Annotated in this window: 53 protein-coding genes and 1 riboswitch (2 of these 54 only partly in view); of the genes, 31 read left to right on the top strand and 22 right to left on the bottom strand. The window is 71.0% G+C overall.

Annotation, left to right across the window (positions count from 1 at the left end; all coding sequences use genetic code 11):
* Positions 1-453 carry the 5' portion of a DUF1707 domain-containing protein gene (locus tag FR742_RS32485; protein WP_148035147.1) on the bottom strand. The gene continues 123 nt to the left of window position 1, outside the view, so 453 of the gene's 576 nt are visible here — the first part of the coding sequence; its start codon is at positions 451-453; its stop codon lies beyond the left edge, outside the window.
* Between the two features lie 172 nt (positions 454-625).
* On the opposite strand from FR742_RS32485, the gene FR742_RS32480 reads away from it, so the two are divergent.
* Both FR742_RS32480 and FR742_RS32475 read left to right on the top strand, forming a co-directional pair.
* A complete protein-coding gene (locus FR742_RS32480) occupies positions 626-1,939 on the top strand; it encodes a KamA family radical SAM protein (protein WP_148035146.1) in 1,314 nt (437 codons plus the stop codon).
* Positions 1,940-2,331: 392 nt separating this feature from the next.
* The gene (locus FR742_RS32475) at positions 2,332-3,174 is read left to right on the top strand and encodes a hypothetical protein (protein ID WP_148035145.1); all 843 of its coding nucleotides are present in this window, start codon (positions 2,332-2,334) and stop codon (positions 3,172-3,174) included.
* Positions 3,175-3,364: 190 nt separating this feature from the next.
* On the opposite strand, the gene FR742_RS44815 is transcribed toward FR742_RS32475, so the two are convergent.
* The 3 genes from FR742_RS44815 to FR742_RS32465 form a co-directional block, all read right to left on the bottom strand.
* Positions 3,365-3,523, bottom strand: coding sequence for a hypothetical protein (locus FR742_RS44815; RefSeq protein WP_187281663.1), 159 nt, complete (start codon positions 3,521-3,523; stop codon positions 3,365-3,367).
* Positions 3,524-4,044: 521 nt separating this feature from the next.
* Positions 4,045-4,836, bottom strand: coding sequence for an ABC transporter ATP-binding protein (locus FR742_RS32470; RefSeq protein WP_372452527.1), 792 nt, complete (start codon positions 4,834-4,836; stop codon positions 4,045-4,047).
* Positions 4,837-4,900: 64 nt separating this feature from the next.
* Positions 4,901-5,818, bottom strand: coding sequence for an ABC transporter permease (locus FR742_RS32465; RefSeq protein ID WP_148035143.1), 918 nt, complete (start codon positions 5,816-5,818; stop codon positions 4,901-4,903).
* Between the two features lie 474 nt (positions 5,819-6,292).
* On the opposite strand from FR742_RS32465, the gene FR742_RS32460 reads away from it, so the two are divergent.
* The 5 genes from FR742_RS32460 (at position 6,293) to FR742_RS32440 (ending at position 12,013) form a co-directional block, all read left to right on the top strand.
* Positions 6,293-7,930, top strand: a complete 1,638-nt coding sequence (locus tag FR742_RS32460; protein WP_148035142.1) for an ABC transporter substrate-binding protein — start codon at positions 6,293-6,295, stop codon at positions 7,928-7,930.
* 124 nt (positions 7,931-8,054) lie between these two features.
* Positions 8,055-8,999 (top strand): ABC transporter permease, encoded by a 945-nt coding sequence (locus FR742_RS32455; protein ID WP_148035141.1) that lies wholly within the window; start codon positions 8,055-8,057, stop codon positions 8,997-8,999.
* Entirely contained in the window at positions 8,992-9,963 is a 972-nt protein-coding gene (locus FR742_RS32450) for an ABC transporter permease (RefSeq protein ID WP_148035140.1), read from the top strand. Before FR742_RS32455 ends, FR742_RS32450 begins: the two co-directional genes overlap by 8 nt.
* Positions 9,964-9,975: 12 nt before the next feature.
* Complete coding sequence (locus FR742_RS32445) at positions 9,976-11,013, top strand: ABC transporter ATP-binding protein (protein WP_148035139.1); 1,038 nt, start codon at positions 9,976-9,978, stop codon at positions 11,011-11,013.
* A complete protein-coding gene (locus FR742_RS32440; RefSeq protein ID WP_148035138.1) occupies positions 10,997-12,013 on the top strand; it encodes an ABC transporter ATP-binding protein in 1,017 nt (338 codons plus the stop codon). Before FR742_RS32445 ends, FR742_RS32440 begins: the two co-directional genes overlap by 17 nt.
* A gap of 53 nt (positions 12,014-12,066) precedes the next feature.
* Here FR742_RS32440 and FR742_RS32435 read toward each other — a convergent pair whose 3' ends face one another.
* The 3 genes from FR742_RS32435 to FR742_RS32425 form a co-directional block, all read right to left on the bottom strand.
* Entirely contained in the window at positions 12,067-13,260 is a 1,194-nt protein-coding gene (locus tag FR742_RS32435) for a S8 family serine peptidase (protein ID WP_148035137.1), read from the bottom strand.
* On the bottom strand, positions 13,257-13,817 hold the full coding sequence (locus FR742_RS32430) for a hypothetical protein (RefSeq protein WP_148035136.1): 561 nt from the start codon (positions 13,815-13,817) through the stop codon (positions 13,257-13,259). The genes FR742_RS32435 and FR742_RS32430 overlap by 4 nt, the downstream gene beginning before the upstream one ends.
* Before the next feature lie 127 nt (positions 13,818-13,944).
* Positions 13,945-14,751, bottom strand: a complete 807-nt coding sequence (locus FR742_RS32425) for an S-adenosyl-l-methionine hydroxide adenosyltransferase family protein (protein ID WP_148035135.1) — start codon at positions 14,749-14,751, stop codon at positions 13,945-13,947.
* 119 nt (positions 14,752-14,870) lie between these two features.
* Here FR742_RS32425 and FR742_RS32420 point away from each other — a divergent pair, with 119 nt between their 5' ends.
* The 3 genes from FR742_RS32420 to FR742_RS32410 are packed head-to-tail and all read left to right on the top strand — an operon-like array spanning position 14,871 to position 16,678.
* Entirely contained in the window at positions 14,871-15,221 is a 351-nt protein-coding gene (locus FR742_RS32420; protein ID WP_148035134.1) for a DUF3263 domain-containing protein, read from the top strand.
* Positions 15,222-15,261: 40 nt separating this feature from the next.
* A complete protein-coding gene (gene otsB / locus FR742_RS32415; RefSeq protein ID WP_148035133.1) occupies positions 15,262-16,029 on the top strand; it encodes a trehalose-phosphatase in 768 nt (255 codons plus the stop codon).
* 37 nt (positions 16,030-16,066) lie between these two features.
* Positions 16,067-16,678 carry a hypothetical protein gene (locus FR742_RS32410; protein WP_148035132.1) on the top strand — a complete coding sequence of 204 codons (612 nt, stop codon included), beginning with the start codon at positions 16,067-16,069 and terminating at the stop codon, positions 16,676-16,678.
* A 1-nt stretch (position 16,679) separates the two neighbouring features.
* On the opposite strand, the gene FR742_RS32405 is transcribed toward FR742_RS32410, so the two are convergent.
* Entirely contained in the window at positions 16,680-18,104 is a 1,425-nt protein-coding gene (locus FR742_RS32405) for a trehalose-6-phosphate synthase (protein WP_148035131.1), read from the bottom strand.
* A 31-nt stretch (positions 18,105-18,135) separates the two neighbouring features.
* On the opposite strand from FR742_RS32405, the gene FR742_RS32400 reads away from it, so the two are divergent.
* From FR742_RS32400 to groL, 5 genes are all read left to right on the top strand, one after another.
* A complete protein-coding gene (locus FR742_RS32400) occupies positions 18,136-18,690 on the top strand; it encodes an RNA polymerase sigma factor (protein ID WP_148035130.1) in 555 nt (184 codons plus the stop codon).
* 89 nt (positions 18,691-18,779) lie between these two features.
* Positions 18,780-18,921: riboswitch (SAM riboswitch) on the top strand.
* 13 nt (positions 18,922-18,934) lie between these two features.
* Entirely contained in the window at positions 18,935-20,167 is a 1,233-nt protein-coding gene (thrC, locus tag FR742_RS32395) for a threonine synthase (RefSeq protein ID WP_148035129.1), read from the top strand.
* Between the two features lie 25 nt (positions 20,168-20,192).
* Positions 20,193-20,468, top strand: coding sequence for a MoaD/ThiS family protein (locus FR742_RS32390; RefSeq protein ID WP_132331077.1), 276 nt, complete (start codon positions 20,193-20,195; stop codon positions 20,466-20,468).
* Positions 20,469-20,719: 251 nt separating this feature from the next.
* A complete protein-coding gene (locus tag FR742_RS32385) occupies positions 20,720-20,923 on the top strand; it encodes a cold-shock protein (protein WP_148035128.1) in 204 nt (67 codons plus the stop codon).
* A gap of 306 nt (positions 20,924-21,229) precedes the next feature.
* Entirely contained in the window at positions 21,230-22,858 is a 1,629-nt protein-coding gene (groL, locus tag FR742_RS32380) for a chaperonin GroEL (RefSeq protein WP_148035127.1), read from the top strand.
* Positions 22,859-23,020: 162 nt separating this feature from the next.
* On the opposite strand, the gene FR742_RS32375 is transcribed toward groL, so the two are convergent.
* The 3 genes from FR742_RS32375 to FR742_RS32365 form a co-directional block, all read right to left on the bottom strand.
* A complete protein-coding gene (locus tag FR742_RS32375; RefSeq protein ID WP_148035126.1) occupies positions 23,021-23,440 on the bottom strand; it encodes a GNAT family N-acetyltransferase in 420 nt (139 codons plus the stop codon).
* A 97-nt stretch (positions 23,441-23,537) separates the two neighbouring features.
* Positions 23,538-24,068 carry a YbhB/YbcL family Raf kinase inhibitor-like protein gene (locus FR742_RS32370; RefSeq protein WP_372452525.1) on the bottom strand — a complete coding sequence of 177 codons (531 nt, stop codon included), beginning with the start codon at positions 24,066-24,068 and terminating at the stop codon, positions 23,538-23,540.
* A gap of 70 nt (positions 24,069-24,138) precedes the next feature.
* On the bottom strand, positions 24,139-26,148 hold the full coding sequence (locus FR742_RS32365) for an AAA family ATPase (RefSeq protein ID WP_148035125.1): 2,010 nt from the start codon (positions 26,146-26,148) through the stop codon (positions 24,139-24,141).
* Between the two features lie 121 nt (positions 26,149-26,269).
* On the opposite strand from FR742_RS32365, the gene FR742_RS32360 reads away from it, so the two are divergent.
* Positions 26,270-26,599, top strand: coding sequence for a hypothetical protein (locus FR742_RS32360; protein ID WP_148035124.1), 330 nt, complete (start codon positions 26,270-26,272; stop codon positions 26,597-26,599).
* A 207-nt stretch (positions 26,600-26,806) separates the two neighbouring features.
* Here FR742_RS32360 and FR742_RS32355 read toward each other — a convergent pair whose 3' ends face one another.
* The 4 genes from FR742_RS32355 to FR742_RS32340 form a co-directional block, all read right to left on the bottom strand.
* Positions 26,807-28,459 (bottom strand): DNA repair helicase XPB, encoded by a 1,653-nt coding sequence (locus FR742_RS32355; RefSeq protein WP_148035123.1) that lies wholly within the window; start codon positions 28,457-28,459, stop codon positions 26,807-26,809.
* Positions 28,460-28,524: 65 nt separating this feature from the next.
* The gene (locus tag FR742_RS32350; protein ID WP_148035122.1) at positions 28,525-28,872 is read right to left on the bottom strand and encodes a hypothetical protein; all 348 of its coding nucleotides are present in this window, start codon (positions 28,870-28,872) and stop codon (positions 28,525-28,527) included.
* A 66-nt stretch (positions 28,873-28,938) separates the two neighbouring features.
* On the bottom strand, positions 28,939-30,420 hold the full coding sequence (locus tag FR742_RS32345; RefSeq protein WP_148035121.1) for an AMP-binding protein: 1,482 nt from the start codon (positions 30,418-30,420) through the stop codon (positions 28,939-28,941).
* 43 nt (positions 30,421-30,463) lie between these two features.
* Positions 30,464-32,794 (bottom strand): helicase C-terminal domain-containing protein, encoded by a 2,331-nt coding sequence (locus tag FR742_RS32340; RefSeq protein WP_148035120.1) that lies wholly within the window; start codon positions 32,792-32,794, stop codon positions 30,464-30,466.
* A gap of 45 nt (positions 32,795-32,839) precedes the next feature.
* On the opposite strand from FR742_RS32340, the gene FR742_RS32335 reads away from it, so the two are divergent.
* On the top strand, positions 32,840-33,658 hold the full coding sequence (locus tag FR742_RS32335; RefSeq protein ID WP_148035119.1) for a hypothetical protein: 819 nt from the start codon (positions 32,840-32,842) through the stop codon (positions 33,656-33,658).
* Here the strand turns inward: FR742_RS32335 and FR742_RS32330 are convergent.
* Positions 33,649-34,320, bottom strand: a complete 672-nt coding sequence (locus tag FR742_RS32330) for a TetR/AcrR family transcriptional regulator (protein ID WP_148035118.1) — start codon at positions 34,318-34,320, stop codon at positions 33,649-33,651. The two genes, FR742_RS32335 and FR742_RS32330, sit on opposite strands and share 10 nt — an antisense overlap.
* 141 nt (positions 34,321-34,461) lie before the next feature.
* Here FR742_RS32330 and FR742_RS32325 point away from each other — a divergent pair, with 141 nt between their 5' ends.
* Together FR742_RS32325 and FR742_RS32320 are read left to right on the top strand one after the other, a co-directional pair.
* Positions 34,462-35,082, top strand: a complete 621-nt coding sequence (locus FR742_RS32325; protein WP_222709216.1) for an HAD family hydrolase — start codon at positions 34,462-34,464, stop codon at positions 35,080-35,082.
* Positions 35,083-35,173: 91 nt separating this feature from the next.
* Entirely contained in the window at positions 35,174-35,569 is a 396-nt protein-coding gene (locus FR742_RS32320; RefSeq protein WP_148035117.1) for a cold-shock protein, read from the top strand.
* A gap of 2 nt (positions 35,570-35,571) precedes the next feature.
* Here the strand turns inward: FR742_RS32320 and FR742_RS32315 are convergent, their stop codons facing one another.
* Entirely contained in the window at positions 35,572-37,092 is a 1,521-nt protein-coding gene (locus FR742_RS32315; protein WP_187281474.1) for an MFS transporter, read from the bottom strand.
* Between the two features lie 212 nt (positions 37,093-37,304).
* Between FR742_RS32315 and FR742_RS32310 the strand changes: the two genes are divergently transcribed.
* Both FR742_RS32310 and FR742_RS32305 read left to right on the top strand, forming a co-directional pair.
* Complete coding sequence (locus FR742_RS32310; RefSeq protein WP_148035116.1) at positions 37,305-38,105, top strand: DUF3027 domain-containing protein; 801 nt, start codon at positions 37,305-37,307, stop codon at positions 38,103-38,105.
* Positions 38,106-38,163: 58 nt separating this feature from the next.
* On the top strand, positions 38,164-41,193 hold the full coding sequence (locus FR742_RS32305; RefSeq protein ID WP_148035115.1) for a sacsin N-terminal ATP-binding-like domain-containing protein: 3,030 nt from the start codon (positions 38,164-38,166) through the stop codon (positions 41,191-41,193).
* A gap of 233 nt (positions 41,194-41,426) precedes the next feature.
* Here FR742_RS32305 and FR742_RS32300 read toward each other — a convergent pair whose 3' ends face one another.
* On the bottom strand, positions 41,427-42,893 hold the full coding sequence (locus tag FR742_RS32300; protein ID WP_148035114.1) for an alpha/beta hydrolase: 1,467 nt from the start codon (positions 42,891-42,893) through the stop codon (positions 41,427-41,429).
* Positions 42,894-42,986: 93 nt separating this feature from the next.
* Positions 42,987-43,196 (bottom strand): DUF2530 domain-containing protein, encoded by a 210-nt coding sequence (locus tag FR742_RS44810; RefSeq protein WP_261808917.1) that lies wholly within the window; start codon positions 43,194-43,196, stop codon positions 42,987-42,989.
* Between the two features lie 82 nt (positions 43,197-43,278).
* Here FR742_RS44810 and FR742_RS32290 point away from each other — a divergent pair, with 82 nt between their 5' ends.
* The 4 genes from FR742_RS32290 (at position 43,279) to thpR (ending at position 47,122) form a co-directional block, all read left to right on the top strand.
* Entirely contained in the window at positions 43,279-44,721 is a 1,443-nt protein-coding gene (locus FR742_RS32290; protein ID WP_261808916.1) for an NCS2 family permease, read from the top strand.
* Positions 44,722-44,863: 142 nt separating this feature from the next.
* Positions 44,864-45,292, top strand: coding sequence for a MarR family winged helix-turn-helix transcriptional regulator (locus tag FR742_RS32285; RefSeq protein WP_261808915.1), 429 nt, complete (start codon positions 44,864-44,866; stop codon positions 45,290-45,292).
* 23 nt (positions 45,293-45,315) lie between these two features.
* Positions 45,316-46,545 carry an MFS transporter gene (locus FR742_RS32280; RefSeq protein ID WP_148035110.1) on the top strand — a complete coding sequence of 410 codons (1,230 nt, stop codon included), beginning with the start codon at positions 45,316-45,318 and terminating at the stop codon, positions 46,543-46,545.
* Positions 46,546-46,564: 19 nt separating this feature from the next.
* Positions 46,565-47,122, top strand: coding sequence for an RNA 2',3'-cyclic phosphodiesterase (gene thpR / locus FR742_RS32275; RefSeq protein ID WP_148035109.1), 558 nt, complete (start codon positions 46,565-46,567; stop codon positions 47,120-47,122).
* A 98-nt stretch (positions 47,123-47,220) separates the two neighbouring features.
* Here thpR and FR742_RS32270 read toward each other — a convergent pair whose 3' ends face one another.
* Positions 47,221-48,189, bottom strand: a complete 969-nt coding sequence (locus FR742_RS32270; RefSeq protein ID WP_148035108.1) for an aldo/keto reductase — start codon at positions 48,187-48,189, stop codon at positions 47,221-47,223.
* A gap of 51 nt (positions 48,190-48,240) precedes the next feature.
* Here FR742_RS32270 and FR742_RS32265 point away from each other — a divergent pair, with 51 nt between their 5' ends.
* Positions 48,241-49,539 carry an MATE family efflux transporter gene (locus FR742_RS32265; protein ID WP_148035107.1) on the top strand — a complete coding sequence of 433 codons (1,299 nt, stop codon included), beginning with the start codon at positions 48,241-48,243 and terminating at the stop codon, positions 49,537-49,539.
* On the opposite strand, the gene FR742_RS32260 is transcribed toward FR742_RS32265, so the two are convergent.
* The gene (locus tag FR742_RS32260; protein ID WP_148035106.1) at positions 49,521-50,534 is read right to left on the bottom strand and encodes a helix-turn-helix transcriptional regulator; all 1,014 of its coding nucleotides are present in this window, start codon (positions 50,532-50,534) and stop codon (positions 49,521-49,523) included. The two genes, FR742_RS32265 and FR742_RS32260, sit on opposite strands and share 19 nt — an antisense overlap.
* Positions 50,535-50,678: 144 nt before the next feature.
* On the opposite strand from FR742_RS32260, the gene FR742_RS32255 reads away from it, so the two are divergent.
* A complete protein-coding gene (locus FR742_RS32255) occupies positions 50,679-52,793 on the top strand; it encodes a hypothetical protein (protein WP_148035105.1) in 2,115 nt (704 codons plus the stop codon).
* A gap of 35 nt (positions 52,794-52,828) precedes the next feature.
* A complete protein-coding gene (locus FR742_RS32250; protein WP_148035104.1) occupies positions 52,829-53,821 on the top strand; it encodes a hypothetical protein in 993 nt (330 codons plus the stop codon).
* A 6-nt stretch (positions 53,822-53,827) separates the two neighbouring features.
* Here FR742_RS32250 and FR742_RS32245 read toward each other — a convergent pair whose 3' ends face one another.
* A complete protein-coding gene (locus FR742_RS32245; RefSeq protein ID WP_148035103.1) occupies positions 53,828-54,196 on the bottom strand; it encodes a hypothetical protein in 369 nt (122 codons plus the stop codon).
* A gap of 73 nt (positions 54,197-54,269) precedes the next feature.
* Between FR742_RS32245 and lhgO the strand changes: the two genes are divergently transcribed.
* The 3 genes in view from lhgO to FR742_RS32230 are tightly spaced (at most 17 nt apart) and all read left to right on the top strand, a layout consistent with a single transcriptional unit that may run on beyond the window.
* Positions 54,270-55,460, top strand: coding sequence for an L-2-hydroxyglutarate oxidase (gene lhgO / locus FR742_RS32240; protein ID WP_261808914.1), 1,191 nt, complete (start codon positions 54,270-54,272; stop codon positions 55,458-55,460).
* Between the two features lie 17 nt (positions 55,461-55,477).
* A complete protein-coding gene (locus tag FR742_RS32235; RefSeq protein WP_315970652.1) occupies positions 55,478-56,170 on the top strand; it encodes a response regulator transcription factor in 693 nt (230 codons plus the stop codon).
* Positions 56,170-56,573 carry the start of a HAMP domain-containing sensor histidine kinase gene (locus tag FR742_RS32230; protein ID WP_148035100.1) on the top strand. The gene runs 1,027 nt beyond the window's last position, so 404 of the gene's 1,431 nt are visible here — the first part of the coding sequence; it begins with the start codon at positions 56,170-56,172; its stop codon lies beyond the right edge, outside the window. The genes FR742_RS32235 and FR742_RS32230 overlap by 1 nt, the downstream gene beginning before the upstream one ends.

Below are 56,573 nucleotides of genomic sequence, written 5' to 3'. Positions count from 1 at the left end.
CTGGCGCTTGGCGAACATGGCGCCGACCTCGTCGATGACCTGGGCGTTCGGCGGCACCCGGATGATCAGCTTGGCCGCGAACGCGTTGATGGACAGGGTGATCTCGCGGCCGGGGAGCACGGCCTCCGACAGGTCGACGATGAGCGCGCCGTACGTGGCCGACAGGCGGGTGTGGCGGGAGGCGATCCAGCGCCCGCGCTTGACGACCTTGCTGAAGACGGCGTTGACGGTCTGCTCCGTCGCGACGGGCGCGGCGGCCGTGGAGGACCGGACCTTGGGCAGGTCCACGATCAGGGGCTCCAGCTCGCCCATGGTGCGAGCTTGGTAGGTGGCCTCGAGACGGTCGGCGTGCTCGGGGCTCGTGAGTCGTCCACTGGCGTAGGCCTCGTTGAGCAGCGCGGCGACCTGGTCGCGGTCGGCGTCGGAGGCCCGGAGGGCAGGGTCGTGGGTCACACCGCCAGTTTAGGTCAAATCAAGATATGTCGTGATTTCAATTCTCCCAAGAAACTTGGAGCACCCTCCGAACCATAGCCGCGGGCAGCCTACTCTCGGTATAAGAGCGATAGACGCGCGACGGGGGCGTGAGGTTTACATCCGATCGAACAAAAAAGATGGGAAAGGCCTAGTGATCTTGAACCAGGCAGGTACGCGACGCTTCAAGGCGTACACGTCCAAGCACCTCGACGAGCTCCTGCGACGCGCCGGGCTCGATGACGGGGAGCGACTGAAGGTGCGGGCCGTGGCCACGGTGCTGCCCTTCCGGACGAACGCCTACGTCGTCGATGAACTCATAGATTGGTCGGCGGCGCCCGACGACCCCATGTACCGTCTCGTCTTCCCGCAGGGCGACATGCTGCCCGAGGCCGATGTGGCCCGGCTGGCCGACCTGCTCAAGGCCGAGGCGCCCAACGGGGAGATCCAGGCGGAGGCGAACAAGGTCAGAGCGCAGCTCAACCCGCACCCCGCCGGCCAGAAGGAGCTCAACGTGCCGCGCATCGGCGAGGAGCCGGTGCCCGGGATGCAGCACAAGTATCCGGAGACCGTGCTCTTCTTCCCGAAGCAAGGGCAGACCTGTCACGCCTACTGCACCTACTGCTTCCGGTGGGCGCAGTTCGTCGGCGACGCCGACCTCAAGTTCGCCTCCGACGACATCGACCAGATGGTCGCCTACCTCCGCCAGCATCCCGAGGTGACCAGCGTCCTGATCACCGGCGGCGACGCCATGATCATGGGTGAGCCGGTGATCAGGCGCTACATCGGGCCGCTGCTGGAGCTGGAGCAGCTCGAGTCCATCAGGATCGGCACGAAGGCGCTGGGCTACTGGCCGCAGCGCTTCGTCACCGACCCCGACGCCGACGCCACGCTCGGCCTGTTCGAGGAGGTCGTCAAGGCAGGCAAGAACCTCGCCTTCATGGCGCACTTCTCGCACCCGCGCGAGCTGGAGTCGCCGCTGGTCGAGTCCGCGGTGGAACGGATCCTGGGCAGCGGGGCGACGATCCGCACCCAGGCGCCGCTCATCAGGTCGATCAACGACGACCCGGCCGTCTGGGAGACCATGTGGCGGCGCCAGCACCGCATGGGGATGATCCCGTACTACATGTTCGTCGAGCGTGACACCGGTCCGCAGGACTACTTCGCGGTGCCGCTCGGCCGCGCGTACGAGATCTTCAGGGACGCGTACGCGAGCGTCTCCGGGCTCTGCAGGACGGTCCGCGGGCCGTCCATGTCGGCGACGCCGGGGAAGGTGTGCGTCGACGGCGTCACCGAGATCGCCGGTCAGCGGGTGTTCGTGCTCCACCTCATCCAGGCGCGGGACCCGTCCTTGGTGGGGCGGCCGTTCTTCGCGCGGTACGACCCGTCGGCCGTCTGGCTGACGGACCTGCGGCCGGCCTTCGCCGACGCTTTCCCGTTCGAGGTCGCCGCCTCGCTCGGGGCCTGAGGCGGTCAAGGGCGGCCACCGCAAGCGGAAAATCTGCGCCCCCGGCCCGTGACATTCATTTTGTCGAGCTCCTGGCGCGGGCCGGGGAAAGCGCACTTACGGACGCCGGAAGCGTCCATGGAATATCCGAATTAGCCCCCCTCTATTTCCCGATTTGTCTCCCCCTGTGTGACCCCTTTCGGGCTCGGTAACTTACCCACAAAGCCCTTGTCACGCGGGCTTTTAGCGGCTCACCCGGGGTCGTGCGCGGTGATAGAACTGCATCCGTAGCTCAGCCGCGGACGGCGCGCTTCGTGCGGTGCCCATAGCGTGTACGCCACGGCATTCGGGGGTTATCGATTCGCAATTCAATGCTCTCCGAAGCGATCGATCACGAGCCGGGAAGGCAAATCATGAAACGTGTAATGAAGACGGCGGTCGCCGTAACGGCATTCGGGCTCGCGGCGGCACTCGCCGTGCCGGCGCAGGCCCAGGCCAGGGACCTCGGCGCCTCGCCCACGAAGCGCGACCAGGTCCGGAGCGACAGCGACGGCTCGCCGCTCGACGGCCTGGTGGGCGGGCTCGCCGGCGGCCTGCTGGACGGGCTGTTCGGCGCAGGCGCCAAGGCCTCCGCCAAGCCCGCGCAGAACCAGACCAGGCCGCAGGGACGCCCTGGGCTCGACGGCCTGTCCAACACCCTGCCCCTGGACGGCCTCGCCGCCTCGCGCCCGGCCAAGCCCAGGGCGCAGGTCAAGCCGACGCAGGAGGACACGTTCGAGGGCGCCTTCGCCCAGGTCGCCTACCTGTTCGAAGGCTCGCTCGGCGGCGCCACGGCGTCGCTGTCGACGACCCGGATGGTGCCGGGCGGACGCTACGGCTCCACCGAGGCGCTGGACGGCGCCACGTCGGCGCTGGACGGCGCCACGACAGGCGTGGCCCATCTGTCGCTGCAGGAAACGGTCGTCGGCATGTCGCGTGCCGCGAAGCAGGCGCTGCCGCGATCCAGCAACGGACGTCTGGCGCCGCTCGTCGGCCGCGTGGCGCCCGCCGAGACGGCGCCGCTGCTGGAGTCGCTGCCCGGCACCACTCAGGTCGCCTCCATCGATGAGATCGCCCCGCTCGTCGAGGACGCCTCCGCCCTGGTCTCCACCAACGGGACGAAGGCCACCAGCGCCTACACCGACACCGTCGCCGCGCTGGGCTGGACCACGGCCGCCCTCACCAGCATGGTCCGGGACCCCTGGCACTACCGCTGATCCTCTGGCGGACCCGAGCTCCGCACCCTCTGAAGCATCGCCGGGCCCCGCATCCTGCGGGAGCCCATCCCCGGGAGTGGCTTCCCGACCCCCGCCGCGCTCGCCGGCGCCGCCCAAGTCTGCAGGGTGGCGGCGCCGTGAGCCGCGGCCCCGCCGCCGGCCCGCACCAGGGTCGGCGGCGGTTCGCTTTCTATCCGGGCAGCCGCACGCCCGTGCGGCGGGCGATCTGGGCCTGCAGCCTCGCCATCTGCCAGTGCAGCTCCAGCAACTGCTCGGCGAGCTGCATCGTGGGTATCTCGGTCACATCCTCGGTGGCCAGGTGGTCGATAGCGGCCGAGAGCTCACCCATCGTGTCCCCCCACTCCATCACCGTTCCCAAGCTCGAACCGACGTTCGAATCCTAGCGAACGCTGACCCCTCGTGTCAGTCCTACACGCTCAGCCCCGGCCGACTTCTCGCACACCGTCTCGAAATCTACGGCGGGCTGAGCGTGCCGAAGGCACGCATCACGGCGGTCCACCCGAGGGGTTTCCCCAAAAGGTTTTCCGCCTCGCGGCCGGCGAATCGTCACGGACGACCGCCCGCCGTCGGGAACGGCCCGTGAGAGTGACCCAGCCGAAGCACCGCGTCCACGCGAAGCGGCGCGACCCGCGAGAAGCGCCGCGACCGCCCAAGCGGTACGGGCAGTGGCGCAGGTGCTCGAGAACCCTGACCGGCCGAAGCGGACGACCCGCGTGAAGCGGCAGGGGAGTGACGCAACTGCCCGAGAGTCCCGACCCGCGTGAAGCGGCGCGACCCGCCCCGAGCGGCAGGGGAAGTGGTGCAGCCTGCCTGAGAGGCCCGACCGGCCGAAGCGGCGCGACCGGGTGGTCAGCCCTTGGTGTAGGCGGCGAGGACTTCCTTGGGGTCGCCGTCCATCTTGATCTTTCCCTTGTGGAGCCAGATCACCCGGTTGCACGTCTGCTGGATCACCCGCAGGTCGTGGGCCACCAGGAAGACCGTGCCCGCCGACTCCCTGATCTGGCGGATGCGCTGCTCGCTCTTCTTGCGGAACTCGCGGTCACCCGTGGCCAGGGCCTCGTCGATGAGCAGGACATCGTGGGTCTTGGCCGAGGAGATGGCGAAGCGGAGCCGGGCGCCCATGCCGGAGGAGTAGGTGGACATCGGCAGCTGGACGAACTCGTCGATGCCGGAGAAGTCGACGATCTCCTGGTATTTCTCCCTGACCTCCGCCGGGGTCATGCCCATGGCGTAACAGCCGAGGATGATGTTGCGCTCGCCGGTCAGCTCGCGCATCAGGGCCGCGTTGACGCCCAGCAGCGACGGCTGCCCGTCGGTGTAGACGGCGCCGGAGTGGGGCGGCAGCAGGCCGGCGATGGCGCGCAGCAGCGTGGACTTGCCGGAGCCGTTGCGGCCGACGACGCCGATGGCGTCGCCGTGGTAGGCCACGAAGGAGACGCCTTTGACGGCGTGGACCTCCTTCATCTGCGGCCTGCCCTGGCGCTTCACGATGCGCATGAAGGCGTTGACCGCGTTGCCCTTCTCGGACTCCGACGCGGCGCCGTAGACGCGGTAGACGATGTGGAGATCGTCGACGATGACCGTCGGCGTGCCCGTGGGCACGTCCAAGGGGCCCTTAGCGGGCTCCGGGTCGGGATGCACCCGGACGTCCTTGCTTGGGACGGCGGGCTCCTCGCCCTTCACCTTTGCCAGCTCCTCGGTCAGGTCAGCCACGCCCGTACCTCTCCTCAGCCCGCCAGAAGTACCAGAAGCCGAAGCAGAGTGCGAATACTGCCCAGAATACGCAAGCCATCCACACCATCGGCGGGGGAGTGTGCTTGTAGATGAAGATGTCCCGCATCCACTCGATGTACGAGGCGGCCGGGTTGAGGTACATGGCGGTGGCGACCCACTGCGGCAGACCCGCGGTCTCCACCACCTTGTCCTGGATGGAGAAGAAGACACCGGAGGCGTAGAGCCAGGTGCGGGTGATGAACGGCAGCAGCTGGTTGAGGTCCCGCATGGAGGACCCGAGCCGTGCCATCACCAGCCCGGCGCCGACGTTGAACATGGTCTGCAGGATCAGCACGACCGGGATCATCAACCAGTACCACGTAGGCACCTCGGCGGTGATGAACACGATCAGCACCAGCACGCCCATGGAGATGGCGAGCTGCTGGAGCTCCTGGATGGTGTAGGCCAGGGGCAGCGCGGCGCGTGGGAAGTGGAGCGCACGGATCAGCGACAGATTGCCGGAGATCGACTTGGCGCCCGCGGTGACGCTGCGCTGCGTGTAGGTGAAGACGAAGATGCCGATCAGCAGGAAGGCCGGGTAGTTCTCGACGCCGTCGCGGCCGCCGAGGACTATGCCGAACATCACATAGTAGATGGCCGCGTTGAGCAGGGGGGTCAGGACCTGCCACAGCTGGCCGAGAGCGGAGCTGGAGTACTTCGAGACGTTGCGCGAGGTCGCGTACGTCAGGATGAAGTGTCGTCGCTCCGCGAGTTGGCGCACATAGACGAGAAACCTCGGCCGTGCGATGGCACGGCGAAGCCCGTATCTCTCGGCGAGCTTGGCCAGCGGCTCCTGCCCGCTTCGGCCGCCCGCCTGGGCGTCCGCGACAGCGGATTCCGGCTGGCTCATGGGATGGACTCTATTGGATCCGGGTTGCTCGGGATGCCTGCCGCGTGGCGCGCGGCCGACAGTTGGACGGTGTCTCGTGGCGCTCGGTTCCAAGCCACCGTCAAGACTCGCTCAACCGTAGCCCAGCGGGACGGACGATGGCGGCAACGGCACGAGCACCGTCTGGTAGGAGGTATTTTTCATCGACACTTCCCGTCCCCGCGAATGCCCGTCTGACTCGTTTATGCACTTCATCCCCTTGCGAGCCGTATGGGCGCGACGTGGGACAGGCGGACGTGTGACCGAACTGCAACGCGCCAGAGACGTGCTGGTGGCAAGTAGTAGGAGATAGTCGCGATCGACTGGCAGGGCGTCGGCTGGTTTGACCAGGTCAGCCAAACCCGGGGGATTACAAGGAACCCCCCGTCAGGCTGCTCACGATCATCGCAGCTCAGCGCTTACGCCCACCTTGGTAGAGGGAGGAATTTTTTCACCATGCGTGTTACTAGAGGCGCACGGATCGTCGCCGGTACCGCGCTGCTCGCTCTCGCGGTTGCCGCGTGCGGCGGCGGTGCCAGCCCGTCCGGTGACCCCGCGGCGGATGGCGGCGACACGCCGGTCCGCATGGAGCTGGGTGAGCCGCAGAACCTGCTGGTCCCCTCGAACACCACCGAGTCCGAGGGCTCCGAGCTCCTCGCGGCCGTCTTCGAGCCCCTGGTGAACTACGACGAGAACAAGCAGGTCGTAGAAGCCGCTGCCGAGTCGATCACCACGGAAGACAACATCACGTGGACGATCAAGCTCAAGTCGGGCTACACCTGGCACAACGGTGAGCCGCTCGTCGCACAGAACTACGTCGACGCGTGGAACTACGCCGCCAACCAGGACAACGCGCAGGGCGCCGGCTACTTCTTCGGCCGCGTCAAGGGCTACGACGCGCTGAACCCGGGTGAGGGCAAGGAAGTCACCACCAAGGAGATGGAAGGCCTGAAGGTCGTCGACGACTCGACCTTCACCGTCGAGCTGGCGGCGCCGTTCTCGCAGTTCAGGACGATGCTCGGCTACACCGCCTTCTACCCGCTGCCCAAGGCCGCCTTCGGCGCCGACGGCAAGGTGACCAACGAGTACGGCGAGAAGCCGATCGGCCAGGGCCTCTTCAAGCTCGACAAGCCGTACAAGAAGGGCACCGACCAGACGGTCGACCTCTCCGTGTACGACAAGTACCCGGCCAAGAAGCCCAACGGCTGGACCAAGCTCCAGTTCAAGCTCTACAACAGCTCCGAGACGGCCTACAACGACCTGCAGGCGAACAACGTGGACATCCACGACTCGCTGCCGGCCTCGGCCATCTCCAGCGCGAAGACGGCCCTGGGCGACCGCTACCAGGACCAGCCGGACGCCGGCATCGGCTACATCGGCTTCCCGCTGCAGTACAACGACGAGTACAAGGACGTCCGGATGCGGGAGGCCATCTCGATGGCCATCGACCGGAAGACCATCGCCGAGACGGTCTTCTCCGGCACCCGCGCCCCCGCCGACGACTTCATCAACCCGGCCATCGACGGCTACCGCCAGGGCGCCTGCGCGGCCTGCACCTACGACCCGGGCAAGGCGAAGGAGCAGTACGCGGCGGCCAACGGCCCGGCCAAGCTGGAGCTGGGCTACAACGCCGACGGCGGCCACAAGGAGTGGATCGAGGCCGTCGCCAACAACCTGCGGGCCAACCTCGGCGTCGAGGTCACCGTGAGGCCGTTCGAGAAGTTCGCGAACATCCTCGACGACCTGGACGCCAAGAAGTACAAGGGCATGTTCCGCATGGGCTGGGCGGTCGACTACCCGTCGGCAGAGAACTACCTGTCGCCGATCTTCTCGACCGGCGCCATCAAGACCGGCTCCAACTACGCGGGCTACTCCAGCAAGGAGTTCGACGAGCTGGTGGCCAAGGGCGACCAGGCGGAGAGCCCTGAAGAGGGCCTGAAGTTCTACCAGCAGGCCGACGATGTCCTGATCAAGGACCTCCCGTACGTTCCGGTGTACTTCTACCGGAACAACTCTGGGTACTCCACTCAGGTGAAGAACGTCAGAATCAATCTGCTCAACCAGGTTGAATGGGCTGACGTCGAGAAGGCCTGACGTTATATACGGGGGTGGGCGGGACGCCGTCCACCCCTCGTGAGCCCGCCACGAAGGCAGTCGCTTGGGCACGCGCCACCCAAGGTTCCCAGGGACTGCCTTCTGGCATGTACGGGAGGCTTGTATGGGCCGTTACATCATCAGGCGCCTGATCCAGGCGATACCAGTCCTGCTGGGCGCCACCCTGTTCATCTTCGCCATCGTGTTCGCGCTTCCTGGTGACCCCATCGAGGCGCTCGCCGGCGAGAAGCGCCAGGACCCGGCGATCACCGCCATCATCCGCGAGCAGTATCACCTGAACGATCCGCTGCTGGTCCAGTACTGGTACTACATCAGCGGCATCCTTTTCCACGGTGACTTCGGTAAGACCTTCGCCGGCGTCCCCGTCACCCAGCTGATGGCGGGCAAGTTCCAGGTCACGCTGAACCTCGCGTTCACCGCGCTGGTCATGGAGGCCATCATCGGCCTGCTGCTCGGCCTCTGGGCGGCGCTGCGCCGCGGCCGGGCCACCGACACCGCGATCCTGGCCTCGACGCTGCTGCTCATCTCGGTGCCGACCCTGGTCACCGGCTTCGTGCTGCAGCTGTGGCTGGGCGTCTGGCTCAAGCAGGTCACCGGGATCGAGTTCTTCCCCATCGCGGGAGTCGGCCAGGGCCTGCAGTCGTACCTGCTGCCGGGCTTCGTGCTGGCCGGCACGTCGATCGCGTACCTGACACGTCTGACCAGGACGAGTCTGGTCGAGACGCTACGCTCCGACTACATCCGCACCGCCACCGCGAAGGGCCTGTCGAGACGGCGGGTCGTGGGCAGACACGGGTTGCGCAACGCGCTGATCCCGATGGTCACCTATCTCGGAGCCGACCTGGGCGTGCTCATGGGCGGCGCCATCATCACGGAGACCATCTTCAACCTGCCGGGCATCGGCTTGCAGTTGTATCAGGGCGTTTACCTACGTGAGCAACCCATCGTCGTAGGTATCGTGACAATCCTGGTGCTGGTGTACATCGTGGCGAACCTGATCGTCGACATGCTGTACGCCGTGCTCGATCCGAGGATCCGCTATGAGTGAGACACCGCAGCTGGGCCAGGTCGGGCCGGCGTTCCCCGAAACCCAGTCGCTGACGGAGAACCAGCCGTCCCCGCCGGTCAAGCAGCCCAAGAAGAAGGAAGCGAAGCCGGCGAGCCTCTGGCGAGACGCCTGGTACGACCTGCGCCGCAGGCCGATGTTCATCTTCTCGCTGGTCCTGATCGCGATCCTGCTGGTCATGTCATTCTGGCCGTCGCTGTTCACCTCGATCAACCCGTTCGACGCGAAGACCTGCGAGCTTTCCACCGCTCGCCAGGGCCCGAGCGCCGGCCACATCTTCGGCCGCGACAACCTCGGCTGCGACGTGTACGCCAAGACCATCTACGGCGCCAAGAACTCGATCATCATCGGTGTCGCCACCACGGTGATCACGGCGCTGGTCGGTGGGCTGCTCGGCCTGCTGGCGGGCACCCGGGGCGGCTGGACCGACGTCCTGACGTCCCGCGTCACCGAGGTCTTCTTCGCCATCCCCTCCATCCTGGGCGCGCTGCTCATCACGGCGACGTTCCGGGACGCCGGGATCGGCATCTGGATCGTGGTGATCGCGCTCTCGGTGCTGGCGTGGCCGATGACCTTCCGCATCATGCGGGCGGCCGTCATCACCGCGAGAAGCCAGGACTTCGTGCTGGCGGCCAAGGCGCTGGGGGCCGGCCAGGCGCGCATCATGTTCCGGCACCTGCTGCCGAACGCGCTCGCGCCGGTGATCGTCGTCGCCACCATCAACCTGGGCGGCTTCATCGCGGCCGAGGCCGCGCTGTCCTTCCTGGGGGTCGGCGTGCAGTCGCCCGACATCTCCTGGGGCCTGATGATCGCCGACGCCCGGAACCGGTTCCTGGAGGCGCCGCTGCCGCTGGTGTTCCCGGCCCTGTTCCTGAGCATCACGGTGCTCGCGTTCATCATGCTGGGCGACGCCGTACGCGACGCGCTCGACCCGAAGCTCAGGTAGGAGGGGGGAAACATGAGCAAGACATCGCCGCACGCGTTGCCTGCCGAGGGAGGGCTGGGCAACGAGCCGCTGCTCGCGGTGGACGACCTGCACGTGGAGTTCGCCACGCGCGCCGGCCTGGTACGGGCGGTCAACGGGGTGAGCTACTCGCTCCAGGCGGGCGAGACCCTCGCCGTCCTGGGCGAGTCGGGTTCCGGCAAGTCCGTGACCGCGCAGGCGATCATGGGCATCCTCGACATGCCGCCGGCGCGCATCCCCAAGGGGGAGGTCCGCTTCAACGGCACCGACCTGCTCAGGCTCTCGGAGGAGGCGCGCACGCAGGTGCGCGGCCAGCGCATCGCGATGATCTTCCAGGACGCGCTCTCCGCGCTCAACCCGGTGTTCACCGTGGGCTGGCAGATCAGCGAGATGTTCCGGGTGCACCGCGGCATGGGCAAGCGCGACGCCATGAGGAAGGCCGTCGAGCTGATGGACCGGGTCCGCATCCCGGGCGCCAAGCAGCGCGTCAACGACTATCCGCACCAGTTCTCCGGGGGCATGCGGCAGCGCATCATGATCGCCATGGCGATCGCGCTCGACCCCGAGGTGCTGATCGCCGACGAGCCGACCACCGCGCTCGACGTGACGGTCCAGGCCCAGGTCATGGAGCTGCTCGCGGAGCTGCAGCGCGAGAGCAACATGGGCATGATCCTGATCACCCACGACCTCGGCGTCGTCGCCGACGTCGCCGACAAGATCGCGGTCATGTACGGCGGGCGCATCGTGGAGAACGCCTCCGTGCACGACATCTACAAGGCGCCTGCCCACCCCTACACCAAGGGGCTGCTGGAGTCGATCCCCCGGGTCGACCTCAAGGGCCAGGACCTGTACGCCATCAAGGGCCTGCCGCCCAACCTGCTCGACATGCCGACCGGCTGCGCCTTCCACCCGCGCTGCCCGTACCGGCAGGACAACTGCGTGACCGACAGCCCCCCGCTCTACGAGATCAGCGGCACGCGCAACAGCGCCTGCCACTACTGGAGGGAGGTCCTCGATGGCGACCAAGGGTGAGACGATCCTCGAGGTCCGCGATCTGGTGAAGCATTTCCCCCTCAACCAGGGGATCATGTTCAAGAAGCAGATCGGGGCCATCAAGGCCGTCGACGGCGTCTCCTTCGACCTCGCCAGCGGCGAGACGCTCGGCGTCGTGGGCGAGTCCGGCTGCGGCAAGTCCACCCTCGCCAAGGTGCTGATGGCGCTGGAGCGGCCCACCTCCGGCTCCGTCAAGATCAACGGTCGTGACATCGCCAAGGCCAAGGGCGCCGAGCTCAAGCGGATGCGGCGCAACATCCAGATGGTGATGCAGGACCCGTACACCTCGCTCAACCCGCGGATGACCGTCGGCGACATCGTCGGCGAGCCGTTCGACATCCACACCGAGGTGGCGCCGAAGGGCGACCGCACCCGCAAGGTGCAGGAGCTGCTGGAGGTCGTCGGGCTCAACCCCGACCACATCAACCGCTACCCCCACCAGTTCTCGGGCGGTCAGCGCCAGCGCATCGGCATCGCCCGCGGGCTGGCGCTCCAGCCGGAGATCATCGTTTGTGACGAGCCGGTCTCGGCGCTGGACGTGTCGATCCAGGCCCAGGTGATCAACCTGCTGGAGAGGCTGCAGAACGAGTTCAACCTGGCGTACATCTTCATCGCCCACGACCTGTCGGTGGTCCGCCACATCTCCGACCGGGTCGCGGTGATGTACCTGGGCAAGGTCGTCGAGCTCGGCAAGGACGTCGAGATCTACGACAAGCCCGCGCACCCGTACAGCCAGGCGCTGCTGTCGGCGGTGCCGGTCCCCGACCCCGAGGGCCGCGACCAGCGCGAGCGGATCATCCTCCAGGGCGACCCGCCGTCGCCGGCCAACCCGCCGTCCGGCTGCCGCTTCCGCACGCGGTGCTGGAAGGCGCAGGAGATCTGCGCGACGGAGGAGCCGCTGCTGCAGATCCGGCCGGGCACGTCCCACGAGAGCGCCTGCCATTTCGCCGAGACGCATGACGTGGTGCATGTGAACTAGCGGTGCGTGTCGTCGCCGCCGCCCTCGCGCCCTTCGGTGCGGGGGCGGTCGTGTCAGGGGGGAGCCCCGCCGCGGCTCCAGGGAACGGCTCGGCGACGATCGTGGTGGAGCAGGATGCGGGCCGACAGGGCCAGGGCCAGCGCCACCAGGCCCGCGATGACCAGGGCGCGGGAGCCCGGCGGGGGGCCGGACGGGTCCTCGCCGAAGTGCTCCGCGGGGAGCGGGGGCGGCTGGGTGGGGCCGGCCAGGCGTTCGGCCACGCGCAGCGCCAGGGCGGCGTCGGCGACGCCGTGGCCGTAGCCGGTGCTGTAGCCGCCGCGCGGGCGCTTCCTGGTGCCGAGCTCGATGGCCCGCCGCACGTGGTACGGCGACAGGTCCGAGTACGCGGATCTGATCAGCGCGGCGATGCCCGCGACCATGGCGGCGGCCGAGCTGGTGCCGTCGCCGACCACGTACCGGCGGGCGCCGTTGGCGGAGACGATGTCGACGCCGGGGGCGACGACCGAGAGGTAGTCCTGGCGGTTGGAGAACCCGGCGAGCCGGAAGTTCCTGTCGACCGCGCCCACGGCGATCACGCCGGGGTAGGCGGCGGGGAAGTTCTTCCTGTTGGTGCTCTCGCCGTCGTTGCCGGAGGAGGCGACCAGCACCGCGCCGTGGGCGACCGCGTACTGCACCGCCTCCTCCTCGGCGGCCGAGCCCTCCCAGGAGCCGCTGCCGCCGCCGAGCGACATGCTGATGACCTGGGCGCCCCGGTCGACGGCGTAGCGGATGCCCTTGGCGAGCGCGTCGTGGCCGCCGGCGCGCCGCTTGGCCCGCCGGGGATCGGAGTTCTCCAGCGTGACGCGTACCGACAGCACCTTGGCGGCGGGCGCGACGCCGAGCACGCCGCCGGCCTTGCCCTTGCCGTGGCCGTGGCCGGCGATGAGGCTGGCCATGGCGGTGCCGTGGTGGCCCCACACTCCGCCGGCCCGGCCGGCTCCTGTCAGGTCGGGGCCGTGCACGACGGAGCCGCGCAGGTCCTGGTGGTCGCCGCGGACCCCGGTGTCGAGCACCGCGACCAGCACGTTGTCGCCCTGGGTGACCCGCCAGGCGTCGTGCAGCCGCAGCGTGCCGAGCTGCCACTGCTTGTCTCTGGCGAGGGCGCCCATCTCGTCGTCCGCGGCGGCGGGCGTGGCCAGGCCGAGCTGGGACGACGGGAACAGCAGGAACAGGGACAGCAGCGCCGCCCGCAGGCGCGGCCGCCTCATCCGGTGAGGCCCCGGTGCAGCTCGGTGGCGAGCTGGCGGGCGAAACCACCGAGCCGGGGCACGGCCTGGTCACCCGGACGGAACGACCGTCCGTCCGCGTAACCGGCGGTGGTGGCGATCACGTACGGCGCGTGGGAGGCGATCAGGGTCCCGGTGAAGCACTGCCGCTCGCCGAAGCGTTCGGCGGGGCCGCCGGGGAAGGCGACCGGCCGCACGGCGGGCACGCGCAGGGGCCCGGCCGCGCCCGGGGGCACGGGCCGGGCCAGGACCGCGATGCCGGCGGTGGCGACGTAGGTGGCGGTGCTGTCGGCGTACGTGGCGCGCAGCGCGGTGACGCAGGCGGGCAGCGCGGGCTGGAAGGCGGCCGCGCAGGACGCCTCGGGCGCGACCCCGGCCAGCAGGTAGGTGACCTGTGCGCCGGACGGGCTGGTGCCGGGGACGGCGTACGGGAACACCCGCGTCACCGGCCAGGCACGCCAGCGCTCGGGCACCGGCGGCGCGGCGGGGCAACAGAACACGGACAGGAGGGCGAGCAGGAGCAGGGACAGCTGAAACACGTGAACCTCGAACGGGGGGAGGGGGCGCCCGATCTGCCGTGAATTCTGGCACGGGGTCAGGGCCTCAGTCCGACGGTTCAGTAAACAGTCCGATACGCCACGTAATTGGTGTTTGTTGGCTTTTGCGTTATACGGAGGGTGACAACCGGACATGCGCCCCCGGAGGCAGGCCGAGGCGCTGCGCCGCGTCGCCGGAGTTCACCGCGAACGCGATCAGGCCCGCCGAGTCCGCGAACGCCACCAGCTCACCGGGCGGGACCGCCGCGTACGTCTCCCGGTAGGGCATCGACAGCCGCCGCCGGCCCAGCGACACGCCGAGCGTGTCGCCCACCCGCAGCCCCAGCGCCTCCAGGTCGCCGGCCGTGATCGACAACTGCGTGTTGCCGTAGCGGTCGACCGAGACGACCTCGCCCTCGGCCGCGCCCTCGCGCAGCACGGACGTCGGCGCGGGCAGCGACACCAGCCTCTCCACCGGCACCCGCGGGCCCAGCTCGCGCGGCCGCAGCCCGTTGCTCAGCCGCCCGGCCACCGGCGCGAACACGTCACGGCCGTGGAACGTGGGCGATACCGGGTGCAGGAAGTGCTCGGCGTTGCTCAGCTCGTACGCCGCCCGCGCGCCGCCGCTGGCGCGCACCGCCCACGACAGCAGCCCGTTGTCCGGCCCCACGAACACCCGGCCGCCCGCCTCGACCGCGATCGCGCGCCTGGCGCCTCCCGCGCCCGGGTCGACCGCCCCGACGTGCACGCCCACGGGCATGTACGGGATCGTCTGGGCCAGGATCGCCGCGCCGCGCCGCACGTCACCCGCCGGGACCAGGTGGCACACGTCGATCACCCGGACCTCGGGGGCGATCCCGGCGATCACCCCGTGGCAGGCGGCGACATAACCGTCTTCGAGCCCGTAATCCGTGAGAAGTGTGATGACAGAGGTCACACTTAGTGACTGTACGTCTCTCAATCCGCCGTGAACAGCCGCACTCGGCACATTACGATGGCGACGGGCCGCCTGCGCGCGAAGCCATCGTCGCGCCGCCCGTTCCTGAGGAGGACACCATGGACACTGCACCGTCAAACGGTGACAGTGCCGACCAGAGGGCCGACCAGAGGGCAGAGGACAGGGCAGACCAGGACGACGCCCAGGAACCCGTCCACCGGCCCCTCACCGACCGCGAACTCGAGCTCCTCGCCTTCGAGCGCCACTGGTGGCGTTACGCGGGCGCGAAGGAGCAGGCCGTCAAGGAGACCTTCGGGTTCTCCGCCACCCGCTACTACCAGCTGCTCGGCGAGTTGATCGACCGTCCCGAGGCGCTGGCGCACGACCCCATGCTGGTCAAGCGACTGCGCAGGCTGCGCGCCGCCCGCCGGCGCGAGCGCTCCGCCCGCCGGCTCGGCATGCGCCCCTGACCGGCTGGGTACGGCAGGCGGCGTGAGCGACATCCCTGGAATGGAAGCGATACTGAAGGATCCGGCCGGCGCCGTGATCGGGCTCGACTTCGACGGCACCCTCTCGCCGATCGTGCCCGACCCCGACACCGCCGTCGTCCACCCCGGCGCGCCTCCGGTGCTGGCCGAGCTGGGCCGGCACGTGGGCGCCGTGGCCATCGTGACCGGACGGCCGCCGGCCAAGGTGCTGGAGCTGGGGCCCGCGCTCAAGGACGTGCCGGGCCTGGTCATCCTCGGCCACTACGGCTTCGAGCGGTGGGAGGACGGGCGGACCTCCGCGCCCCCGCCGCCGGCCGGGGTGCCGCGGGCCAAGGCGGAACTGCCGCTGCTGCTCGGCTCGCTGGGCGTGACCGACGCGGCGATCGAGGACAAGGGCCGCGCGGTGGCCGTGCACACCCGCCGCTGCGCGGACCCCGAGGGCACGCTGGCCCGGCTGCGCGAGCCGCTGGCCGCGCTGGCGGCCGAGCACGGCCTGGTCGTCGAGCCCGGCCGGATGGTGCTGGAGGTGCGGCCGTCCGGCATGGACAAGGGGCACGCGCTCGGCGCGTTCCTGACCGAGCGCTCCGCCAGGTCGGTGCTCTTCGTGGGCGACGACCTCGGCGACCTGGCCGCCTTCGACGCGGTCCGCTCGTCGGGCCTGCCCGGCGTGACCGTGTGCAGCGGCTCCACCGAGGTCACGGCGCTGGCCGAGCGGGCCGACATCGTCGTCGACGGCCCCGAGGGCGTGGTGGCGCTGCTCCGCGAGTTGACGTCCGCTTTCAGCCGATAGTGACCAGTTTGCAAGTGGGCACCCCTATGGTCCGGGCATGAGCAAGAAGCACCTCGCCGCCGTGGCCGTGGCCGCGGCGGCGGTCCTCGTGGCCCCCGCCTCCGCGGCCGCCGCCTCCACGACAGCCGCCTCGACCACCGCCGGCCCCGCCCAGGAACTGAAGCTGCGCAAGGGCCTGACCCTCTACATCCCGCTCAAGTGGGTGGTCCACCGGGTCGGCGCCGACCGGATCAAGGTGGTCACCGGACCCTGCGCCAACCCCAGGGGTGGCTTCTTCGCTCCCGGCTGCAAGAGCTTCTGGATCCTCGGCCCGAAGGCGATCAGGACGGGCGCCGAGGGCTTCGGCCCGTACGACGCCGGCAGGGGCGGCTACTACCCCGCCTCCGACGTGCAGAAGTGCCCGAAGAACGGCATGCTCCTGCGCGGCGAGCGGGTCGGCGCGCACAAGAAGGGCCTGCGCCAGGTCGGCCCCGGGCACAAGGCCCACTACCACGAGTTCACCACCCGCTGCCGCACCGGCAACGGGAAGAAGACCAGCGTCAGCTTCACCACCCGCGAGTGGTATCTGCCGAAGTCGCAGATCCTCGTGGTCGACGAGTGGAGCACCGGGAACCTCGCCGACACCCTGAAGTACGCCGACTGGAAGTGATCTAGGCGAGCGCGTCGAGCTGGGCGGCCAGCCACTTCTGCGGGGGCAGCGCGGTGGCGGCCGCCTCCAGCCGCTCCCTGCGGCGGGCGCGCTCCGCCTCCGGCATCACCAGCGCCGCGTGCAGCGCGGCGGCGGTGCCGCTGATGTCGTACGGGTTGACCACCAGCGCGTGCGCGCCCAGCTCCGCGCACGCGCCCGCCTCCCGCGACAGCACCAGCGCGCAGCGCGGCGACAGGATCGGGCCCTCCTTGGCCACCAGGTTCATGCCGTCGCGGATCGGGTTGACCAGCAGCACGTCGGCCAGCCGGTAGGCGGCCAGGGAGCGCGGGTAGTCGTCGTTGACGTTGAGGATCAGGGGGTTCCAGTCCTCGGTCGCGTACTCGTCCTCAATCTCCTGCGCGCAGCGCTGCACCGCCGCGGTGTATTCGCGGTATTCGGGCAGGTCGTGGCGGCTCGGGTAGGCGAAGGCCAGGTGGACGACGCGGCCGTGCCACTCGGGGTGGGCGTCGAGGAACTCCTTGTAGGCGAGCAGTCCGCGCACGATGTTCTTCGACAGCTCGGTGCGGTCGATGCGCACGATCAGCTTGCGGTCGCCGACCTCCTCCCTGATGGCCGCCATGTGCGACTCGACGTCGGGCTCGGCGGCGCGGGTCCACAGCGCCTTGCCGTCGACGCCCAGCGCGTGCACGCCGACGCGGGTGGTGCGGCCCTCGTACGTGATCGTCGCGGCCCGCTGGTCGACCTCGGCGCCCAGCACGGTCTCGCAGCAGTCCATGAACGCGCCCGCCCAGCGGCGGGTGAGGAACCCGGCGTGGTCGGCGCCCAGGACGCCCTCCAGCACCTCTCGCGCCACCTCGTCGGGCAGCAGCGAGAAGTATTCGGGCGGGGCCCACGGCGTGTGGCTGAAGTGCGCGATGCGCAGGTCGGGCCGCTCGGCGCGGAGCATCGCCGGGGTCAGCGTCAGGTGGTAGTCCTGCACCATCACCCGGGCGCCGTGAGCGGCTCCCTCCGCCAGCGCGAGCGCGAAGGCGCCGTTGTAGTCGCGGTAGGACTCCCAGTCGCGCCGGAACCGGGTGCCGAAGTGGGGCGCGTTCGGGATGTCGTAGAGCAGGTGGTTGACGAACCACAGCGTGGAGTTGGCCACGGAGTTGTAGGCCCGGTGGAAGGTGGCGGGCGCGATGTCGAGCATGCGCAGCGGGCCCGTCTCGTAGCCGGCGTGGTCGAGCCGGCCGCCGGGGGCCTGGCGGACGGCGCTGCGGTCGCCGTCGGACAGAGCCGCGCACACCCACAGCACGCCCTCGTCCCTGGCCACGCCGGACAGCCCGGAGACGAGACCGCCGCCGCCGCGTCTCATGGTGAGGACGCCGTCGTCGGACACGGTGAACGACACAGGGCCTCTGTTCGAGGCGAGCAGGACGCTGTTCATTTACGCTCCCTCCGACCATAGGATCCCAGCTATGGCGCTAGATGAGCACACCGAGGAACTCGCCCATGCCGCAGCCAGAGGCGATCATCGCTCACTCGGCGAGCTCCTGCGACGGATCGAGCCCGACGTGCTGCGGCACTGCGCTCGTATCCTGCCGTATCACCATGACGCCGAGGAGGCGGCCCAGGACACCCTGCTCGCGGTGGCGCGCAACATCGCCAGGTTCGAGGGGCGGGCCAGGTTCAGCACCTGGCTCCACATCGTGACCGCCAACTGCGCGCGCACCACGTACCGCTCGCTGAAGCGCAGGTCGGCGGAGCAGAGCTCCGACGAGCTGCTGACGCAGAAGCCCGACGTGCGGCGGGTCAGCGTGATCGCGGGCTCGCGGCTCGACCTGCTCGACGCGATGGAGGCGCTGGAGGCCGACAAGCCCGACCTGGCGCAGGCGCTGGTGCTGCGCGACATCGTGCAGCTCGACTACAGCGAGGTGGCCGAGCAGCTCAAGATCCCGCTCGGCACCGCCAAGTCGCGCATCCACCAGGCGCGCAAGTACGTGCAGGGTGTGCTGGGCGACGACTACCGGTGAGATCGTTCATCTCGGAAAGTGAGACGACTGTCCATGTCACGTGGTTGATTGGGTAGAGTCCGAGTCAGCAGCACCACACAACTGAACATTGCTCATCCAGAGGGGTGGAGGGACCGGCCCTGCGAAGCCCCGGCAACCCTCCCGGCTTGTGACTCGCGACCTGGCGAGGCCGACCGGGACAGGGTGCCAATTCCGGTCCGCGGTCAGGGTGGCCGCGGACGAAGATGAGGGAAGGCCTCGCTTCATGTCGCTCGACTTCGGTCCCGCCACTGCTCTCTCCTGCCGCGAGTGCGGCGCCCGCTATCCGCTCGGCCCCAACTTCGCCTGCGTCGAGTGTTTCGGGCCGCTGGAGGCGGCCTACGACTTCGGCGACGTCAAGAGGTCCGACATCGAGTCGGGCCCGGCCAGCATCTGGCGCTACCGTTCCCTGCTGCCGGTGCCCGCCGACGTCGCGAGCAAGCCCAACATGAACCCCGGCTGGACGCCGCTCGTCAAGGCGGGCAACCTGGGCCGGGCGCTCGGTCTCAAGTCCCTGTACGTGAAGGACGACTCGGGCAACCCCACCCACTCCTTCAAGGACCGGGTGGTGGCCATCGCCGTCGAGGCGGCCCGCAACTTCGGCTTCCACACGCTCTCCTGCTCCTCGACCGGAAACCTGGCCGGGGCCGTGACGGCCGCCGCCGCCAGGGCGGGCCTGGACGCGTGCGTGTTCATCCCCGCCGGGCTGGAGCAGGCCAAGATCGCCATGGCCCGCGTCTTCGGCGGCAGGCTCATCGGCATCGAGGGCACCTACGACGAGGTCAACCGGTTCTGCTCGGAGCTGATCGGGGACCCGATGGGCGACAAGTGGGGATTCGTCAACGTCAACCTGCGGCCCTACTACGCCGAGGGCTCCAAGACGCTCGCGTACGAGATCGCCGAGCAGCTCGGCTGGCGGCTGCCTGAGCAGATCGTCATCCCGATCGCGTCCGGCTCCCAGCTCACCAAGATCGACAAGGGCTTCAAGGAGCTGATCCGGCTCGGGCTGGTCGACGACACGCCCTACAAGGTCTTCGGGGCGCAGGCGCTCGGCTGCTCGCCGGTGTCGGCCGCCTACAAGGCCGGGCACGACGTGGTCCAGCCGGTCAAGCCCGACACCATCGCCAAGTCGCTGGCCATCGGCAACCCCGCCGACGGCCCTTACGTGCTCGACATCGCCCGGCGCACGGGCGGCGCCGTCGAGGACGTGACGGACGCCGAGATCGTGGCCGCCATCAAGCTGCTGGCCTCCACCGAGGGCATCTTCGCCGAGACGGCGGGCGGCGTCACGGTGGGCGTGCTGAAGAAGCTCGTCGAGACCGGGCAGCTCGACCCGGAGGCCGAGACCGTGGTGCTCAACACCGGCGACGGGCTCAAGACGCTCGACGCCGTCGCGGCCGACGCGCAGCCCACGGCCGTGATCCGGCCCTCCCTCGACGCGTTCCGCGCGACTGTCTGACAATCAGGAAAGGCGAGACCATAACATGAGCGTTTCTGTGCGGATTCCTACCATCCTGCGCACGTACACCGGGGGCAACGCGGAAGTGAGTGGGGAGGGCGCGACTCTCCGTGACGTCCTGGCCAAGCTCGATTCCGACTACCCGGGGATCGGCGCCCGCATTCTGGATGAATCGGGCAAGATTCGGCGTTTTGTTAACGTCTACGTGGGGGAAGAGGACGTCCGATTCGCCCAGGGTCTGGACACTCCGGCCCCTGAGGGCACGCAGATCTCCATCATCCCGGCCGTCGCGGGCGGCTGAGCCCCCCGCTCGGCGGAGCGATCGTCTGGAAGGCGCCCCATGTGGGCGCCTTCTCCCTTTTGTGGGAAATTCAACCTTGAACTACTCAGCTAGGGGTGAAATAAGGCTTTTGCGGATTGACTCTGTTGCCGACCGCCATGCCACAGGTATGGTCGAGTGCGATCGTCAGACGATATCCCCATAAGTCATGGCGATTGTGGGTCTCGCAGACGAATGGGCGAGATCCCTGAGCCCAGTAAGAGGAGTCGGAAGTGGCGCAGGGCACCGTCAAGTGGTTCAACGCGGACAAGGGCTACGGCTTCATCGCGGTAGACGGTGGTAAGGATGTATTCGTCCATTACTCGGCAATCATGATGGACGGGTATCGCTCTCTCGAACAGGGACAACGGGTCGAGTTCGAGATCACGCAGGGCCAGAAGGGGCCGCAGGCGGAATCCGTCCGCGCTGTCGCCTAGCTGGTGCGACCGGCAGCTCGCACGCCAGCGCAGTGCGTGTGACTGCCACCTCACATTGGGGTACGGCGGGCCGCCCGGGGCCCGCCGTACGGACACCTTCGACGGCGATCTGTTGACCTGGCCAGGTGTGGAGTCAGCTTGCACTCGACGGGGTAGAGTGCTAAACAGTCGTTGGCACTCTATGTTGATGAGTGCCAACGGGGATCGAGACGATGGGGCCTGCCGAACGGAGATGTGGGCCCACATGCCGTCGCGGGCGTCGGCTCGATCTCACCAGGACACCCTGCATCTGGGAGGTCTCGCCTAATGGCAGCCAAGATGATCGCGTTTGACGAGGACGCCCGGCGCGGTCTCGAGCGCGGGATGAACCAGCTCGCCGACGCGGTGAAGGTCACGCTGGGCCCGAAGGGCCGCAACGTCGTGCTGGAGAAGAAGTGGGGCGCCCCCACGATCACCAACGACGGTGTCTCGATCGCCAAGGAGATCGAGCTCGAGGACCCGTGGGAGAAGATCGGCGCCGAGCTGGTCAAGGAAGTCGCCAAGAAGACCGACGACGTCGCGGGCGACGGCACCACCACCGCTACCGTGCTCGCCCAGGCGCTCGTACGTGAGGGCCTGCGCAACGTCGCTGCCGGCGCCAACCCGATGGCCCTGAAGAAGGGCATCGAGGCGGCCGTGGAGCGCGTCAGCGAGGAGCTCTCCAAGCTGGCCAAGGACGTGGAGACCAAGGAGCAGATCGCCTCCACCGCCTCCATCTCCGCCGCCGACCCCGAGATCGGCTCGCTCATCGCCGAGGCGATGGACAAGGTCGGCAAGGAAGGCGTCATCACCGTCGAGGAGAGCAACACCTTCGGTCTGGAGCTGGAGCTCACCGAGGGCATGCGCTTCGACAAGGGCATGACGTCGATGTACTTCGTCACGGACTCCGACCGCATGGAGGCCGTGCTCGAGGACCCGTACATCCTGATCGTCAACTCGAAGATCTCGGCCAACAAGGACCTGCTGCCGCTGCTCGACAAGGTCGTGCAGTCCGGCAAGCCGCTCCTCATCATCGCCGAGGACATCGAGGGTGAGGCCCTGGCCACCCTGGTGGTCAACAAGATCCGCGGCCTCTTCCGCTCGGTCGCCGTCAAGGCCCCGGGCTTCGGCGACCGCCGCAAGGCCATGCTCGCCGACATCGCCATCCTCACCGGCGGCCAGGTCATCGCCGAGGAGGTCGGTCTCAAGCTGGAGAACGCCACCCTCGACCTGCTGGGCCGCGCCCGCAAGGTCGTGGTGACCAAGGACGAGACCACGATCGTCGACGGCGCCGGTGACGCCGACGCGATCGCCGGCCGGGTCAACGAGATCCGCGCCGAGATCGACCGCACCGACTCCGACTACGACCGGGAGAAGCTCCAGGAGCGCCTGGCCAAGCTGGCCGGCGGCGTGGCCGTCATCAAGGCCGGCGCCGCCACCGAGGTCGAGCTGAAGGAGCGCAAGCACCGCATCGAGGACGCCGTGCGCAACGCCAAGGCGGCCGTCGAGGAGGGCATCGTCCCCGGCGGTGGCGTGGCGCTGCTGCAGGCCGGCGCCAAGGCGTTCGACAAGCTGGAGCTGCCGGGCGACGAGGCCACGGGTGCGGCCATCGTGCGCAAGGCGCTGGAGGAGCCGCTCAAGCAGATCGCGGTCAACGCCGGCCTTGAGGGTGGCGTCGTGGTCGAGCGCGTCCGCAACCTCACCCCGGGTGAGGGCCTCAACGCGGCCAGCGGCGACTACGTCAACATGTTCGAGGCGGGCATCATCGACCCGGCCAAGGTGACGCGTTCGGCGCTGCAGAACGCCGCCTCGATCGCGGCGCTGTTCCTGACCACCGAGGCTGTCATCGCCGAGAAGCCGGAGAAGACCCCGGCCGCTCCCGCCGGCATGCCCGGCGGCGGTGACATGGACTTCTGATCGAGGGTTCTCGACCCGAGGTTCTCGCGAGCGGCCCGCGCCGGTGTTTCCGGTTCGGGCCGCTTCGCTTTTCCGACCGCCCTTATCGGCGGTTTTTCGGGTGCCGCCACTATCTGTAGAGAGCCGATAACGTTCTGATATACCTGGGCCGGCAGAAAACGATTAAAGGGACTTGACCCATCGCGACCACTGCGGTTGGGGCGCATAACCGGCGGCGGTCCAGGCGTGGTGGGCGAGCGTGTTGTCATGAAGGACCATCGCGTCGGCCCGGAACGCGCCGAAGGCGGCGAAACGCGTCTCGGCGGCGGCCAGCAGGGCGGTGGCGATGCCCTGGCGACGGTGAGCCGGATGGACGGCCAGGCGATAGAGATGGGCGCGCCACCCGTCCCAGCCCGCGATCAGCGTGCCGGCCAGCGCGCCGTCCAGCTCGGCCAGGAGCAGCGCCTGCGGGTCCCGCTCGACCAGCGCCCGCACCTTGCCGGCCGAGTCGTGACGGTCGGTGCCCTCGGCGGCGTGCAGCCAGAACTCCAGGACAGGTCCGACGTCCGCCAGGCCCCCCGGACGGATCGTTAGATCGCTCATGGGGGGAAGCTACCAATCCACCCGGATCCCCCGTATGGATCACGAGGTCTGCCAAAACGCGGCACCGCCCCCCGGAGGAGGCGGTGCGCTCGCGTGGTCAGATCCCGAAGTGCGGGACGATGTGGCCGCGCGCCAGGGTGTTGGCGGTGATGTTGAAGCCCACTACGGCCGGGCTGGTGTCGGTGTCGAGGCCGAGGGTGTCGACGCCGAGCGCGTGCACGGTGAACACGTAGCGGTGCGGGTCGCCGGGAGGCGGCGCGGCGCCGCCGTAGTCCTTGGAGCCGTAGTCGCTGCGGGCGTGCTTTGCGCCCTGCGGGAGACCCTTGAACTCGGGCGCGGTGCCGGCGCCCGTGGGCAGCTCGGTGACCGACGCCGGGATGTCGAACAGCACCCAGTGCCAGAAACCGCTGCCCGTGGGCGCGTCCGGGTCGAAACAGGTCACCGCGTAGCTGCGCGTCTCCGCCGGGGCGCCCGACCAGCGGAGGCTGGGGGAGAGGTTCTGGCCCGTCATGCCCCAGTCGTTGAAGACGTGGAGGTCGCTCAGCCTCTCCCCGTCCGTCATGTCGTCGCTGTGGACCGTGAGCGAGGGGACCGACGGCAGGTATTCGTGTGGCAGCGGTGCTGGCACGGCATCCTCCTTGGGTGAGAGCTCCTTGACGTCATCCTAGAAGTGATCCCCTACCCCGCCACCGTCCCTGTCACGGGGCGAGCTGGGGCGGCAGGGGCTTGCGGTGGAGGACCGTGAGCGAGGTGACGGCACGGGTGAGCACCACGTAGAGGCGGGCCAGGCCGCGGGGCTCGGCGTCGACGATGTCGGCCGGCTCCATCACGATGACGTGGTCGTACTCCAGGCCCTTGGCGAGCGTCGCCGGCACCACCAGGAGGCGGTGCTCCTGGGTGGAGTCGGGGTCGAGGACGGCGTGCGCGACGCCCGACAGCGACCCGGAGACGGCGGAGACGGCGGCGTCGGGGACGATGACGCCGATCGAGCCCTCGCGGGCCAGCGCGTCGCGGACCGCCTCGTGGAGGTCGCCGGCCGGCCGGATCGAGAGGGACCCGGCGCCGGGACGCAGGGACCGGGGCGGGGCGAGCCCGGGGGCGATCGACGGCAGCAGGCGGGCGGCGTAGTCGAGGACCTCGCGCGGCACGCGGAAGCCCAGCGTCAGCTCGGTGACCTCGCCGTCCTGCCCGAGATGCGTCAGGACCGACCGCCACGACGTGGTGGACCAGGGGGTGGTGCCCTGGGCCAGGTCGCCGAGCACGGTGGCGGAGCCGTTGCGGCAGCGGCGGCCGAGCGCCCGCAGTTGCATCTCCGACAGGTCCTGCGTCTCGTCCACGACGAGGTGGCCGAGCGAGGGCGTGCGCTCGATCAGGTCGCGCAGCTCGTCGAGGAGAGCCGCGTCGGCGGCGCTCCACTTGGCGGACTTCCATCCCCGGTACGGTTTCCGCCAGAGCAGCAGCTGCCGCTCCTCGGGCGACAGGTCGGACCTGGCGGCCCTGGCGAGGAACTCCTCGTCCGCCAGCAGCCGGTAGAGCACCTGCTCGGGCACCAGCTTCGGCCACACGGCGTCGACCAGCTGCTTGACCGGCCTGGACCGGGCCACCGCGTCCTGCACCCGGTCGTCGGGTGACTCGCCGCGCTGCTCCATCCGTACGAGCACGAGGTGCGCGAGCCGCTGGGCGAGGGCGGCGCGGCCGGGACCGTAGCGGGTGGTGCCGCGCAGCGAGGCGACGATCTCGCGCACCTCGTGGTCGGCCACCCGGAAGCGGTAGGCGCCCTTGGAGTAGACCAGGCCCTCTTCAGGCTTGACGATGTGGAGCCACAGGGCCCGCTTCAGCACGGCCGCCATCCGGGCGTCGCCCTTGACCGCGCCCACCGCGGGGTCCTCGGGGGCCGCGTGGTCGCCCAGCAGGCCGGCGACCGTGGTCTGGTCGACCTTGACCTCGCCCAGCGCGGGCAGCACCGAGGAGATGTAGGAGAGGAAGGCGCGGTTCGGCCCGACGATCATCACGCCCGCCCTGGCGAGCCGCTCGCGGTGGGTGAACAGCAGGTAGGCGGCCCGGTGGAGGCCGACCGCCGTCTTCCCGGTGCCCGGCGCGCCCTGCACGCAGACCGTACGGGTGAGCGCGGCGCGGACGATCTCGTCCTGGTCGGGCTGGATGGTGGCCACGATGTCGCGCATCGGGCCGGTGCGGGGGCGCTCGATCTCCTCGGTCAGGATGCGCGACGGGCCGATCTCGGTGCCCTGGTCGAGCCGTTCGTCCTCGTACGCGGTGAGCGCGCCGCCGTGGTAGCCGAACCGGCGCCGCAGCGTGACGTCCATCGGGTCGGCGGGGCTGGCCTGGTAGAAGGCGCGCGACACGGGGGCGCGCCAGTCGATGACCAGGGGACGGCTGTCGCCGTCGTGCACGTGGCGGCGGCCGACGTGGATCGTGGTGGGCAGGTCGTCGGCGGCCGAGCGGTCGAGCCGGCCGAAGAACAGCGGGGTGTCGGGGTGATCGGCCAGGGCGGCCACGCGCTGGTCGAGCAGCGACTGCAGGATCTGCTGCGACACCCAGTCGCCGGCCGCGTCGGCCGACAGCGACTGCGCGTGCGCGCGCATGGCCGCCAGCGCGGCCCTGGACTCGGCCAGATGGGCCTGCTCGGCGGCGAGGACGTCCGTGGGCAGGTCCGGGGGTATGTCGGGGGCCAGTTGGTCTGTGGGCATGCGAAAGTGCCTCCCGGCGCTCGGAGGTGGGTAACAAGGCAGCGAATCCGCCAGTTTAATGCGGCTGTCGGGGTGGCTTCAAAACATTTAGCCGTCGCCGGGGAGGGGTAAGAAGTCCGGCGTGGCGCGTGTGCGACTCGGCTTCTCCCCGATCCTTCCCACGATCGCGAGCTTCCTGCTGGCCACCCTCTGGGGGCTGTCGGTCTTCGCGGGCTGGGGGCTGGAGGCGTTCTGCGGCGGGTCGTCGCCGTCCTGCGTCCAGCGGCTCGCCGTGTTCTCCTCGGTCTCCGGGCTGTTCGCCGCGGTGGCCGCCTGCCTGACGGTGGCGGCCTGGGCGCTGCCGGCGGCGCGGCAGGACGAGCGGACGTTCACCCGGTTCATGGGGCTGAGCGTGGCCTCGTGGATCGCCGCGGAAGGGCTGCTGTTCCTCGGCGGGCTGCTGGCGAAGTGAACACTCCTCGCAAACGGCGGACATATAACGAAATGCCGCAAAATCCGGGCATACCAGGTGGCATTGCCGGATCATCGGGTATGTCGCAGCCGGATTCGGTTGCGGTGGTGTGAGGACGCAGTGAGGGGGGTGGTTCGATTGTCGACGACCCGCGGAGTCTCTTGGACGTGAGACCGGGATGCCTGGCCGCTCGATGAGCGGCCGGGCTCACACCCCGCCCAGCACGTCGTCGGCGTCGATGATCGAGTAGGCGTAACCCTGTTCGGCCAGGAACCGCTGCCGGTGCGCGGCGAACTCCTGGTCGACCGTGTCGCGGCTGACCACGGTGTAGAAGCGCGCCCCGCCGCCGTCGGCCTTGGGCCGCAGGACCCTGCCGAGCCGCTGCGCCTCCTCCTGCCGGGACCCGAACGTGCCGGACACCTGGATCGCCACGCTCGCCTCGGGCAGGTCGATGGAGAAGTTGGCGACCTTGGACACCACCAGGACCTGGATCTCCTTGTCGCGGAAGGCCTGGTAGAGCCGCTCGCGCTCCTTGATCCGGGTCTCCCCCTTGATCACCGGCGCGTTCAGGTGTTCGCCCAGCTCGTCGAGCTGGTCGATGTACTGGCCGATCACCAGCACCTGGTCACCCAGGTGACGGCGTACGAGCGCCTCGGTGACCTGGGTCTTGGACGGCGTGGTGGCGCAGAAGCGGTAGCGCTCCTCCGACTCGGCCATCGCGTACGCCAGCCGCTCCTCGTCGGTGAGCGTCACCCGCACCTCGACGCAGTCGGCCGGGGCGATCCAGCCCTGGTTCTCCATCTCCTTCCAGGGCGCGTCGTAGCGCTTGGGGCCGATCAGCGAGAACACGTCGCCCTCGCGGCCGTCCTCGCGCACCAGCGTCGCGGTCAGGCCGACGCGCCTGCGGGCCTGGAGGTCGGCCGTCATCCGGAAGATCGGCGCGGGCAGCAGGTGGACCTCGTCGTAGACGATGAGGCCCCAGTCGCGCGCGTCGAACAGCTCCAGGTGGCTGTAGACGCCCTTCCGCCTGGTGGTCATCACCTGGTAGGTGGCGATGGTGACCGGACGGATCTCCTTCTTGCTGCCGGAGTATTCGCCGATCTCGTCCTCGGTCAGCGAGGTGCGCTTGAGCAGCTCCTGCTTCCACTGGTGGGCGCTGACCGTGTTGGTGACCAGGATCAGCGTCGTCGCCTGGGCGTGCGCCATCGCGGCCGCGCCGACGATGGTCTTGCCGGCGCCGCAGGGCAGCACGATCACGCCGGATCCGCCGTGCCAGAAGGAGTCGGCCGCCTCCTGCTGGTAGGGCCGGAGCGTCCAGCTCTCCTGGACCAGCTCGACCCGGTGGTGCTCGCCGTCGACGTAACCGGCCAGGTCCTCGGCCGGCCAGCCCAGCTTGAGCAGCGCCTGCTTGATGTTGCCGCGGTCGCTCGGGTGGACGGCCACGGTGTCGTCGCCGACGCGCTCGCCCAGCATCGGCTGGATCTTCCTGGCGCGCAGCACCTCTTCGAGCACGGCCCGGTCGGTGGAGGTCAGCGTCAGCCCGTGGACCGGGTGCTTCTCCAGCCTGAGCCGGCCGTAGCGGGCCATGGTCTCGGCGACGTCGACGAGCAGGGCGTGCGGCACCGGGTAGCGGCTGTAGCCGATCAGGGCGTCGACGACCTGCTCGGCGTCGTGCCCGGCGGCGCGGGCGTTCCACAGCGCCAGTGGCGTGACCCGGTAGGTGTGCACGTGTTCGGGCGCGCGCTCGAGCTCGGCGAACGGGGCGATGGCCTTGCGGCACTCGTCGGCCCTCTCGTGGTCGACCTCGAGCAGCAGCGTCTTGTCTGATTGGACGATGAGCGGGCCGTCGTTCACAGCCATCCCTTCAAACGGTTGACGCCTATCCAACACGCGCGACGGCCCAAACAGTCCCCCGGACGGGGAAATCAGTCGTCGAAGTGGCCGTTGACGCCCAGGTAGAAGAACAGGACGGCCATCATCAGGAAGCCGGCCACCAGCACCACCCAGCTCGCGACGGTGAGCGTGCGGGCCTTCTCGGGCGCCGTGCCGGAACGCAGGGACAGGCCGGCCAGGACGGCGCCGACGACGCCGAAGACGTTGCAGCAGGAGACGACGCTGAAGAGGTTGAGCGCGAGCGCGACGATGCCGCTGACGTTGGGCTCGCCGCGGGCGTGCTGCGGGGGCGGCGGGTAGCCGCCGTAACCGTAGGACGGGGGCGGCTGCTCCCCGTAGGGGGCGCCGTAGCGCTGGTACGGGTAATCGTCCTCGCTCATGCCACCTCCTGACGGGTCAAGAAATATCACGGATCGGGCAAGATCCTGACTCGGTCGCCGATCCTGCTAACCGGCGAACCGCGCGCGCAGCGCCTTGCGGTCGAGTTTGAGCACGCTGGTGACCGGGATCGAGTCGACGAACGTGACCTCGCGGGGATACCTGACGCGGCCCACGCGCTCCCTCGCCCAGGCGATCAGCTCCTCGGCGGCGACCTCCGCGCCGGCCGCGAGCTGCACGAACGCGACGACCTCCTCGCCCAGCCGGTCGTCGGGGCGGCCGACCACGCCCGACATGACCACGCCGGGGTGCTGGTTCAGCACGTCCTCCACGTCGCGGGGGAACACGTTGAACCCGCCCCTGATGATCAGGTCCTTCTTCCTGTCGACCACGTACAGGTAGCCGTCGTCGTCGAGGCAGCCGACGTCGCCGGTGCGCAGCTCGCCGCCGACCAGCGCGGTGCCCTCGGGGTCGGGCTCGTGCTCGCCCCAGTAGCCCAGCATCAGCGACTCGCCGGACACGCAGATCTCACCCACGTCGCCCTGCTCCACCGGCTCGCCGGACGAGTCGCGGATCGTGATCGTGTAGCCGGGCAGCGGCAGGCCCACGCTGCCGGCCTTGCGCCGTCCCGGCGGGTTGAACGTGGTCACCGCGCTGGTCTCGGTCAGCCCGTAACCCTCCAGGATCGTCACGCCGGGCATCCGCCGTTCGAACTCCGTCAGCACCTCCTTGCCCAGCGGGGCCGCGCCGCAGGTGAGGAAGGCCAGGTCGGGCAGCGGGTGCGACTCCAGCGGCTCGGCCAGCAGCATCTGCAGCATGGCCGGCACGACGGTGCCGTACTGGACGCGCTGCTCGGCCGCGAGCCGGAGGAACGCCCCGGGGTCGAACCAGCGCATCAGCACGGCCTGGGGCGGCTCGACGGCGTGCATCCCGGCCACGGTGACGATCAGGCCGTACGCGTGCGAGAGCGGCACCGGGACGATCGCCCGGTTGATCCCCTCCTGGTGGGACAGCTCGTAGGAGGCCTTCGCGACCTGCCACAGGCCCGCGTGGCTGAGCATGACGCCCTTGGCCCTGCCGGTGGTGCCCCCGGTGTACATCAGCGCGGCCAGGTCGCCGGGGTCACGCGCCACCGGGCCGTGCTCGGCGGCCCGCTCCAGCTCGGCGGTGTCCACGTAGACCGGCACGTCCACCCCGGCCGCCCGCACCGTGCCGGCCAGCTCCGGCGAGGTGACCACGGCGGCGGCGCCGCTGTCGAGCAGGATGTGGCGCAGCTCGGCGGCGCCCACCAGGAACACCACCGGCGTCACCACGGCGCCCGCAGCCCACAGCGCCTGGCAGACGAGCGGCACCTCGGGGGAGGTGGCCATCATCACGACCACGCGGTCGCCGGGCCGGATGCCGGCCTCGACGAAGCCGCCGCAGACGCGCCGGGCCCGCTCGGCGAGGCGGTGGCTGCGGTGCCAGACCCCTTCGTAGAACATCGCGTCGTAGTCGTCGAACCTGCTCCATGACTGCTCGGCCAGACTGCTCAGCGTGTGCTCGGTCACATGCCCTAACTTCCGCCGACTCGCGGCACGCAGTCAACCCCGCTCAGACGCCGGACACGCCGGTGATGCGGTGCAGGGCGAAGCGGTGGACGGCGGCCCTGGTCTCGTCGTAGGCGGTCAGGTAGCCGCCCTCCATCCGGGCCGGCTCCAGGATGCGGGAGGTGGCGTTGCCCTGCGAGTCGGTGTAGCCGATCCACACCCGCATCCCCTGCCTGATCGCGTCCTGCAGCTTCGAGATCGTGGCCGTCGCGGGGGTGCGGGGCACCTGGCCGCCCGGGGCGTCGACCGGCTCGCGCCGGGACAGGTGGGCCGCGTCGCCCGCGCGCAGCGCCCGCACGGCCGCCGCCGCCACGCCCGGTTCGGGCTCGCCGGTCGGCGCCACCTGGCGGACCGGGGCGGGGCCCTCGGTGCGCCTGCTGTCGAGCTGGGAGATGATCACGTCGCCGTCGAGCGACTCGGGGACCGGCGCGTACCCCATCGCCCGCAGCGAGTCGACCAGCACCGCGCGCGACGAGCGCGAGGCGATGACCGTCGGCGCCAGCCTGCGCAGGCGCAGCGCCGCCGACCGCCGGTCGGCGGTGATCTGGTCGAGCAGCGCCGGGTCGTCGCAGCGGACGTAGGCGCTGGCGGTGCCGACGCGGATCCGGCCGTGCCGCCGCGCCACGTCGGAGACGAGGTACGACAGCGCCTGCGGGACAGGCGTGGCGGAGTGGCGCTCCAGCATGGCCAGCAGCTCCTCGGCGGCCTGGCCCGCGTCGAGCGCGCGCCGCACCGAGCTCTCGCTGAACCGGTAGACGGTGGCGCCCCCTTTGGACTCCACGTCGGCGGCGAGCGTCATCCAGCGGTTGAGCTCGCTGGTCAGCGGGCCGGGCGCGACCGCCGTCAGGTCGGCCTGCAGCAGCACGTGGTCGACCGGCTCGGGCAGCAGCGGGGCCAGCACCGGCGCGGCCTCCGCACCGGTGATCAGGGCCCGCCCGTGACCCGACAGCACGCCGAGCCCGGTCAGGCCGAGCTGCTCGGCCTCGCGCAGCGCGAACTCGGTCAGCTGCTCGCGCAGCGGCCCCCGGCGGCGCGGCTGCTCCCAGGCCAGCCGTTCCAGCACCGAGTCGTGCGCCGGGGCGAGCCCCGGCGCGGAGGCCAGCACGCCCATCGTGGCCTTGCGCACCCCGGCGGCCGACGAGCGGCGCAGATCGGGGTGGAGAGCGTTGAGCGGCTTGTCGCGATCGTCACGCTCGCCGACCAGTCCGGGCACCCGGTCCATCGCCAGCCAGGCCGCGGCCAGCGCCACCCAACGGTCGGCGGTCGACCTGACCCGCCACAGGTCGTAGCCGCTGGTCGGCAGCCACTCGCCGTCGACGCTGCCGCCCGCCGCGATCAGCCCCGACGCGTACGCGACCTCCACCACCAGCGCGGCCACCCAGTCGGGCAGGTCGAGCTCGCCCGCCGTGCGCTTCATGTCGCGCACGCCCAGGCCCCCGGTGCGCAGCACGCCCGGCGGCTCGATGCTCCAGCGCTCGCACAGCTCCTCGACGGCCCGCACGAACGCGAACGCCTGCCCGGCGGCCGTGCGGTCGGCCAGCTCCTGGCCCCGGGACGTGCCTTCGAGCGAGGGCGGCAGCGCCAGCAGGTCGCGGTGCACCCGCCCGCCCCGCAGATACAGGCCCACCTCGCGGGGCAGCGTCACGCTCTCCTCACCCGCCGCCGCCAGCAGGCCGCGGGCCAGCAGCTGCTCGATCGGCGAGCGGGCGGAGGCGACGCGCACCTCGCGCCTGGCGTTCGGCACCCGGCCGGTGGGCGGGCCCCACGCGAGCTGCTCCAGCGCGGCCCGCGACTCCGGCGGCACCTCCTCGATCAGTTTGCCCGGCTCGGCCAGCGCCGCCGCCAGGCGCTCCCGGCCGGACCCGGTGGTGCCCGGCGCGACGTCGTCGGCCATCTCGTCGAGCTGCTCCGGCGCATGGTGGCGGAACGCCACGTCGGCGGGCGGGCCCAGGCCGGCCGGGTCGTCCAGCACCTTGCGCACGCCCGGGGCCAGGTCGAGCGCGCTGTCGGGCCCGTACACGAGCCCCAGGTCGCGCAGCCGGTCGAGCGCGGACGTCAGCGCCGGCTCCGGCTTGCCCGCCGCCAGCGCCGCTGCGACCGTCTCGCGCAGCGCGGTCTTCCTGACCGGGCCGTCCCGGACGGCGAGCGTCTCGACCACGGCGAGCGTGAAGCGGTCGAGCCGGTCGAGCACCCGGGCGATCGCCGACGGGCTGCTCGCCCGGGCGGCCAGGCCCTCCAGATGCGCCGGCACCGGAGTGATCAGCTCGGGGCGCGCGGTCACCAGCGCCCGCAGCTGCTCGTCGGTGCGCCCCCTGATCCACTCCGTGAACTCCATCGTTGCCATGGTATGTCCCTGCTGATTGGGGCAGCATTGCTAGGCGTGATAGAGCGAGCCGACCAGCTGATTCTCAACTACGTCAGCAAGGCCGCCGACGCGGCCCACGGCGTGCTGAGACCCGAGCAGCGGCTCGACTTCACCAGGCGGCTGCGTACCAGGATCGAGGCCGAGCGGCGCGGCAGCCAGAGCGCCAAGGACGTGACCAGGCTACTCGCCCGCTTCGGCGACCCGGTGCTGCTGGTGGAGCGCGAGGCCCGGCGCCTCGCGGAGACCGCGCCCGCTCTCCTCGAAGCCGCCGCGGTCGCTCCCTCGGGGGAGGAGGCCACCGCCGCGTTCCCGAAGATCCGCGACGACGTGCCGCCGGGCGTGGCGCGGAGCAGGCGGGAGGCCGAGCGGCGGCTGGCCAGGGAGGCGCGCGGGCTGCCGTTCGCGGGGTTCCGCAGGGCCGCGATGTCGGTGGCGAACCCCATGGTCACCGAGGGCAGGGACGCCAGGACCGTGGTCAAGGAGCACCCCCGGGAGGTCGCCGCGCTGCTGGTGCTCGTGGTGGCCGCGCTCCTGGTGCCGTTCGACCTGGCTCCCGTGGCGATCTTCCAGGTGCCGGTGATCGCGTGGGCGGCCGGCTCGGCGATGGTGATGTTCAGCGACACGTGGGCGCTGCGCGACCGGCTGATCGGCGTCGGCTCCCCGTTGCTCGGCTACAGCGCGGGCGGGCTGATCGTGGGGGGTCTGCGGGTCGGCGGCGAGCCGGGGCTGGAGGCGTTCGTGGTCGAGTTCTTCAACGCCAGCGGCGTCATGTTCATGGTCGGCACCGGCGTGAGCGTGGTCTGGCTGGCCTACCGGCTGGTCGATCAGGAGTGAACGGCCGCGGGCGACGGCAGCAGCCCGACGGCCAGCCGGACCCACGCCGCCACGAACTGGTCCTTCTCCGTGTGCCCGGGCGTCTCGCCCACCGTCTCCTGGAACAGCCGGTACTGCACGACGGCGCCGCCGAGCACGGCCGAGATGCCCTGCCAGTCGACGTCGGCCGACCGGTATTCGGGCTGGGCGTGGAACCAGGTCACGATGGCGTCGAACATCGGCTGCAGCAGCCCCTGCCGCACCACCGCCACCAGCTCGGGGAACTGGCTCAGGTCGCGGAAGAAGATGCGGGTCAGCTCCGACTCCTCGCGCACCTTGGCCAGCCCGGCCCTGCACAGGTGCGACAGCCGCTCCTCCAGGTCCTTCGAGGTCTCCATGGCGCTCAGCTCGGCGAGGCTGCCGGCGACCTGGCCGCGGGTCCTGGCGGCGTGCTCGTTGATCGCCGCCGACAGGACCTCGTACTTGGACTTGAAGTGCCGGTAGAGCCCGCCGGCGCCCGGCGAGAGGCCGGAGGCGGCCTCGATCTCGGCCACGGACGTGGCGGCGTAGCCGCGTTCGGCGAAGAGCCGCAGAGCCTCGTCGATGATCCGCTCGCGCGTGCTGGTGGCGGCGGCCTTCGCGGGTGTGCTCCCGGTGGCTCCCGTGCTCGGCGATCTGCTCATGTCGTTTCTGATACCTCCGCAGTGGAGGGTAGTCGCCGGCCCGCGGGGACCTTGACAGCCGGGCAGGAACCCTTCCGATGACTACGGTCCCACGACCCGAGCCGTTACGCGTATCGGGAGGTTCTTTGGCATCCTTCAGGTGTGGCGACTTCGGTGGGATTCGACCTGGACATGACACTTGCCGACACTCGGAACGGTATTGCTGCCGTCTATGACGAGTTGTCGGCCCGGCTCGGCGTGCCCATCGACAGCCGGAAGATCGTGACCAGGCTCGGCCCGCCACTGGAGGCGGAGCTGGCCAACTGGCTGCCCGCCGGGGAGATCGCGGCGGCGGCCGACCTCTACAGGGAGATCTATCCCGAGGTGGGGGTGCCCGTGCACGTCGCGATGGAGGGCGCGCACGAGGCCGTCGCATGCGTCAAGTCGCGCGGCGGGCGGGTCATCGTGGTGACGGGCAAGAACCTGCGCGACGCGAGAAGCACGGTGCGGCGGCTCGGGCTCGACGTGGACGACGTGGTGGGCTCCGTTTTCGGCGCGGACAAAGGAACCGCGCTCACCGCTTTCGGCGCCGCCGCATATGTCGGCGACCATGTGGCGGACATCGAAGCGGCGCGGGCCGGAGGCGCGGTCAGCGTCACGGTCGCCACCGGCCCCTACACCACGGCCGAGCTGCGCGACCACGGGGCCGACGTGGCACTGGGCGATCTGACGGAATTTGCCGATTGGTTCGCCGGTTGGCAACGGAGTCGTGAACTCGTGTAATTCACCGGCATTTACCCGGTCGCTCTGCCGCGCTACGGGGCATAACCTACATCCATTCACCTAATCCACGACGTTCGAACGAGGTCCTCCTGTGCCGAGTGGCAAGGTCAAGTGGTACGACGCCGACAAGGGGTTCGGTTTCCTCACCCGTGACGACGGCGGTGAGGTCTTCGTGCATTCCTCCGCCTTGCCGGCCAACGCCGGGCCTCTCAAGCCCGGGCAGAAGGTCGAGTTCGGCGTGGCCGAGGGCAGGCGCGGCCAGCAGGCGCTCTCCGTGCGGATCCTGGAGCAGCCGCCGACGCTGGCCAAGACCAAGCCCAAGGCCAAGCGGAAGAAGCCGGACGAGATGGTGGTGATCGTCGAGGACCTGATCAAGCTGCTCGACGGGTTGTCCACGTCCTACCAGCGGGGCAAGCACCCTGAGGCCGCGCACGCGAAGAAGGTCGCGGTGGTGCTCAGGGCCGTCGCCGACGACCTCGACGTCTAGCTTCAGGGCGGGTTCGTCAGCGGTTTGGTCCGGTCGAGAGGCTCCGGCGGGGCGTACGGGGCCGTCTCGGCGTCCGCGGCGGCCTCCCGCGTCCGCGCCTTGGCCGCCCTGACGCGGGCGCGGCGCCTTACGACGAGCCAGCCCAGCGTGACGGTGAGCACGCACGCGAGCGTGACCAGCCCGGCCGCGCTGCTCTCGGTGAGCGACAGCCCGAGCCCGATCAGGCCGCCGAAGACCCAGGCGAGCTGGAGGAACGCCTCGACCACGCCGAACGTCGACGAGCGCACCTCCTCGCCGATCTCGCGCTGCACGATCGCGTCCAGCGCGAGCTTGCCCAGCTCCTGGGCGAACGCGGTGACCAGCGAGATGGCCACCGCGGCCCAGAGCCCGAAGAGGATCGCGGTCACGGTGGCGGTCACCGCCGTCGTGGCGAGCGTCAGCAGGACGAGCAGGCCGGGCGCGTGGTTGCGGGTCCAGTTGGCGATCACCGCGCCGGCCAGGCCGCCCAGCCCGGCCGCGAGCGTCAGGACCGCGAGGGTCTTGGTCATGTCGAAGAACGGGTCGGGCGCGGGCGGCGCCAGCCACGGCACGACCTTGTCCTGCACCAGGAAGAGCAGGAAGAACAGCAGGAAGCCGGAGAACAGCCGGATGGCGACGTTGGCCCAGACCGCCTCGGCCACCGCCGGGCCCACCTGGAGCAGCGTCCGCCAGCGCGGCGCCCTGCCCTCCTCGGGGGTCTCCTCCTCCAGGTCGGGCGAGTCGACGTGGCGCGGCAGCCGCACCGCGAACACCCCGGCGGCCAGGAACACCACCATGGCGACGCGCAGCATCGTGGCGCTGCCCAGCCAGAGCGTCAGCCCCGCCCCGACCGGCACCATCACGCCCGCCGTCACCAGCGAGAACAGCGCGACCCGCGCGTTCGCCGAGACCAGCGTGATGTCGGCGGGCAGCACGCTCGGCATGATCGCGGCACGCGACACGTTGTAGGCCTTCGACAGCACCAGCACGCCCAGCGCGCCCCCGAACAGCGTCAGCAGGTCCTGCGGGCCGACGGCCGCCGCCATCGCGAAACAGAGCAGGCCGCGGCCGAACAGCGTGCCGGCCATCACATAGCGCCGGCCCGACCTGAACCGGTCGAGGATCGGCCCCACGAACGGCGCCAGCAGCGCGAACGGCAGCATCGTGATGACCAGGTAGAGCGCCACCGGGCCGCGGGCCTCGCCGACGGGCACCCCGAAGAAGACGGTGCTGGCCAGCGCGACCGTGACGAGCGTGTCGCCGGCGCTGTGGCCGGCGGTCAGCTCGATCAGCCGGCCGAGGCCGGTGCGGTCGGCGCCGTTGGCGTGGGTGAGGCGGCGGGTGGCCCGGCCGACCGACCGCGCCGCGCCCGCGGTGGCCTTCCCGGCCCGCGCGGTGCCGCCGGCGGTCGCCTTGCCGGCACGCGCGGTAGCCCGGCCCGCGTCGGCGACGCCGCGCCCCACGCGCCGGGAGAGGTCGCGCGCTCGCTCCCAGCCTCCCTCCACGCTTACCAGTCTTACCCGATCGCCCCTCCAACCCTCACCCCCGCTTTCGCACCACTTGCGGTCATCTGTCGCGTCAGGACGCAAATCTTGTGGCGGAATCCGGTGTTTCAGGGAGGCGGCAGGCGGGAATGCGGGCTAGTCGGCCCCGGCACAGTCAGCCATGGGAGAGAATGAAGTGTGAGCGAACAGCACCTTTCGGCGGAGGCAGGCCGATGAGCCGTGCCAGGACCCGCTCCGCCGCGCCCGACCAGGCCTGTGTCGCCGCCGTTGACCTGGCACGCGACGCGGCCCAGGAGCTGGCGCGGCCGGGTGAGCCCGGCGAGCACCTGGGCTACGAGAGCGAGGGCGACCGGGTCGTCACCCACTACTTCGCCTGCCAGGACCGCGCCTATCGCGGCTGGCGGTGGGCCGTCACCGTCACCCGGGCGTCGCGGGCGAAGAAGGTGACGGTCAGCGAGGCCGTCCTGCTGCCGGGTTCCGGCGCGCTGCGCGCTCCCGAGTGGCTGCCGTGGAGCGAGCGCCTGCGCCCCGGCGACCTGGGCGTCGGCGACCTGCTGCCCACGCCGGAGGACGACGACCGGCTGGTGCCGGGTTTCGCCGAACTCGACGACGAGGCGGAGCAGCAGACGATTTTCGAGTACGGCCTGGGCCGGGCCCGTGTGCTCTCGGCCATCGGCAGAGACCGGACCGCCAGGCGCTGGCATTCCGGCGAGCACGGGCCGCACACACCGATCGCACACGCCGCTCCCGCGCAGTGCTCCACCTGCGGCTTCTACTGGCTGCTCGCGGGTGGGCTCCGGCAGCTGTTCGGGGTCTGCACTAACGAGTACGCGCCCGACGACGGCAAGGTGGTCGCCGCCGACCACGGCTGCGGCGCCCACTCGGAGGCGGCGGTGCTGCCGCCGCCCGTCGAGCAGGCCGTGCCCATCCTCGACGACCTGGGCTTCGACCTGATGGAGGAGGAGGCGGGCTCGGTCGGCGAAGCCGACTCCGAAGAGCTCGGCCACTCCTGACGGTGCGGGCCGCTAGCCTACGGTGGCCCCGTACCGTTCGACCCCAGGATCGTGACCGATGACCGACACCTTTGGCACCGACCGGATGCGAGCCGCCGTGCTCGCCGCGTGGACGGCCTCGCCCGCCCGGTTCCGCGAGGACGCCAACGCCGAGGAGGACTTCGCGCTCGGCGGCTACCGCGACCGCCTGATCGTCGAGCTGGCGCAGAACGCCGCGGACGCGGCGCTGCGCGCGGGCGTGCCGGGGGTGCTCAGGCTGACGCTGCGCGGCGGCGTGCTGACGGCCGCCAACACCGGCGCGCCGCTCGACGCGACCGGCGTGGAGAGCCTGGCCACGCTCCGCGTGTCCGGCAAGCGTGACGAGGCGGGCGCCGCCGGGCGGTTCGGCGTCGGGTTCGCGGCCGTGGTGACGGTCTGCGACGAGCCGGTGATCGGCTCCCGCGGTTCCGGCTCGGTGCGCTGGTCGCGCGCGGAGACGGCCGAGCTGGTCGCCTCGGTGCCGGAGCTCGCGGGCGAGCTGGCCGCCCGTTCCGGCCACGTGCCGCTGCTGCGCCTGCCGTTCGAGGACGGCCCGCTCGACGTGCCCGACGGGTTCGACACCCTGGTACGCCTCCCGCTGAAGGACGACGCGTCGGCCCTGGCCGTCCGGCGCATGCTGGAGGAGGCGAGCCCGGCGCTGCCGCTGGGCATGCCCGCGCTGTCCGTGATCGAGATCGACCTCGACGGCGAGGTCCGCAGGGTCACCGCCGACGGCTGGCACGTCGTCTCGGAGTCCGGCGAGTTCGCGCCTGAGCAGGTGGCGGAGCTGTTCGCCGACCGGCCCACCGAGGAGCGGGCGCGCCCGTTCTGGTCGGTCCGCTGGGCGGTGCCGCTGACCGGCATCGGCGAGCCGGGGCCGCTGCCCGCCGCGGTGCCGCCGGTCGTGCACGCGCCGACGCCCAGCGACGAGCCGATCGACCTGCCCGCGCTGCTCATCGCGTCGTTCCCGATGGCCACCGACCGCCGCCACGTGGCCAAGGGGCCGCTGGCCGACTTCCTGGTCGAGAAGGCCGCCGCCGCCTACGTCCGGCTGCTGGAGGAGCTGCCGCGCACTCCCAAGCTGCTCGACCTGGTGCCTTCGTACATGGGCAAGGGCGAGCTCGACGCGCGCGTCCGCCGCGCCGTGCTCCAGCGCCTGCCCGACACCCCGCTGCTGCCCGCGCTGTCGGCGCCCGCGCCCGCCGTGCGGACGCCCTCGTTCGCCGACGCGGAGGTCTACGAGCCCGACGCCGAATGGCTGGTCGAGCACCCGTCGCGGGAGCCGGGGGAGGACGGCTGGGTCGTCTCGGGCCGCGAGGCCGCCGTGGTGGCCGGGTCGGGCGAGCTGCTCGACGCCGTCGCCGCGTTCGTCCCCGGGCTGCTGCCCGCCGGCTGGCCCGCCCGGCATCCCGCGATGACCTCGCTGGGCGTGCGCAGGGTCGAGCTGTCCGACGTGGTCGACCTGCTTTCCGGCGAGGCGGTGGAGGGGCGCGAGCCCTCGTGGTGGCGCTCGCTCTACGAGGTGCTGCCGGCCGACGACCCCGAGTCGCTCGGCGCGCTGCCGGTGCCGCTGGCCGACGGGCGGCTGGTGCGCGGCCCGCGCGGCACGCTGATCCTGACCGACGGCGGGTCCGCGCTCGACCTGACGCCGCTGGGGCTGCGCATCGTGCATCCGGAGGCCGCCCACCCCGCGCTGCTGCGGCTGGGCGCCGCCGAGGCCACCCCGCGCACCATCCTGGACGACCCGATCACCAAGGCCGCCGTCGCCCAGTCGCTCGACAACCCCGACGCGGGGCCGGTCGCGCACGCCGTGCTGTCCCTGGTCCAGGCGGCGGGGCTGGCGCCGGGCGAGGCGCCGTGGCTGGCCGAGCTGGCGCTGCCCGGCGCCGACGGCGAGCTCTACCCGGCGGGTGAGCTGATGCTGGCCGATGGGGCGCTCGCCGGGCTGCTGGAGCCCGGCACCCACCTCGGCGTGGCCGCCCGCGAGCTGGAGGAGACCTACGGGCCGCGGGTGCTGGAGGCGGCGGGCGTGCTCGACGGGTTCGCCGTGGTGCACGACTCCGACGTGCTGCTCGACCGTGACGAGTGCGACCACGACCTCGACGGCGAGGACGAGTGGCTCGACCACGTTCTCGACCTGCTGCCGGAGCTGGACGTGCCGCCGGTGGTGCCGGAGTTCGCCGCCGTGCGCGACCTGGAGCTGGTCGCCGACTGGCCGGCGGCGCTGCGGCTGCTGACCCGCCCGCCGCTGCGCGCCGCCCTCCACCCGCTGCGGATCGAGGGCGTCGAGGTGCCCTCCTACACCGCCTGGTGGCTGGCCGGCCATCCGGTGCTGGGCGGGCGCAGGCCGCGCGAGCTGCGGCTGCCCGGCGCCGACCCGCTGCTGCAGGGCCTGTACGCGGACGCGCCGGAAGGGCTGGACGAGGGGGCGCTGGCCATGCTCGGCGTGCGCGGCACGCTCGCCGACCTGCTCGACTCCCACGGCGGCCCCGAGGAGCTGCTGGATCTCATGGCCGACGAGTCGATCGAGGTCGATCGGGCGCAGCTGCGTTCCCTGTGGGTGGCGCTGGCGGCGGTCGAGCCCGATCGGGTGGCGCCGCCGTCCCGGGTGCGGGCCGTGCTCGGCGGTGACATCGTGGTCGCCGCCGCCGAGGACGTCGTCGTGGTGGAGGCGCCCGACCTGCTGCAGCTGGTCACCGACCGGCCGCTGGTGCTCGCTCCCTACGACCTGGCGGAGTCCCTGTCGGAGCTGCTCGACCTGCCGCTCGCCGGCGAGGTGGCGGCCGGCGAGGTCACCACCGCCGGCGAGACCCGGCAGGTGCCGCCCCAGGTGCGCTCCCTGCTCCCGACGGCCCCCGAGACCTACGTCGAGCACGAGAAGCTGCTGGTGGACGGCGTGCCGTGCGCGTGGCGGTTCTTCGAGGGCGCCGTCCACTGCACCGGCCTCGACGGCCTCGCCCGCGGCCTGGCCTGGGCCACCGGCCAGTGGAACGACCGCCTAGCGGTGGCCGCCATGCTCCGCGACCCGTCCGCGGTCCCCCTGCTCCTGGCGGAGGCGGACCTGTCCTGATCTCCTGAAGAAGCGGACCGGTCCTGAGCTCCTGACGGAGGCGGACCGGTCCTGATCTCCTGGCGTCATGGAAAGGGCGGGCGTGTGGCGACCCGACCCACGCCCGCTCTCCGGACCTACGGCGGGCCGGGCAGGCCGAAGGCTTGCTAACGGCGCCCAGCCCGAGGGGTTTCCCAAAAGAGGTTCTCAGTTTTTCAAAAGGAAGAACCGGCGCGATCTCGGATCACGGCGGATCAGGCGGCGGGACAGGCGGCACCGGACTCGGGCATCGTGCCCTTCAACAGGTACGCGTCCACCGTGCGGACGACGCACGTGCTGCCGCTCAGGTAGGCGCCGTGCCCCTCGCCCTCGTAGGTGACCAGGACGCCGGTCTTGAGCCGGTCTGTCAGCGACACCGCCCATTCGTACGGTGTGGCGGGGTCGCCCTTGCCGCCGATGACGACGATCGGGGCCGAGCCGGTGGCGTCGATGTGCTTGGCCTCGTCGCTGCCCTCGGTGGGCCAGTGGGCGCAGGCGCCTGAGGTGCTCTCGACCGACATGATGGGGAAGATCTTCTCGACCTGCTCGTTGAGCGCGGCCATGTCGGCGGCTGTCGGCCGCTGGGAGGTGTCGGCGCAGCTGATGGCCTGGAGGCTGGTCATCATGGTCGAGTAGGTGCCGTCGGGCCTGCGGCCGGTGTAGCTGTCGGCCAGCGCCAGCAGGGTGGTGCCGTCGCCCTTGAGCGCCGCGGCGACGCTCTGCTCCAGCATCGGCCAGGTGGCCTTGGCGTACAGCGGGGTGATGACGGCGAACTGGGCCAGGCCGTAGGTGAGCTGCCGGTCGCCGACCTTGAGCGGCTTCTCCTTCAGGTCGTCCATCAGCGCTTCGACGGTCTGGCGCGCTTCGGCGGGGGACTTGCCGAGGTCGCAGCCCTGTGCGACGCAGTCCTTCGCGAACGCCTCGAAGGCCTGGGCGAAGCCCTTCATCTGGGTGAGCGCCCGCTGCTCGAAGGTGACGTTCGGGTCGTAGGCGGCGTCGAGCACGAACCGGCCGACCTTCTCGGGGAACTTGGTCGCGTACACCGAGCCGAGGTGGGTGCCGTACGAGAGGCCGAAGTAGTTGAGCTTGTCGTCGCCGAGCGCGTCGCGGATGCGGTCGAGGTCCTGGGCGGCGTTGACGGTGCCGACGTGCGGGAGCACCTTGCCCGAGTCGGCCTCGCAGGCGGCGGCGAACTCGCGGGCGGCCTTGTCGGGGTTCTCCCCGGCGGCCGGCGACATCAGCTCCTCCACCTTGCCGCCGCACTTGACGCCCGCGCTCCTGTCGACGCCGCGCGGGTCGAAGCTGACCAGGTCGTAGGCGCTGCCGGGGCCGGCGAAGGCCTGCCTGGCCAGCGCCAGCGTGTCGACGCCGGAGCCGCCGGGGCCGCCGAAGTTGAAGACGAGCGACCCGAGGCGGTCACCGGTGGCCTTGATCCGGATGAGGGCGAGGTCGATGGTGTCGCCGTCGGGCCGGCTGTAGTCGAGCGGCACGGCGAGCGTGCCGCATTCGAGGGCCGGTTCTGGGGTCATGGTCTTGCCGTCGGGCCCCATGAGGTCGGTGCACGCCTGCCACGCCACCGCCCCGGTGTCGCGCGCGGCCGGCTCGGCGGCGGGCTTCTCGGCGCCGGCGCAGCCGGTCGCCGCCAGGGCGAGCACGAGGGAGGTGAACAAGGTCCTTTTCATGCCATCAAGCATGAGAGAGGAGGCGTTTGCTCAGGTAGTACAAGGAAACAGCAGTTCGAGGTGACTCCCGTAAGCGGCGCGGGATGACAGATGTCAGCGGCGGAGGCGGTGGACGAACCACATGCCGAAGAAGCCGAAGCCCACGCCGGTGAGACACGTCCAGACCCACCAGGAGTTCTCCGGGGCGGGCGGGAAGATCAGTAAGGCGACCAGGGCGATCGCCCAGAGGCCGGTGCCCACGGCGATGGTGGCGGTGTCGTTGGTCTCGATCGGCTCGGGGTCGGGGTGCCACTGCTGCGTCACAGCATCCAGCCTAGCTTCCAATCGCATCTCGATACGGTTACCAGCACTTTTGGCGAATCGTCCCAAGTGTCACAGTTCGCCCGTGAGTGACTCCCGTACCGCTATAGACCGGTATTTCTCCATCACCGAACGCGGCTCCACCGTCTCCCGTGAGGTGCGCGGTGGCCTGGCCACGTTCTTCACCATGGCGTACATCGTGGTGCTGAACCCGATCATCATCGCCAACGGCAAGGACATCCAGGGTGAGGTGATCGGCGACGGCACCACGCCCAACGTGGCGCTGGTGGCCGCGGGCACCGCCTTCGTGGCCGGTGTCCTGACCATCCTGATGGGTGTGATCGCCCGGGTGCCGTTCGCCCTGGCCGCCGGGCTCGGCCTGAACGCCTTCGTGACGTTCAACATCGCCCCGCTGATGACCTGGGAAGAGGCCATGGGCCTGATCTTCCTGGAAGGCATCGTGATCGGCATCCTGGTGCTGACCGGGCTCAGGGTCGCGGTGTTCCGTGCCATCCCGTCCCAGCTCAAGACCGCGATCAGCGTCGGCATCGGCCTGTTCATCGCGCTGATCGGGTTCGTCGACGCGGGCTTCGTGCGCCGGGTGGCCGCCGGGCCGCCGCTGGAGATGGGCATCGGCGGCAACCTGTCTTCCTGGCCGATCCTCGTCTTCGTCATCGGCCTGCTCGCCACCGCGGCGATGGTGGCGCGCAAGGTCAAGGGCGCGATCCTGCTCGGCATCGCCGGCACCACCCTCATCGCGATCGTCGTCGAGGCGCTGACCGGCTCGGGCGCGTCCTCGCCGGAGAACCCGGACGGCTGGCAGCTGAACGTCCCCGCCTGGCCCAGCGAGGTCTTCGGCTTCAACAACCCGCTCGTGCTGTTCGCCGAGTTCGACCCGTTCGGCGCGTTCAGCTCGGCCGGGCTGCTGCTCGCCGTGCTGTTCGTGTTCACCCTGCTCATCACCGACTTCTTCGACACCATGGGCACGATCGTGGGCGTCGGCCGCCAGGCGGACCTGGTCAAGGAGGACGGGACGCTGCCGCGTACCCGTGAGATCCTGCTCGTCGACTCGCTCGGCGCCGTCGTCGGCGGCGCAGGCTCGGTGTCGTCCAACACCACCTACGTCGAGTCGGCAGCGGGCGTCGGGGAGGGCGCGCGGACCGGCCTGGCGAGCGTGGTGACCGGCGCGCTGTTCCTGGTGGCGATCTTCTTCGCGCCGCTCGTCCAGATCGTGCCGTACGAGGCCGCGGCGCCCGCCCTGGTGGTGGTCGGCTTCCTGATGATGACCGCGATCCGCGACATCGACTGGACCGACTACGAGATCGCCATCCCGGCGTTCCTCACCATCGTGCTCATGCCGTTCACGTACTCGATCTCCAACGGCATCGGCGCCGGCTTCGTCTCGTACGTGCTCATCAAGGTGGTCCGCGGCAAGGCGCGCGAGATCCACCCGCTGATGTGGGCCGTCGCGGCGTTGTTCGTGCTGTACTTCGCGCTCGGCCCGATCAGGGTCATGCTCGGGCTCTGACCAGGAAGTACGGGCCGCCGTCCGCGAGGACGGCGGCCCGTTGGGTATCAATGGGTGAGACGGAATGTGGCTTGGGAAATTTCTTGACCGCGGCTATAGTTAGCAAAGGTAATGACACATGCTAACAAGACCTCAGTCCCAGATGGACCTGCGAAGCGACGCCGGTCTGGCTTCCGCGTTGCGCGTTTCCCTGGCCAGGCTAAACAGGCGGCTGCGCAGGCAGGCGGCGGCGCACCCGCTGACCCCCACCCAGTTCGCGACTCTGGCCGCCGTCGAGCGGCACGACGGGATAACCCCTGGCGAGCTGGCCGAGCTCGAAAAGGTGCAACCGCCCTCGATGACCCGCGTGATCGCCGGGCTGGAGGAGCGCGGCCTGGTGTCGCGCAGCCCGCACCCGAGCGACCGGCGCCAGGTGACCGTGACCGTGACCGACGCCGCCAGGAAGCTCCTGAAGGAGGAGCGGGCGCGCAAGGAAGCGTGGCTGACGCGGCAACTGAAGGAGCTGTCGCCGGAGGAGCGGGCGATTCTCCGTCAGGCGGCTCCGATCCTGGAGAAACTCAGCAGGATCTAGAGCCTGAAGAACCCAGGACCGGGATGTTCCGGTCGCTCAGGATTCGCAACTACCGCATGTTCGCCATCGGCGGCGCGGTCTCCAACGTCGGCACCTGGCTGCAGCGCACCGCCCAGGACTGGTTGATCCTCGACCTGACCAACGGCAGCGCCGCGGCCCTCGGCACCGCCACGGCTCTGCAGTTCCTGCCCATGCTGCTGTTCGGCATGTTCGGCGGCGTGCTGGCCGACCGCTACCCGAAGCGGCCCCTGCTCATCACCGCGCAGACGCTGATGGCCACGCTGGCCCTGGCGATCGGCGTGCTCACGATGACCGGCGCCGCCCAGGAGTGGCACGTCTACGTGATGGCCTTCACGCTCGGCATGATCTCCTGCGTCGAGGTGCCGACCCGGCAGGCGTTCGTGGTCGAGATGGTCGGCAGGGACGACCTGCCCAACGCGATCGCGCTCAACAGCTCCAGCTTCAACCTGGCCCGCGTCGTCGGCCCGGCCGTCGCCGGCATGCTCATCTACATGCTGGGCGGCACCGGCCCGCTGTTCCTGATGAACGCGCTCACGTTCGCCGCGGTCATCTCCAGCCTGGTGTTCATGCGGAAGGCCGAGCTGCGCCCGTCGGACCCGGTGCCCAGGGCCAAGGGGCAGCTGCGCGAGGGGCTCAGGTACGTGCTGCGCCACGAGAAGCTGCTGATGCCGATCCTGCTGATCGCCTTCGTGTCGATGTTCTCGCAGGCGTTCTCGATGTCGATCGCGCTCATGGCCCGCGAGGAGTTCAAGGCGGGGGCCAACTCGTTCGGCCTGGCCTCCAGCATGTTCGCCGTCGGCGCGCTCGCCGGGGCGCTGCTGGCCGCCCGCAGGGTCACGATCTCGCGCAGGATGCTGTTCGGCGGGGCGATCGGCTTCGGCGTGTTCCAGATCGCGGCCGGGCTGGCTCCGTCCTACCTGTTCTACCTGGTCCTGCTGGTGCCCGCCGGCGTCGCGCTGATCACGGTCAACACCGCCGCGAACGCCGCCGTCCAGCTCGCCACCTCGGCCGAGATGCGCGGCCGCGTCATGGGCATCTACATGCTGGTCTTCGTCGGCGGCTCGCCCATCGGGGCGTCGCTGGTCGGCTGGCTGTCGGAGCTCGGCGGGCCGAGGGCCGGCGCCGTCCTGGCCGGCGGGTTCGTGCTGGCCGGCACCGCGATGGCCGTCCTGGTCACCAGGATGATCACCGGGCGGGTGGCGCGGCGGCGGGCGGTGCCTGCCACCACCTGAGGCGGGACACACTGGGGGTATGAGGCTCTTCGCGGCCGTGTTGCCGCCCGACGAGGTGCTGGACGAGCTCGAACGCGCGATCGCGCCGCACGTCGGGCAGGTGCCGGAGCTGCGCTGGCCGGACCGCGCCACCTGGCACGTCACGCTGGCCTTCTTCGGCGAGGTGCCCGAGCGGGCGCTGCCCGACCTGCGTGCCCGCCTGGCCCGCGCCGCCGGCCGCCACCCGGTGCCGGCCCTGGCCTTCACCGGGTTCGGCGCGTTCTCGTCCGTACGGCGCGCGCGGGTGTTCTGGGCGGGCCTGTCGGGCGACTCGATGGTCCGGCTGGTCGACTCCGTCAGGGCCGCCGGCCGGCGGGCCGGCGCCGCGAACATCGACGAGAAGCGCTTCCACCCGCACCTGACGCTGGCCAGGGCCAAGGCCGAGACCGACCTCCGCCCGCTCGTCGACTCGCTGGCCGGATTCACCGGCTCGACGTGGCGGGCGGAGACGATCCGGCTGTTCGTGAGCGAGCCGGGGCCGCGGGTGAGGTACGAGTCACTGGACGAGTGGGCGCTCGCACCCGCGTCGCCCGGCTAGGCTCCTGGGCGTGGACCGTCCTCGTTCCTGGCTGCTGCCCCTGGTGCTCGGCCTCCTCATGCTCATCGTGATCGTCGGCGCGCTGGTGACCTGACGCCCTACCAGGCGTAGTCCTCCGGCGCGGTGCGGTGGCCAGGGAAGATCTCGTCCAGCTTGGCCAGCGCCTCGTCGTCGAGCTCGATCTCGAGCGTGCGCATGGTGCCGTCGAGCTGCTCCAGGGTGCGCGGGCCGATGATCGGCGCGGTCACCGCGGGCTGCTTCAGCAGCCAGGCCAGCCCGACGTGCGCGGGGTCCTCGCCCAGCTCGTCGCAGAGCTTCTCGTACCGCTCGATCTTGTCGCGGTGCTTCTCCAGCTCCGTGAGCATGCGGTCGGCGGCCGAGCGGCCCTTGTCGATCTTGCGCAGGACGCCGCCGAGCAGGCCGCCGGCCAGCGGGCTCCACGGGATGACGCCCAGGCCGTAGTCCTCGCACGCGGGCAGCACCTCCAGCTCGACCGCCCTGGTCAGCAGGTTGTAGTGGCTCTGCTCGCTGACGAGGCCGAAGAAGCCGCGCCGGGCCGCCGTCTCCTGCGCCTTGGCGATGTGCCAGCCGGCGAAGTTGGACGAGCCGACGTACAGGATCTTGCCCTGCTGGCGCAGCACCTCCATCGCCTCCCAGAACTCGTCGAACGGCGTGCGCCGGTCGACGTGGTGGGCCTGGTAGATGTCGATGTAGTCGGTCTGCATGCGCTTGAGCGAGGCGTCGCAGGCCCGGCGGATGTTGAGCGCCGACAGCCTGCTCTCGTTGGGCCAGTCGCCCATGTCGCCGTAGAGCTTGGTGGCGATCACCGTTCTCTCACGGCGGCCGTCTCCCTGGGCGAACCACCGGCCCAGGATGTTCTCGGTGATGCCCTCGCCCTTCTTCCAGCCGTAGACGTTGGCCGTGTCGAAGAAGTTGAGGCCCAGCTCGTGAGCCCTGTCCATGATCGCGAACGAGTCTTCTTCGGAGGTGTGCGGGCCGAAGTTCATGGTGCCGAGGCAGAGCGGGCTGACCCGGAGGCCGCTGCGCCCGAGGTTCACGTAGTCCATGCTTTCCACACTAGGTACCTGGAGTGCGCTCCAGGCCATAGGGTTGGGGCCGTGTTCTCGGGGCTGGTGCGCGCTTCGGTGCCGCTGTTCCTCTCGATGGTCACCAACCTGCTCGGCGCGGTCGTGGTCACCGCCGTGCTCGGCCGCCACGCCACCGTCACGCTCGCCGCCTTCGCCGTCATGACCGCCGTGCTCACTCCCGCGTCCACGGCCGTCGCGGGCGCGTTACGCGGGCTCGCGCCGTTCGTCGCCCCGCACCGCGACGACCCCGACGCGGTGCTGCCGGTGCTGCGCGACGCCCGGTGGCTGAGCCTGCTCGTGGGCCTGGCGGGCGCGCTGGCGGTGCTGGGCGTGCCCGCGCTGGCCGAGGCCGCCGGGGTGCCCGCCGAGGTGGTGGCCGAGCTGGGGGTGCTGCCCTGGCTGCTCGCCCTCTACCTGGTGATCTACGCCGCGGGCGGCGGCGCCACCGCCGTGCTGGTGGCCATCGGGCGCAGCCGGGGCGTGCTGTGGGCGAGCCTGGCGAGCACGGCGGTGATGATCGCGCTGGCCGTCGCGCTGGTGCCGCCGCTCGGGCTGACCGGTGTCGGGGTGGCCTGGACGCTGTCGGGGCTCACCCTGGTCGGCGTCGGCGACCTGGCGCTGCGCCGGGCCCTGGGCCGTCCGGTCGGCCGGGGCCGGCCGCGACCGCGGGAGATCGCCCGGCTGGCCGCGGTGAGCCTGCCGCTGGCGGCGACGGTGCTGATCAAGTTCGGCGCGCTGGGCGTGATCACGTTCGCGGCCGGCATCACCGGCGCCCGCGACGCCGCCGCGCACGCGGTGCTGGCCACGCTCACCGGGTTCATCGTGCTCGCCGCCATGGCGGTCGGGCAGGCGTCGGTGCCCGAGGTGTCGCGCGCCGCCACCGTCGCCTCGGCGCGCCGCGCCAACCGCGCCGCGGCCCTGCTCGCCGTCGGCGGCACCACGCTCGCCGCGCTGACGCTGCTGGTGCTGGGCGGCCCGGTGCTGGGGCTGTTCACCGGCGATCCCGCCGTGCGCGGCGTGGCGCTGGCGCTCCTGCCGCTCATGCTGCTGTCCTCGATGGCCGACTCGGTCCAGGCCGTGCAGGGCTTCGGCCTGACGGGGCTGAAGCGTACGGGGGCCAGCCTGGCGTACTTCGCCGCCGGCTACGGGCTGCTCGCGCTGGCCGCCGTGCCCGTGGCCGCGACCTGGGGGGTCACCGGGCTGTGGGTCGCCCTGCTCGTGGGCAACCTGCTGCTGGCCGTCCTCCAGGCCACCGGGTTCCACCGGCACAGCGCGCGGGTGGGCCGGGCCGAGGGTCGCCGTGTCGCGGGTCAGAGCTCGCCCGGGTGACCGCGCTCGCCGCGGACCAGCCGGGCGCCCAGGTCGGAGATCTCGTGCACCATCATGTTGGCCTGGCGGGTGCTGGTGATCAGCCCGGAGCCGTGCAGCACCTGGGCGTGCTGGCTCGCGTTCGACAGCGACGCTCCGGTGCGGCGGGCGAGTTCGGTGGTGGTGCAGCCCGTGCCCGAGGCGACGCACCGCAGGATCCGGGCGCGCGTGGCGCCGAGCAGCGCCGCCAGCGAGTCCTGGGGGCCGGCGGCGGGCTCCGGGCGGCCGGTCACCGGGTAGACCAGGACCGGCGGCAGCCGCGGGTCGAGCAGCGCGACCGGGGTGATCCGGCAGAAGTACGAAGGGATCAGGGTCAGACCCCGCCCGCCCAGCCGGATCTCATGGTCACCGGCCGGATAGTCGGCTTCCAGAGCAGGGGGACGCCAGCGCAGCGTCGGTGCCAGGCCCGCGAGCATGGTCTCCGTACCGTGGTCGACCAACCGGCGGGCCAGACCGGTGCGCTCCTGGCCCAGCACGCTTTCCAGTGTCGTGCGCAGCGGGCCGAGCGCCGTACGGCAGTAGCCGGCCACCAGGCCGGAGACTCGGCGGACGGCCCGCTGATCGCCTCTGAGCAGGTCGTCCAGGCCGCCCGGCAGACCGGCGTGCGTGTGTAAGACGGCCATCTCCTGCCGGACGCGTATCCGCGGGGTGTCGCCCAACGCGGCGATGCCGTCGTCGAATCCGCCCTGGGATTCGATCGGCGTAAGGAAGTCGGGAAAGTACGCGCCCGCCGGGACGAGGGGGACCAGTGTCCGCCGGACGGGTTCGAGCAGCCCCGCCGAGGCCAGGTCGGCACGCGCCCGGCGCCGCCAGCCGTCCATCTCCCGGCCACCGCCGCGTTCGCGCAGGCGGTAGAGGCTCATCACCGCCTCCCACAGGAAGTCGACGCGGGAGGCGATCCGTACCCGGGCGAGGTCGTCGGCGGTGAAGACGATCCTCAGCAGGCCACCCGACATGGTCCCAGTATCTCCGCCCGGCGCGGGCCTGAGCTCCATGTTCCACTCCAGAACGGAACACGGTGACACGTCAGATCATCGATTTGTACCTTTTCCAGGACAGACCGGTCAGACCCGCACACGCCCCTCCAGGACTCATCGACGATGACGCAGCGAACCATCCCCCACGCGCAGATGAGTGAGGCCCGAGCGGTGAGCTGGCCGACGCTGTTCGCTCCGCCGGCGTTCCTGCTCCTTCCTGTGGCGCTCGCCGCCTACCTGACGCTGCCGCCTGCCGCAGGGGGCGCTGCCGCGCTCGTCAACGGCCTTCCCGGCCTGGTCGAGGGCCGGCCGCCGGCGTCGTACGTCGTCTGGTCGGTCGCCGTGACGGCACTGACAGCGGCGGGAGGGGCGCTCGCCCTGGTGGCGAGCCTGTATCTGGCCGCGGGACGGTTCGGCGGCAGCGTCGCCGCGGCGATCCGCGAGGCCGCGCGGCGCTCGGGGACCTTGCTCGCCCTGGCGGCGCTGGTGGCGCTCCGCCTGCTGCCCCACGCGCTGGTCGTGGCGTCGTCCGCCGTCGTCGCCCAGTGGACCGGCCAGCGCTGGATCGTGACCGTCACGGTGGCCGTGGCCGTGGTGATCGCGCTGCCCGTGATGCTGGTGCTGCCCGTCGTCCTCGTGGCGGGCCACCCGGTGACCGGCGCGTTCCGCCGCGCGCGCGAGACGGTGTCCGGCCGGCGTACGAAGGCGACGCTGCTCCTCGCGGCCGCCACCTCGGCCACCCCGGCCCTGGCGTTCGGCGTCCACCTGTGGCTCGCTCCGCTGCTGCCCGACGCGGTGAAAGCCGTCGCCGCCGCGCTGGGCGCCGCCCTCCTCCTCGCCGTGATCCCCCTCACCGCTCAGGCGCTCGCCTCCTTCCACGTCCCCGCGGAGCCCCGGCCGGAGCCGGCGAGGACCGCCCCCGCGATGCCGGCCGCCATCTCGCTTCTGCTGATCGGGGTGGGCGCCGTCACCGTCCTGTCCCCGTTGCCCGAGGTCACCGACCGTACGGTCCGGATGGTCCCCGTGGACGATCCCGACCGAGCACCGTCGTCCCTGGCGGATCCCGAGCCCTCCGACGACGATCATCTTCCGGGCGAGGTCCGTCCCTTCATGGACCGCGGCGACCTCGCGCACCTCGCCATCCGGCCGGACGGGACGCCGCTGCTGGCCGGCTACGACCCCCGTGCCGTCGGCGCGACCACCCTGACGTGCGTGGACATGGCCTGCGACGTCCCTTCGCTCGGCTGGGTGCGCCCCTACGCGTTCACCGACGACCCCGTCTCCGCCACGACCCTGGCTGACGGCAGTGTCGTCCACGCGGGCTGGCAGGACGGACCTGAGGCCACGCTGCACCTGATCCGATGCGTGAGCACAGGACAGTGCACGCCGTCGGCCGGGCCGGTCACCCGGGCCGGGACCACCGGCAGGCTGCAGGACCTCGCGCTGGCCGCTGGTCCCGCCGGCGGCGTCCTGGTCGCCGTGGCGAACCGCGACGGAGACGCGGTCACCGAGTTGTCGCTGACGTCGTGCGACGACGCGCGGTGTCCGCGGCCCCGGACCGTCCCGCTGGCGGCGGCCCTGCCGTACGACCGGGCGAGCTCCACGATGAGGGGGAGACTCGCCGTGGCCGTCGTCCCGCCGGATCGCCCCGTCGTGACCTGGCTCGAACCCGCTTCCAGCACGCTGCGGGTGATCGTCTGCGATACCGCCGCCTGCCTCCGCCCGGAGCTGACCACGCACCGGCTCGCCGACGAGTTCTCCAGCGACGACACCGTCAAGGCGGGTGCCGTCGCCGTCGCCGTCCCTCCTGACGGCCGCCCGGTCGTCGCCTACCAGGGCGGCGCGGGAGACCTGCGGCTGCTGCGGTGCCGGGGCCAGGACTGCGCGCGGACCGATGCGATGCGGCTGGGATCCGGCCTGACCTCTCCCGGCGTGTCCAGCCTCGTCCTCGACGGGAGCCTGCGCTCCTACGAACCCACGGTTCCCCGCAGGCCCCACCTGCTCGTGGACCCGTCCGGGCGGGTCGTCCTGGCCGCCTACGACGGGCGGCGGCGCGCTCTGGTGCTGGCGACCTGCGACGGCGGCGCCTGCGACCGCGCTCCGATCGCCCGCGTGGAGGGTGCGGGTGGGCCGCTCGCGCTGGCCCTCGACCGGGCCGGGCGTCCCACGGTGGCCTGGGAGGAACGCCTCGACGACAGGGAGTGGCGGCTGCGCATCACCACACCGGACGGGTCATAGCCGGGGAGGCGTGACGTTTGGGGCATGATGGCGGCGTGGGGGGACTGCTGATCAGGATGCTCGGGGTGGCGCTGGCCGCCCTGGCCGTGCTTCCGGCGTCGGCCGCGGCCGACGACGGGGAGCGGTTGTTCACCTTCCGCGACCCGCGCATCACCGAGTCCAGCGGGCTGGCCGTCTCGCCCACCCACGACGACGTCTACTACACCCACAACGACAGCTCGGCGCAGCCGGAGTTCTACGCGGTCGGGGCCGACGGCAGGACCAAGGCCACCTTCCGGCTGCGGGGGGCCGAGGCGCGCGACTGGGAGGCCATGGCGGCGGTCAAGGACCCCGAGACCGGGCGCGGGGTGCTGTGGTTCGCCGACATCGGCGACAACCTCGACGGGGCGTGGCCCGACGTCTCGATCTACAAGGTGATGGAGCCGCGCACGCTCGCCGACGCCACCCTGCCCGCCGTCCGCTACCGGTTCCGCTACGCCGACGGGGCCAGGAACGCCGAGGGCATCATGGTGAACCCCAGGACCGGGCGGCTCCACGTCGTGACCAAGGAGTTCGCCGGCGGGGTCTACGTGGCCCCCAAGAAGCTGCGTACTGACAGGACCAACACGCTGCGCAGGATCGGGAGCGCGCCGATCATGGCCACCGACGCGGCGTACGCGCCCGACGGCTCGTCGTACGTGATCCGCACGTACTTCTCCGCGACCCTGTACGAGCCGTCCGGCAAGATGATCGCCAAGGTGCCGATGCCGGAGCTCAGGCAGGCCGAGTCCATCGCGTACACCCGGGACGGCACGGCCCTGCTGACCGGGTCGGAGGGGGTGCGCAGCCCTGTCCACAGGGTGCCGTTGCCGGCCGCCGCGACGCCCACGCCCTCGCCCACGCCGTCCGAGCGGCCCCGCGCGCAGGGCACCACCGCGGCGGCCGAGCCGGCGGGCGGCGGGCTGACGGGGCTGAACGTGCTGATCTGGCTGGGGGCGGCGGCGCTGGCGATCGGCGCCATCACGTTCCTGGCGCGCATCACGCGCTGAGGGCCGCTACGGACGCATGCCGGCGGTGAACATGTCGCCGCGCAGGGCCCGCTCGACGGCCTCGATCGAGCGGGCCAGGCGCACCAGGCGGGGGCCCTCCTGGCGGTAGGTGTCGAGGACCGCCTCGATGGCGTGCGGCGGCAGGTGGCCCTTGAGGTCGACCGCCGCCCCCCGGTAGCCCGCGCGGGCCGCCTCGACCGCGGAGCCGACGTGGTGGCGGGCCATCCGGGCGAGCGCGACCGGATGCCGCCTCAGCACCTCGTAGGCCCGGTAGTCGGGCGGCACGGCGTCGAGGAGCCAGGCGACGGCCGACCTCTCCCAGTCGGGCACGCTGGGGGGTCGCACCTCGGCGGGCCATTCGGGCGGGACATACATGCCTTCATCGTACTCATGTTCGATTCACCATCACAGGGCGAGGTGGACGCACCGTTTTGGATACATTCACCACGTGACGGAGAAGATCGGAGTCGTGGGGGCCGGGATCGTCGGCCTGGCGGTCGCTCGCGAACTGGCCGCCACCAGGGGCGCCGAGGTGACCGTGCTGGAGAAGGAGGGCCGCGTCGGGGCCCACCAGACCGGCCACAACAGCGGGGTCGTGCACGCGGGCATCTACTACCCGCCCGGCTCGCTGAAGGCCAGGCTCTGCCGCGAGGGCGTGGCGCTGCTGAAGGAGTACTGCGCGCGGCACGCTCTCCCGTACGAGGAGGTCGGCAAGCTCGTGGTGGCCGCCACCCGGGCGGAGCGGCCGCGGCTGGCCGCGCTGGCAGAGCGGGCCAGGGCCAACGGCGTGCCCGGCATCACCGAGCTGGACGCGCTCGGGCTGCGCGAGGTGGAGCCGCACGCGGTCGGCGTCGCGGCGATCCACTCGCCGCACACCGCGATCGCCGACTTCCCCGCGGTCGCGCGCCGGCTCGCGCTCGACGTGGCGGAGCTGGGCGGCTCGGTACGGCTGCGGCATCCGGTCAGGGGCATCAGGGAGACCTCCAGGGGCGTGGAGGTGGTGGCGGGGACGGGCAGGTTCGCCTTCGACCGGCTGGTGGTCTGCGCCGGGCTCGGCACGGACGCGGTGGCCGCGATGGCGGGCCGGCCGGGCTCGGTGCGCATCGTGCCGTTCCGCGGCGAGTACTACGCGCTCCGGGGGGCGGCGAGGGGCCTCGTGCGCGGGCTCATCTACCCGGTGCCCGACCCGCGCTACCCGTTCCTCGGGGTGCACCTCACCCGGCACGTCGGCGGCGAGGTGCTGGTGGGGCCGAACGCGGTGCTGGCGGGCGCGTACGAAGGCTACATATGGCGAAATTTTCGTAATTTTCCTCAGATTCTCGCCTGGCCCGGCACCCTCCGCATGGCCCGCCGCCACTGGCGCACCGGCGTCAAGGAGGTCTACGGCTCGCTGGTCAAGAGCGCCTTCACCGAGGCCGCGCGCCGCTACGTCCCCGAGCTCACCGCCGATGACCTGCGGCGCGCCGCGGGCGGCGTGCGCGCGCAGGCGGTGGCGCGCGACGGCTCGCTGGTGGACGACTTCGCGGTGGACGTGCTCGGGAACGTCGTCCTCGTACGGAACGCGCCTTCCCCCGCTGCCACGTCGAGCCTGGCCATCGCCCAGCACATTGCCGGAATTGTTCCGGCACCCTCCCGATGAGTGCATCCTTGATGGTGATGGAAGCGCGCCTGTTGATCGTCGAAGACGACCCGAACATCCTCGAACTCCTCGCCGCGAGCCTGAGGTTCGCGGGCTTCGACGTGTCCACCGCCAAGAGCGGCGCCGACACGGTCGCCGCGGTCCAACGGCAACGCCCGGACCTCGTGGTGCTCGACGTCATGCTGCCCGACCTGGACGGCTTCGAGATCGTGCGGCGGCTGCGGAGCGGCGGCATGCACACGCCCGTGGTGTTCCTGACGGCCAAGGACGAGACCGAGGACAAGATCCGCGGGCTGACGATCGGCGGCGACGACTACGTGACCAAGCCGTTCAGCCTGGAAGAGGTCGTGGCCAGGATCCACGCCGTGCTCCGCCGTACCAGCGGCGACGCGCAGCCGCCACCGCCCAGGCTGACGTTCGCCGACATAGAGCTGGACGAGGAGAGCCACGAGGTGTGGCGCGGCGGCCACGCCGTCGCGCTGTCCCCGACCGAGTTCAAGCTGCTGCGCTACTTCATGACGAACGCCGGACGGGTGCTGTCCAAGCCGCAGATCCTCGACCACGTGTGGGACTACGACTTCCGCGGCGAGGTCGGCATCGTCGAGTCCTACGTCTCGGTGCTCCGCCGTAAGATCGACAATCGCAGTCCGCGGCTCATCCACACCCTGCGCGGCGTCGGATACGTCCTGCGGTTGCCGCCGAGCGGCTGATGGCCAGGTCGGGCCGGCTGCCGCTCCGGATCAAGCTCATGGCCTCGATGCTGGCGCTGCTCGGCATCGGCATGTCGTTCATCGGCGTGGTGAGCGTCTCGGTCCTGCACGGCTACCTGATGGACCGCGTCGACGGCCAGGTCAACCTGATCTCGGTACGGGTCCAGAAACGGCTGATCATCGACGCCGAGCGGCGCGAGCAGGGCAGGCAGACGTCCGAGAAGCCGCTGCTCATCGAGTCGGACACGATCGTGCTGCTGCGCGACCCGTACGGCGGGCTGACCCCCGCCCAGGGTGACAGGGACGTCGACCAGAAGCCCAAGCCGCAGCTGGAGGACTCGCCGGGACCCGGCGTCTACACCGCGCCCGCCGTGAGCGGCCCCGGCGAGTGGCGGGTGCGCGA

This window comes from Nonomuraea sp. C10, assembly GCF_008017515.1.
Lineage (GTDB): Bacteria > Actinomycetota > Actinomycetes > Streptosporangiales > Streptosporangiaceae > Nonomuraea > Nonomuraea ferruginea.
The sequence above is the reverse complement of the archived record's forward strand: the minus strand, read 5'-3'. Positions and strand labels throughout refer to the sequence as shown.

Coding starts and splice junctions, on each gene's coding strand:
- FR742_RS32475 (WP_148035145.1), top strand. CDS start 2,332: ATGAAACGTGTAATGAAGACGGCGGTCGCCGTAACGGCATTCGGGCTC.
- FR742_RS44815 (WP_187281663.1), bottom strand. CDS start 3,523: ATGGGTGAGCTCTCGGCCGCTATCGACCACCTGGCCACCGAGGATGTG.
- FR742_RS32465 (WP_148035143.1), bottom strand. CDS start 5,818: ATGAGCCAGCCGGAATCCGCTGTCGCGGACGCCCAGGCGGGCGGCCGA.
- FR742_RS32460 (WP_148035142.1), top strand. CDS start 6,293: ATGCGTGTTACTAGAGGCGCACGGATCGTCGCCGGTACCGCGCTGCTC.
- FR742_RS32455 (WP_148035141.1), top strand. CDS start 8,055: ATGGGCCGTTACATCATCAGGCGCCTGATCCAGGCGATACCAGTCCTG.
- FR742_RS32450 (WP_148035140.1), top strand. CDS start 8,992: ATGAGTGAGACACCGCAGCTGGGCCAGGTCGGGCCGGCGTTCCCCGAA.
- FR742_RS32445 (WP_148035139.1), top strand. CDS start 9,976: ATGAGCAAGACATCGCCGCACGCGTTGCCTGCCGAGGGAGGGCTGGGC.
- FR742_RS32440 (WP_148035138.1), top strand. CDS start 10,997: ATGGCGACCAAGGGTGAGACGATCCTCGAGGTCCGCGATCTGGTGAAG.
- FR742_RS32435 (WP_148035137.1), bottom strand. CDS start 13,260: ATGAGGCGGCCGCGCCTGCGGGCGGCGCTGCTGTCCCTGTTCCTGCTG.
- FR742_RS32420 (WP_148035134.1), top strand. CDS start 14,871: ATGGACACTGCACCGTCAAACGGTGACAGTGCCGACCAGAGGGCCGAC.
- otsB (WP_148035133.1), top strand. CDS start 15,262: ATGGAAGCGATACTGAAGGATCCGGCCGGCGCCGTGATCGGGCTCGAC.
- FR742_RS32410 (WP_148035132.1), top strand. CDS start 16,067: ATGAGCAAGAAGCACCTCGCCGCCGTGGCCGTGGCCGCGGCGGCGGTC.
- FR742_RS32405 (WP_148035131.1), bottom strand. CDS start 18,104: ATGAACAGCGTCCTGCTCGCCTCGAACAGAGGCCCTGTGTCGTTCACC.
- FR742_RS32400 (WP_148035130.1), top strand. CDS start 18,136: ATGGCGCTAGATGAGCACACCGAGGAACTCGCCCATGCCGCAGCCAGA.
- thrC (WP_148035129.1), top strand. CDS start 18,935: ATGTCGCTCGACTTCGGTCCCGCCACTGCTCTCTCCTGCCGCGAGTGC.
- FR742_RS32390 (WP_132331077.1), top strand. CDS start 20,193: ATGAGCGTTTCTGTGCGGATTCCTACCATCCTGCGCACGTACACCGGG.
- groL (WP_148035127.1), top strand. CDS start 21,230: ATGGCAGCCAAGATGATCGCGTTTGACGAGGACGCCCGGCGCGGTCTC.
- FR742_RS32375 (WP_148035126.1), bottom strand. CDS start 23,440: ATGAGCGATCTAACGATCCGTCCGGGGGGCCTGGCGGACGTCGGACCT.
- FR742_RS32365 (WP_148035125.1), bottom strand. CDS start 26,148: ATGCCCACAGACCAACTGGCCCCCGACATACCCCCGGACCTGCCCACG.
- FR742_RS32355 (WP_148035123.1), bottom strand. CDS start 28,459: ATGGCTGTGAACGACGGCCCGCTCATCGTCCAATCAGACAAGACGCTG.
- FR742_RS32350 (WP_148035122.1), bottom strand. CDS start 28,872: ATGAGCGAGGACGATTACCCGTACCAGCGCTACGGCGCCCCCTACGGG.
- FR742_RS32340 (WP_148035120.1), bottom strand. CDS start 32,794: ATGGAGTTCACGGAGTGGATCAGGGGGCGCACCGACGAGCAGCTGCGG.
- FR742_RS32330 (WP_148035118.1), bottom strand. CDS start 34,320: ATGAGCAGATCGCCGAGCACGGGAGCCACCGGGAGCACACCCGCGAAG.
- FR742_RS32310 (WP_148035116.1), top strand. CDS start 37,305: ATGAGCCGTGCCAGGACCCGCTCCGCCGCGCCCGACCAGGCCTGTGTC.
- FR742_RS32305 (WP_148035115.1), top strand. CDS start 38,164: ATGACCGACACCTTTGGCACCGACCGGATGCGAGCCGCCGTGCTCGCC.
- FR742_RS32300 (WP_148035114.1), bottom strand. CDS start 42,893: ATGAAAAGGACCTTGTTCACCTCCCTCGTGCTCGCCCTGGCGGCGACC.
- FR742_RS32285 (WP_261808915.1), top strand. CDS start 44,864: ATGGACCTGCGAAGCGACGCCGGTCTGGCTTCCGCGTTGCGCGTTTCC.
- FR742_RS32280 (WP_148035110.1), top strand. CDS start 45,316: ATGTTCCGGTCGCTCAGGATTCGCAACTACCGCATGTTCGCCATCGGC.
- thpR (WP_148035109.1), top strand. CDS start 46,565: ATGAGGCTCTTCGCGGCCGTGTTGCCGCCCGACGAGGTGCTGGACGAG.
- FR742_RS32270 (WP_148035108.1), bottom strand. CDS start 48,189: ATGGACTACGTGAACCTCGGGCGCAGCGGCCTCCGGGTCAGCCCGCTC.
- FR742_RS32260 (WP_148035106.1), bottom strand. CDS start 50,534: ATGTCGGGTGGCCTGCTGAGGATCGTCTTCACCGCCGACGACCTCGCC.
- FR742_RS32255 (WP_148035105.1), top strand. CDS start 50,679: ATGACGCAGCGAACCATCCCCCACGCGCAGATGAGTGAGGCCCGAGCG.
- FR742_RS32245 (WP_148035103.1), bottom strand. CDS start 54,196: ATGTATGTCCCGCCCGAATGGCCCGCCGAGGTGCGACCCCCCAGCGTG.
- FR742_RS32235 (WP_315970652.1), top strand. CDS start 55,478: ATGGAAGCGCGCCTGTTGATCGTCGAAGACGACCCGAACATCCTCGAA.